The sequence below is a fragment of the Nocardia sp. NPDC049737 genome, assembly GCF_040674755.1.
GTDB lineage: Bacteria > Actinomycetota > Actinomycetes > Mycobacteriales > Mycobacteriaceae > Nocardia.
On record NZ_JBFANH010000006.1, the window covers coordinates 172531 to 230201 of the forward strand.

The window sequence follows — 57671 nt, forward strand, 5'->3', positions numbered from 1 at the left end:
GAAGATCCGCATCGAGAACCGGCTCATGCCGGTGCGGGTGCTCACCGATGCTGGTCGCGCGGTCGGTGCGGCCGCATTGAATACGCGCACCGGCGAATTCGTGACGGTGGGCGCGAAGGCAGTTATTCTGGCGACCGGCCCGTCCGGCCGCTTGGGATTGCCCGCATCGGGTTATCTGTATGGCACCTATGAGAATCCGACCAATGCGGGCGACGGGTATTCGATGGCCTATCACGCCGGCGCGGAACTCAGCGGTATCGAATGCTTCCAGATCAATCCGCTCATCAAGGATTACAACGGTCCGGCCTGCGCCTATGTCGCCAATCCGTTCGGCGGGTACCAGGTGAACGCCAAGGGCGAACGCTTCGTCGACTCCGATTATTGGTCCGGACAGATGATGTCGGAGGTCAAGCGCGAGATCGAATCCGCGCGCGGCCCCATCTATCTCAAGGTGTCGCATCTGCCCGACGAGACGCTCACAACCCTCGAAGGCATTCTGCACACCACCGAACGCCCGACCCGCGGCACCTTCCACGCCAACCGCGGCCATGACTACCGCACCCACGATATCGAGATGCACATCTCCGAAATCGGTTTGTGCGGTGGACATTCCGCGTCCGGCGTGTGGGTCGACGAACATGCCCGCACCACCGTGCCCGGCCTCTATGCGGCCGGTGATCTGGCGTGCGTGCCGCACAACTACATGATCGGCGCTTTCGTATTCGGCGATCTAGCGGGCGGCCACGCCGCGACCACACTACCCGAAATCGCTGCGCCCGTTGAACTTCCGGAAGACCAGCTGGCGGAGGCCCACGAACTGATCTATCGACCGCTACATCAGCCCGACGGCCCGCCGCAGCCCCAGGTCGAGTACAAGCTGCGACGATTCGTGAACGACTATGTCGCGCCGCCGAAGACGGCCGCGAAACTGTCGATCGCGGTCGAGACCTTCGAGCGGATGCGCGGTGAGATCGCCGAAATCGGTGCCCGCACACCGCATGAGCTCATGCGCGCGGTCGAGGTTTCCTTCATCCGCGATTGCGCCGAAATGGCGGCGCGCAGTTCACTGACCCGCACCGAGTCACGGTGGGGTCTCTATCACGAACGTGCCGATCTGCCGCAGCGCGACGATACCGAGTGGCGTTATCACCTGAACCTGCGCAAGAACTCCGATGGCGCGATGGAATTCCTGAAGCGGCCGGTGGCGCCATATCTGGTATCGGTGCCCGGTCTCGATGACCTGCCCTCGACCGACACCACCGCGGTCCCGGTCGCGCAGCCGGAACTCATCGGTGGGCGCGCACCCGCCGACGCACCGCGCACCGTCCGCACATCGACCACACCACCGTCACCGCGACTGGTCAGCCTGCTCGCCCTGGATTCTCCTACAGTGCCGGACCTTTCGACCTATCTGTCCGATGCCGACGCCGGTGTTCGGGTGGCGGCACTGTCGGTCCTGACCGAGAACACCCCCGAGGGATTCACGTCGGTATTGATCGGCGCGCTCGACGATGACGCGGCATCCGTTCGCACGGCTGCCGCGGCCAGCCTGCGCGAACTCGTTGAGGTGCTTCCCGATTCGACCGGTCTCGCCGATCGACTCCACTCCCCCGATCCCGTCGTCCGGGCGACCGTCGTGGATCTGCTGCGCGCGCTGCGAGCCGGATACGCAGCGCAATTCGTTGCGGCGCTGACTGATTCGGATCATCGGGTGCGCATCGAGGCCGTGCGGGCGCTGGTGTCGCTCGATGACTGGCGGGCCGTTTCCGCCGCGGCGACCGATGAAAACCGCGAAGTACGCATTGCCGTCGCGCACGGGTTGTCGGCGATCGGCGGTCAGGGCACCGAAACCGCGCACGCCTTGGCCGAGGATCCGGATCCGCTCGTGCGTGCCGCCGCATTGGCCGCCTTCGCGAGTCTCGGTGTGACACAAGATGACACCCCGCTACTTGTCGGCGCGCTCGCACACTCGGCCTGGCAGGTCCGGGTGGGTGCGGCGCGGGGTCTCGCGGGCGCGGCCCCCGATCTCGGCGTCATCCCGCTTTCCGAAGCGTTGCATGATCCGCACCTCGACGTGCGCAAGGCGGCAGTGTTGTCGCTTGCCACTTGGCCGCACAGCGGGGCGGCGCATGATGCGCTGAAGCTCGCGATCGATGACACCGATGCGGATGTGCGCGCCTATGCACGCCGTGCGTTGGACAGTGCACACCCTCTGTCGTAGCCGCATATCGCTTGTGCGCTATGCGTCATCGCAACCGGGGTGCGACACTGCGCCGCTGCCCGACGGAACTGCGCGGCAGCGTCCTACTCAGGCCGCATCACCGCGGATTCCGGTCTGCCGCAGCGGTCGACCACACCCGCCTTGCTGAGTCGAAATCGATTTATGCGCAGCGGAATTGGAAGCTTGCGAGCGGCGTCGCGCCGGGTGCCACGTCGACCTGGACGTAGGCGATGCTCGCCAGCTCACAACCGGAGGGCACGGAGGTAACCTGCGCCTGGTAGCAGCCGTTCGGGAAGGCCTGCGTCGCGGTTCCATCGCCACCGGTTGTCAAGGTGGCAAGCACCGGGCCGGCGGCGCATGTGGTTATGCCGACCCCGACACCCGTCACCGGCAGTTGATCGGTGCCGGTGCTCGCCTGCACCTTCAGCGGACCGTCGCTCGGCGCCTGAGCACCGGCAGCGCCAGCGGGCAGCAGCATCGCCACCAGTGCGGCACCGAGTACGGACGTGACAAGCAGCGTGTTGCGCAAGCGGGTCTCCTTCGGCGGATGTGAGCGGATCCGGGCGATCACCCCCGCCACCGTATTCCAAACCGACCGGCACGGCCACGACCCGAAGCAGCCAGTCGCGCCGAGGATCAGGCGGGATCCGCGATAACCACCACGCCACTCGGCGCACCGACCAGCGAAACCGTCCGCGCGGCAGCATCATCCACGTGCACGCGCGGATGATCGGGCAGCTCGGATTCGTAGTACGTACCCGGACCATAGAATTGGCCGTACTTGACGACCACACCGCCGATATCGAGTACCGCGGCCTCATGTTCCTGGATGACGGCACCGCGACCGGCTGGCGGCTCCCACGCAATGCTCTGGGCGACAAAGCGTTTCGAGCCCGCAGCCTGCGCGGCGGCGATCAGATTGCGAGTGCCCTCGGAACGGATGCGCGCATTCGCACCGGCGAGTTCCGGGAGCAGCGCGGCATCGTCGGGGAGATCGGTGAGCTGATGCATCAACAGATCGGGCCCGAAGGCTACGACCGCGGCGATGAGCGCGTCGAGGTCGTACACATCGCAGACCACCGGTTCCGCACCGGCGGCACGCACCTGATCGGCCTTGGCCGCAGACCGGGTCATTCCCGCAACCTCGTGTCCGGCCTCGAGCAGCAAGGGCAATAACCGCGTTCCGATGACGCCGGTCGCGCCGGCCAGATAGATCCGCACCCGACCCACCCTAATTCCCCGGACCGAAGTGGGGAACGCCGCGTCGTTGCTGGTCGTATGCTCTTGCCCAGCGGCATCGAGGGAGATGGAGGATCCATGGCGGATCGGGAAGTGCTGACCTGGGAACTATTCGGGACGGCGAGCCGCGAGCTCGCCACCGAAATCGCCAAAGACGGGTTCGAACCGGATCTGATCCTCTCGATCGCGCGTGGTGGCCTATTCGTCGCCGGGGCGCTCGGTTACGCACTGGACGTGAAGAACCTGCACGTGATGAATGTCGAGTTCTACACCGGTATCGATCAGCGCCTCGATCTCCCGGTCATGCTGCCGCCGGTCCCGCAGGCGGTCGATCTGGCCGGCGCGACGGTCCTGATCGCCGACGATGTGGCCGATACCGGCGCCACCCTCAAACTCGTGCGCGACTTCTGCATCGATCATGTCGCCGAGGTGCGCTGCGCGGTCGTGTACCAGAAACCGCATTCCGAGGTCGATTGCGAATACGTCTGGCGGCGCACCGACCGCTGGATCAACTTCCCCTGGTCCACCGAACCGCCGGTGGTCGATCGGCAGGCCCAGGTACTCGACGCCTGAACCGCACGACTCGGCGCGCGGCTCAGGCGGACGGTGATTACCGGCCGGCCGGATCGCAGAAGTCGATGTCGAGATCGAGTGACCGTTGAGGACGGCCACCCGGAGGCGGAGCCATTGAGGCACGGCGGTTCAGGTCGGTGTCGGCTGCGGTTCGGTGGTTCGTTTCGCGCGAGCGAAGCGGCGCATGATGGGCAGATCCACCCAGTGGTACAGCACCGCAGCGATGGTGGTCGAGACGATCAGGCTCAATATTGCGAATCCGGCCCAGCCGAGGATGCCGAACTGTTTGCCGCCGATGAGATTCCGGGTGATCAGCACCATTACTGGGAATTGGATCAGGTAGAAGGCGTAGGAGACGTTGCCCAGCCATATCATGCGCGGATGGGCGTTGAGACCGCGAATTCCGTGCAGATCGCGTGCGGCGAGGGTGGCCACCACCGCTGTCATCGGTGCGAGCATCAGCACCGACATCTTGTAGTTGACCGGTACCAGCCAGGTCGCCGCGTACGCACCGACCAGCGCCAGCAGGGGCGGCGTGAGACATGTGTCGCGCCAACGTTCTTCGAGCACCATGCGGGCCGCCAGGACGCCGAGGAAGAACTCCGGCAGCCGGGAGAGCGGAAAATTGTAGCTCAACCAGTACGACAGCGAAACCGGGATATCGGGTTGGGTGAACCAGCGCGGATCGGCGTGCAGTTCGAAGAACGGGGAGGCCTCACCCGGAAGCAGCCGTGGCGCAAAGGTATTGGTGATCCCCTTCGGACCGGGCACCCACAGGTAGTAGGCGGTGTGCAGGGCGATGATGGCGAGCATCAACAGCCCCGCGGCCAGCAGCAGCCGCCGGGTGGGGATCCGCATGATCAGCGGAAGCAGCAGTGGAAAGCTCAGGTAGAACAGCATTTCCGAGGCCAGTGACCAGGCGGGCACATTCAATCCGCCCACGGTGGTCCATTTCGGTACCCAGGTGTGCACGAGCAGCAGATTCGGCATCCACACGACCAGCCGTGACAGCGGCACACTCGCCACCACCACAAAGGCCAGCGCGGCCAGCAGATGCATGGGATAGATCTTGAGCACTCGCCGCCGATAGAAGCCGCGCACCGACATTCCGGGCCGGAACGACCAGTAGATGATGAATCCGGATAGCACGAAGAAGAAGGTGACCCCCGCCGCCCCAGCTGCATGGGTACCCACCAGTGGATCTGCGCGAATAGCTCGGACTTCTGGAACGGGTAGACCGGCAGGAAAACCAAGGCGTGCAACACGAATACCGCGAACGCCGCCCACCACCGGACGCCGGTCAGCGACGGCAGCGCGGGCCGACTCGGCTCCGCGGAAAACACTGTCTATTCGATCGGTGCCGACAGCGGCAATCTGCATGTCGTACTCACCAACGGCCAAGTGGCCGTGTGGTTCGGAGCGTGCGCCGCGGCGCGAGATGTTCAGATACTGCGGTCACTATCTCACGTCCGATCGAACGTGCTGAGGGATCGGCTGAATGATGCGTGGCGGGCCGGGGCTGGATGGCGATCGGGTTGCGACCCAACGTTTTCCCGGATCGACCAGTTGATGTCAGCGTCACCTCGGGCGAAGTGATGTCGTGGGACAGTTGGCCAGGGGAACCGGGGCAGCTGTCATTTGCTGGTGCAGAAGGGATTAAGGCATGTCAGTGCAACGGCAAGTCGCGATTGCGCGCGACGGTGGGCGCATCCGTCCGCTCGGGCCGTTCGGGGCCGCGGCGATCACCCTGATCGCAGGGGCGGTCGTCATGTTGTTCGTCAGCGCGATCATCGACTGGGTAACCCTCGCGGACTTCGAGAGAAGCTGGGACCAACCGCAACACATGCGCAAGGAATGGCAGTCCAGCACCTGGGCCGGCAGCATTGCGTCGTGGTTGCTGCTGTGCGCGGGAATCGTTGTCATCGTGTGGCTATGGCGCGCGCGTCGCAATGTCGAGATGCTGTGCGCCGCACGGCATCGACTGTCGATCGGCTGGGTGATCGGCGGCTGGTTCTGTCCCGTGGTCAACCTCTGGTTCCCACACATGGTCATCGCCGATGTATTGCGCGCGAGCGACCCACGAACCCCCGCCGACGCACCGGTACTGCGTGGCCGTCCGGCAGGGCCGTTGGTCACCGCGTGGTGGCTGTCCTTCCTGGTCGGCTGGGCACTCACGGTCGTGACGATCCGATTGAGCGCACCGGAGCCGAGAGGAAAAACAACCGGCGAGTACTTCGTGTACGGGGTCGGCCCCGCGGGCGGATGGGGCCTGATCGCGGTGGAGCTGATCCAAACCGGTGTGCTGGCGGTCGCGGCAATCTGCCTGGGGACCATAATCATCCAAATCCAGCGCTGGCAGGAGATCCGCGCGAGTTACCTGGACGGTCGGCCCGGCACCGGGTCGGCGCCGACACCACGCACCCCGTCATCACCGACGCCGTGGACCCGCCCGGCGGGCACCGCTGCCGCATCTGCCTCGACGGCGGCCACCGAGGAACCCCGACCAACTCCTGACCCAGTGCCGCCAGCCGAATCGAGCACATCCTTCACCGAGCCGTCCGTGCAACCCGGCCCGCACACCCTGCCTATGCGCGACACCGATCCCTCGACGATCGGCCCGTACACACTCTTCGGCCGACTCGGCTCCGACTCCGTCGGCGATATCTACCTGGGTCGCGCAGCCGACGCGACCGAGGTCGTCATCCGGGCCATGCACCCCCACCACGCCGCCGACCGCATGGAGCTTGCTCGCGCGTTCGCCGCGGCCCGGACCGTGCACAGCGACTTCACACCGGTCGTGTCGGCCGCCGACGCCGATGCGCCGCGGCCATGGATTGCGACCGAATACGTTGCCGGACCCTCGCTGCGCGACCTGATCGCCGAACGCGGGCCGCTACCGCCACTGGGTGTCGAGGGCATCGCCGCAGGTGTCGCGCACGCCTTGTCCGCCCTCCACGACGCAGGTCTCGTGCACGGTGCTCTCACCCCATCGTCGGTCATCATCACCGAAGCCGGGCTCCGTGTCGTCGATTTCGGTGTCCCCACGCAGCCCGAGCCGTCGGTATTCACAGCACCGGAACAACTCGCCGCTGTACCGACGGGGCCAGCATCGGACATGTTCTCCCTGGGCGGCGTGCTGGCATTCGCGCTGACCGGCCGCGCGCCGTTCGGAGACGCGGATGCCGCGACGCTGCTGCACCGCATCGCCACGCAGCGACCAGACCTCACCGGCATACCCGAAACCCGACTGCGCTTCGTCATCACCGGCTGCCTCGCCGAACAACCCGATGCCCGCCTCACCACGGCGCAGGTACTCGCGCACCTCGAACCCGTAGCGCCACCGCATCCGGCACCGTCCGCACGGACACCCGTTCCCGCACCGCCGCCGGGTGCGTTGACGTCGTCCGCGGCTGCGCCCACAATGTCGCCGCGTGATGAGGATCCCTCGGCGAGCGGCGCCACCGTGTCACCGCCGCTCGCACAGCAGATACCGACACGGTCGGCGAACGTCGTCGAGCGGCCGGGGCATGACAAGCTCGACGCGGGCGCAATAGTCGTGATCGTCCTCGCGTTGGTCATCGTGGTCGCCGTGATCGTGGCAGCGATCCTTACCTCCCTAGGGTCCAGCCGCAGCGATGCTCCTGCGGGCAGGGCACGGCCCGGAACGCCGACGACGATCGCGCTTCCGGCGCAGCTGCAATCTGTCGACAATATGGCGGTCGACGGTGCCGGTGATATGTGGTTCTTCGACTCACGCAGCTTTTCCCAAGGTGTTGGATCGGGAGTCTGGAAAAGGTCCGCGGCCACCGGCGCCGCGGCCACGGTCCCCGGCATCGGGCCGTCCGGCCTCCTCTCGCTCACGGCCACGGACGCCGGTGATCTTTATGTCGGCGCGAGCAGTAACGAGTTGTTCTTGGGCCCGCAGCCGTCGACGTTCGACGGAATCCTGAAGGTATCGGCCGCCTCCGCCACACCGATCCCGGTTCCTACCGGCCACGACGTGTATCCCCGTTCGATAGCGGTGAGCAACACGGGTGACATCTACATCGCAGGCGGTGGACGATCGCTGAAGAAGCTGCCTGCAGGGTCGAATTCTGTTATCGTGCAGCCGTTTCCGGGCCCCGAGGAGATCAGCGAGGTTGCGGTCAACAATGTCGGAGACATCGTCGTCGTCGACAAAAAGAACTGGAACGCGAACACCACATGGAAACTTGCCGCCGGCACGTCTGTGCCGGTGCGGATCGACGCGGTCCCCGGAAAGGTCGCCGACATCGCCATCAGCGACAGCGGCGATCTCTACGTTGTTCCCGAGTCCAGCGTGAAACCGCAGATTCTTCGTTTTCCGTCGGGGTCCGGCGCCCCCGAGGCGCTTTCCACGCCGCTTTCGCCCGAGGCTGTGGAGGTGACGAGGTCCGGCGATGTGTACGTGCTCGGCGCGAGCGGCGCAACGACTTCCGTGCTGAGGATGCCCGGGCAGTCGGCCCCGGTCTCGTCCAAGAAGAACGCGCGGTCGACGACATCCACGACGAGTACGCCATCGGCACCTCGCATCGAGACGCCCCCCGCGAACATCAACCAGACGGTGTCGGCACCCGAACGCGGTGTGGCGTACGAAGTTCCGGCTGACTGGACGGTTGAGTCCACATCCGTCATCGGCGGCGTGGAGAGCTCTCGGGGACGGCTCACCGGCAAGGGATATGCCCACTTCAAGCGGGCCACCTGCGAGACCTCGGGAGGGCCCGCATCGTGGATTTCGCGCTCCAAAGACATCTCGGATCCGGCCGCTGCCGCCGTCGATTTCGGTCGTTCGGGTGCCCAAGGTGGGTGGGACGATACCAAAGACGCCAGGCCCGGCCCCGCCGTGCCGTTGACCACTGCGGGTGGCGGTATCGCCGGGTGGATGGTCGAGACCACCGGCACGACCCGCCCACTCGAGCCCTGCGGCGGCTCGCGATATTCGGTGTACACGTTCGGGTTCACCAGTGGCAACGAGACATTGGTCGCGGTGATCGTCTCCGATCGCGGCGTGCCGGGTGCCATCGATATCGAGTCGGCCAAGAAGATTTTCACGACCCTCCGCCGACTGTAGACTCGCGCCGACTTTCTGTGTCCGCGCGGTCGGCAGGCCCGAGTTACTCGACGCCTGAACTCGGCGCGCGACTCAGGGCGGACGGTGCTTACCGGCCGGATCGCTCGGCAACGGCGGCGTCGAGGCGGGCGCCGAGCGCGTTGACCTGGTCGCGCAGCCGGATGAGATGCTCGATCGGATAGCCGACCTCCGCCATGACCGCCTCGATCATCTGCCGGGCCTGCGGTTGCAGTGCGCGTCCGGCTTCGGTGGCGCGTAGTTCGACGGCACGGCGGTCGTTGGCACTCCGGACGCTCTCGACCAAACCATGTGCCTGAAGTCGCTGGATGAGCGGTGAGACCGTGCCGTAGTCCAGCTGCAGCTGTTCGCCGAGTTCCTTCATGGTCATCGCGGGCCGCCCCCACAACGCCAGCAGGGCCAGGTACTGCGGATAGGTAACACCCATCCCCTCGAGAAACGGCCGGTATGCCGCGGTCATCGATCGGGATGTGGAATACAGAGCAAAGCACAGCTGTGATGCGAGCGAGAGCAGGTCGGCATCGGATCCCCCCACGGCTGCGGTAGCACCATCGGACCCCGCTTCCGCTCCGACACGCACCACTGGTGTGGGATGCGCTTCTTCGGGCATTAGGACACTCTAACGCAGCGGATTCGCTCCATAAGTTGTGCTGTTGCGGAGTGACGGCACGGGAAGCGAACGGTAGCGATGACCCCCGATTTTCTGACATCTGTTCTACCGGGCAATGCTGAGACGAGCGCGCCGCATGGTGACGGCCAGGACCGTCCGGTTACCGAACTGTTCCGCGCGGCCCCGGTGCCGAAGCTGCAGTGGCGGTGCGGCATCCGCCGGGTCGACGTCAACGGCCGGGTCTCGGTGCAGGATGTGATGTCGCGTCCAGGGTGGACGCCGCACACCGCGCTCGCCTGGAGGATCTGTTCGGACATGCTGGTGATGCCCGCCTCACGCAACATAGATGCCAAATGTCATGACAATTGGGCGGCGCTCATCGCCGCATGGCGCGCCGGCTATCGCCGGGACAGTTGCGGCGGCGAAGCGGCAAGAGGATCCGCGGTTCGACCGCCCGATCTTGGCCCTATCCGCGCTGCTCTCGCTCGTAATAGGCTTCGGTCTGTGGTTCAGGCCCGCACGGAAATGGACTTTGTATCGAGGTAGGCGCCGATACCCTCCGGTCCGAATTCGCGGCCGATGCCGCTGTTCTTCACACCGCCGAAGGGCGCGGCAGGGTCCATGGTGTAGGGCTGGTTGATGCCGAGGGTGCCGGAACGGATGCGCAGGGCGACGGCTGAACCGCGATCGATATCGGCGGTCCACACGGAGCCGGACAGCCCGTACTCGGTGGCATCGGCGATCTCCACGGCGTGGTCGTCGTCGGTGTAGGTCAGCACACTCAGAACCGGTCCGAAGACTTCCTCCCTGGCGATCCGCATCGAACTATCGACATCGGCGAAGACGGTCGGCCGGATATACCAGCCGCGATCGACCGTATCCGGCAGCGCGGTGCCGCCGGTGAGCAGGCGCGCGCCCTGGTGCTGTGCGTTTTCGATATAGCCGCGGACACGGTGTTGCTGCCGTTGCGAGACCATCGGGCCCACCCGGGTCGCGGGATCGAAAGGGTCACCGACGGTGAGGTTTTCGACCTTGTCGACCAGGGCGTCGAGAAATGCGGAGCTGCGGTGCCGTGGCAGCAGTATCCGGGTCTGGGCCACGCAGGCCTGGCCGCTGTTCATCAGTCCGGCGACGAGCATGCCTTCGGCGACATCGTCGGGATCGGCGTCGTCGAGTACCACGGCGGCAGATTTGCCGCCGAGTTCGAGGCTGACCCTGCGCAGCGCGGCCCCGCATGTTTCGGCCACCTGTCGTCCGGCGGCGGTGGAGCCGGTGAAGGACACCTTGTCCACACCCGGGTGCGCGACGAGGTGACGGCCGGTGTCCTGGTCGCCGGGCAGAATGCTGACGACACCCGGTGGCAGGCCGAGTTCGTCGAGTAATTCGGCCATGAGGTAGGCGTCCAGCGGTGTCTCCGGCGAGGGTTTGAGCACGATCGTGCAGCCTGCCAGGAGGGCGGGAATCAACTTGGCGACGATGAGGAACATCGGCATATTCCAGGGGATGATCGCGGCCACCACACCGACGGGTTCGTGGACGACGAGGACATCGCCACCGATGAATCCGGATCGCGTCTGCTGCCACGGATAGTTCTCGGCGATATCCGCGAAGGCGCGCATCATGACGCCGGGAAGCCGGGCGTGCGCCGATCGGGCGAAGGTGATCGGCGCACCCATCTCGATGGTGATCAGCTGGGCGAGTTCATCTTCACGCGTGGTGTAGCGCTCGGCCAGCCGCCGAACCAGCGCGATCCGCTCGCTCGGATCAGTGCGCGGCCAGGGGCCCTCGTCGAAGGCCGTGCGGGCCGCGGACACAGCCCGATCGACATCCGTCGGCGTCGCGGCGGGGACACGGGCGACCACCCGCTCCGAATGCGGCGAGATCACCTCTATCGTGTCGGCGGTGGCCGGCCTCACCCACCGCCCGCCGATGAACAAATGCTCGTGTGTGGCCATGCGTATGCCTCGTGCTGGATCGTCTCGGCTACTCACAGTGTTGGTGCGGTGATGTCGCGGTAGAAGCGGACAATCGGCGGCGGGTCGACACATAGACCAACGGGCGGCGAGAACCCTCCTGCTTTAGTGGTCTCGGCAAGTCGTTCCTGCACGGCCGCGATGTCGTCGGCTTCGATCTCGTAGACCGCTACGAACGGGCCCTCGGTGATGGGGGCGAACCGTCGAGCGGAGACGATCCCATCGAGTCCCAGCATTTCCTTCATGTGGGTCTCGTCATACCAACGGTTGAATGCCGCAGCGTCTTCGGGGGAGTTGGGCCGGGATTCGACGTAGAGGATTCCCTTGACCATGTGTTGCCTCCTGGTAGGTGTAGCGCTCAGCTGTTCTTGTGGATGTGGCCGTCCTTCATGACGAACCGCACGTCTTCGATGACGGAGATGTCGGCGGTCGGGTCGCCGGGTACCGCGATGATGTCGGCCAGCAGCCCCGGTGCCAGACGCCCACGGTCCTCGACGCCGATGAGTTCGGCGCTGGTGACCGTCGCCGCGCGCAATGCCTGCGCCGGTGTCATGCCGCGGTCGACCAGCGCCCAGAGTTCTTTGGCGTTGTGGCCGTGCGGGATAGCGGGTGCGTCCGTGCCGCAGGCGATCTTGACCCCGGCGTGGATAGCCCTGCGTAGGGTTTCGCGAGCGCGGGGGAAGACCTCGGCGGCTTTCTTCTGCAGTGCCGGTGCAGCTTTGGAGACATCGAGGCCTTCGGACAGGTAGCTCGTCGGTACGAGGTACGTACCGTGTTCGACCATCATGGCGATGGTGTCGTCGGTGGCAAGTGAGCCGTGTTCGATGCAGTCGACTCCGGCGCGGATGCAGGCACGAATTCCGGCATCACCGTGCGCGTGCGCGGCGACCCGAACCCCGGCACGGTGGGCTTCGTCGACGATCGCGACCAGTTCCTCATCCGAGTACTGCTGAGCCCCCGCCACTGTGCCGTGCGACATCACCCCGCCGGATGCGGAGATCTTGATGACCTCCGCGCCGTATTTGATCTGGTACCGGACCGATTCGCGGACCTGCGGAACCCCGTTGGCACGACCCTCCTCGACACTGAGCGGCATGATGTGCGGGGCGAGGCGTTGGAACATGGTCGGGTCGAGATGACCTCCGGTGGGGGTGATCGCGTGTCCTGCGGCGACGATGCGCGGCCCCGCGATCCAGCCCTGTTCGATGGCGCGGCCGAGGTCCACATCGAGCAGGTAGCCACCGGTCTTTACCATCAGACCGAGGTTGCGGACCGTGGTGAATCCGGCGTGCAAGGTGGTGCCTGCGTTCACCGTGGCCCGCAAGGTGCGATACACCGGATCGTCCTGCACGCCGTGCATCGGGTTCGGCAGCCCCGAGGGGTTGTCCGGGCCGCCGATGAGCAGGTTGACCTCCATATCCATCAACCCGGGCAGCAGCGTGAGCTCACCCAGGTCGATGACTTGCGCGCCGGCGGGCAGCTCGGGCGGGTCGATCGCGGCGATGCGGTTGCCCTCGACGACGATCACCGCCGAGGTATGCCGCTGCCCGGTCTCGACGTCGACCCAGGCCGCGGCCCGCAGCACGATCACCTGATCGTTCACAGGCCGGGCTCGATCACGCAGGTCAGCGATGCCGACCCGGTGTCGGGTATGCGTGGTTGCCTCCACACTTCGACCGGGAAGGACACCTGGATCATCGAATACAGCAGGTACATCAGGTTTTTGGCGTCTTCGGGTATATCGTCGATCGTGAATTTGTCGCAGTAGGCGAGCGCGTCCTCGGCGCGCGGGGTGATGGCGTCGTAGAACCGCTGCATATCGTCCATCGAACTGTCCAGGCGGCGGCGGTAGCGTTTGGTTTCGGTGGGCAGGCACCACAGTGCCGCATACGGTTCCAGGTCGGCGAATTCGCCGGGCAACAGGGTTTCGCTCATCGCAGGGCCTCCGCACGCTCGCGTTCGTAATCGCCGACCCAGTCGGCGGCGACCTTGTGCAGGTGCCGCAACAGGATCTCCTGATCGTTGAGTTGGAATGTCGTGACCGCACGGGATTCGAGCATGAGCTGCGTCGCCTCCAGCGTCGAAGAGTCCTGCAGCCCATACTCTTTGAAGGTGACTGCGGCCATTTCGTGCGCGACCCGATCGCGTGGGGTGCGGGCGGGCGGGAAGTACAGGTTGCCTTCGAAAATGTGGGAGTTGTAGGACGTCGGCCAGTAGTGATAGGTCAGATACCAGCCGCCGGACCAGATGAGAATGACGAAGTTCGGCCACAGCTGGAAGGAGTCCAGGCCCCACGGGTCGCAGCCCGCCGGATTGAGCCCTTCGGGCATCGGGCCCAGATCCGGGACGTCCCACGGCCCGAACAGACCGCTGCGGGTGATGTCCTCCATGGGTTTACGCATGGTCGGATCGAGTTCCCAGGTGACCACACCGGAGGTGCTGACGAGCCGGTGCGGTCCGTCGAGTTGGTAGTGCGGCGCCTCGAAACCGGCCCGCTGCGCGGCGACGGAGAAGTTGTCCGGAGTCTGCTTTCCGTGCAGAACGGGTGCGTGATAGAACTCCTGGAAAGCGTCCATGTACAGCTTCCAGTTCGCTCCGACCTCGGACCGGTACGAATAGCGCTCCGTGAGCCGATCGAACGGGTAGCCCTCCAGACCGGCCACCATCGGGCCCAGGAATTCTCGCAAACTCTGACGCGGCTCGGCGGCGAGGTTGACGAAGATTAATCCGGACCAGACCTCGCAGTGCACTTTCGCTAGGCCCAGATTTGCCTTGTCGAGGTCGAAAAACTCCTCTTCCTGCTGCACGAAGGCCAGTGCACCGTCGAGTCCGTAGCGCCAGCCGTGGTATTTGCAGGTGAACTGGCGACAGGTACCGGAGGTTTCCTCGCGCGGGATTTCGTTCCACACGAGTTTGTTGCCGCGGTGGCGGCAGATGTTGTGGAAGGCGTTGATACCGCCGTCACGGTCGCGCACGATGATCACCGAGGTGTGCGCGGCATGGATCTCCTTGGTGAAGTAGCTTCCAGTGCGCGGAAGTTGTTCTACGCGGCCGACATTGAGCCAGGCGCGTTTGAAGATCGCCTCGCGTTCGAGTTCGAAGAACTCCGGCGAGATCGAGTCCTCGTACGACATCGGTTCGATGCCGAGCTCGGGATAGTGCTGCGTCCAGCTGCCCTCGGCGGGCTTGGGCCAACGAGGCATTGGGTTGACTCCTGAAATGGTCTGCGGAAGGGGGTTATTCGATCGGTTCTTCACCGAGTACGGTGGTGCGCAGCATCTCTCGCGGTGAGTCCTGCGGATACGGGGCCGCACGGTGGATGACGCCCCGGTTGTCCCAGATCACGGTGTCACCGACCGACCACTCGTGCCGGTAGACGCGCTCGGGTGCGGTGCAGCGACGCAGCAGACCGTCCAGCAACGCGCGGCTCTCGTTCGGGGGCAAGCCTATGACGTGGTCGGTCGACGCCCCGAGTACCAGTGAGCGACGTCCGGATTTGTGGGTCCAGATCAACGGGTGTTGCTTGGTCGGTCGGCGTCGCCACACGGCGAGTTGTTCCGGTGTCGGATCCGCGGTCACACCCCGCTGCGACGCCTCGAGCGAATGCACAACCCGCAACGGCGCGAGAAACTTCTGTTCCGCGGCACTCAGATTGTCGAAAGCCTTGTAGGTGCTGGCGAATTCGGTTTCTCCGCCGCTGGCCGCGACGGCCTTGGCGGTGAGCATGGTCGCCATCTGGGGGTAGGCATCGTCCTCTGGAGTGCAACCGTCGATATGCCAGTCGAAGGTCGCACGCAGATAGCTCGCCGAGGAATTCTTTGTCGTGTCGAGGCTGACCCGGTATATACCCTCGACCGGATGATGCCCGGGTGAGGTATCGACCTCACCCAGTTTGCGGCAGAACGCCACCTGCGTCTCGGGATCCAGATGCAGGTCGCGGAATACCAGGACACCGTGCTGCTCCAGGATATTGAGGATTGTGTCAGGCAGGGACGGGTCGGTGAGTAACGTCCGCGGATCGACGCCGTGGACTTCCGCGCCGACATCGTGGCTGAGTTCGTCGATAGTGATCGTCATGAGGGTGTGGTCCTTCCGGCCATTGCCCGCTCACGGCGCTGTGGCCGAGTTGGAGAAACAAGTCAGGGCCAGGGTTCGGCAACGCGTTCGAGTTCGGCGTCAGCGCTGTCGACGGGTTTGGGCTGCTTGAAGATCTCGATCGCCATCGCGACGGTCACCAGCGAATACACCATCCGCAGTAGTTGGATCGCATCGTCGGGCAGGTCGTCGAGCGGAAATTTGTCGCAGTAGGTGATCGCGTCGTCCACCCGGGGAAAACACGCGTCGTAGAAGGCCTGCATCTCGGCCATCGACTTGTTCAGACGCTGCTTGTATCGTTCGGATTCGACTGGCAGACACCAGATTCGCGCGAAGGGCTCGAGATCGGCGAAGGCCGGTGGCAGCAGTGTGGTTGTCATCGCGCACTCACCTGCGCCAAGTCGGTGCGGTACTCGTCGACCCAGTCCGCGACGGCCTTGTGGAAATGGCGCACGAGAATCTCCTGGTCGTTGACGGGGAAATGCGTCATCCCCACGGTCCGGTAGGCCGATTCCAAAGCTGTCTGCGTGCCGGTGAGCATGCCCGCGTCCTGGAGCGCGAATTCCTTGAACACCACCGAGGCGACTTCGTGCTCGACCCGCTCGCGAACCGTGCGCGCAGGCTGGAAGCAGAGCACGCCCTCGAAGCGGTGGCTGTTGTAGGAGGTGGGCCAATACCGGTACAGCAGATACCAGCCGCGGTAGATGAGAATCTCGATATTGGGGAAGATCTGGAAGTTATCGATACCCCACGGATCGATCCGGCCGGGATTCAATCCCTTCGGCATCGGACCCAGATCGGGGGATTCCCACGGCCCCACCAGGCCGCTTCGAGTGACCCGCTCGATCGGATACATGAACTCCGCGGGCATCGTCCAGCGTCGCGCGCCGCCGGTCGACACCATCCGGTGCGGGCCGTCGACCTGGAAATGCGCGCACTCGAAACCCTTTCCCGGGGTTCGCACCGCACTGGGCACCTGCTGGGAGTGCAGGCCGGGAACGTGGTAGTACTCCTGGAACGCGTCGGCGAACAGTTTCCAGTTACTCTGATTGTCCGCCTTGAATTCGTACCATTCGGTCATCTTGTCGAACGGGTAACCATCCAGATCGGTGATCATCGGGCCGAGGAATTCCCGCAGCGTCTGTCGCGGCTCGGCATCGAGGTTGACGAAGATGAACCCCGCCCACACCTCGCAATGCACCGGCGCGAGCCCGAGATCCTTCTTGTCCAGGTCGAAGAACTCACCCTCCTGCTGCACGAAGGCGAGCGACCCGTCGAGTCCGTAGCGCCAGCCGTGATATTTACAGGTGAACTGCCGACACGTGCCCGACGTTTCTTCCCAGGGGAATTCGTTCCACACGAGTTTGTTGCCGCGATGTCGGCACACATTGTGCAGCGCACGGATACTCCCGTCGCGGTCACGCACAACGATGATCGACGTGCGGGCAACATCGAGTTCCTTGGTGAAATAGCTACCGGTGCGGGGCAACTGCTCGATCCGGCCGACATTGAGCCAGGCACGTTTGAAGATCGCCTCGCGCTCGAGTTCGAAGAATTCGGGCGAGACCGAGTCCTCGAACGACATCATGCCGGTCCCCAGCTCCGGATAGTGCTGGGTCCAGCTGCCTTCGGCAGGCTTGGGCCAAAGGCGCTGGGGCGCCGGTTCGCTGACGAGTTCACTCACGACTGCACCTCGCTGGCGCTCGGCTCCGTCGTGCGCGAAAGCGCGCTGTGTTGATGGTTCGCTCGCTGACGCTCGCTCACGGTTGTTCCTCCATTTCCGGGAGTTCGGACGGTCGTGGCCGGTCGATTTCCGGGTCCGGTTGCAGGGCAACGCTGTTGAACACCATCGCCAGGCACAGGTACGAGCCGGCGACGAACAGCAATTCGATCAGCTGACGTTCATCGAAATGGCGCGCCAGCTCGGTCCAGGTGCGGTCGGTGACGCAGTGGCGTTCCAACAGCTCGTCGGTCGTGGTCAGCAGCAGCCGTTGCACAGGTGACCACCCCGGTGCGGCCGGGCCGTGACGCACTGCCCTGATCTGGTGCTCGTCGAGCCCCAGACCGGCGGCCATCCGAGCGTGCTGGCTCCACTCGTAGCCCGAGCCGCTGCGCCACGCCACACGCAGGATCACCAGTTCCCGGTCCAACGGATCCAGCGCGGGACGCTCGAGCAGCAGACCGTTGAAGGCCAGCCACGCCGAAGCCAATTCGGTGTGATGTGCGAAAACCCCCAGAATATTGGGCATCCGTGGCGCGTCCGGTTCGCCCGACAGATACCGGTCCGCCGCTCCGACATGCCCGCACAGCATCGCGATCGTGCGTTCGTCCCATTCGTGCACCGGTAGCGGCACCAGACGCGGGGCCGTGGCTTCGGTCATATCACCGACCCGCCGTTCACGCCGAGTATCTGGCCGGTGATGTAGCCGGCCTGGTCGGAGCACAAGAACAAGCAGGCGGCGGCGATATCGTCTCCGGTGCCCAGATGTCCGACTGGGATTGCTTTTGCCATCACGGAGTTATCCGGCAGGTTTCCGGCTGCCTGCGACTGCCGTTGCATGGGCGTGTCGATTCCCGACGGCGGGATGGTGTTGACGGTGATCCCACTCGCGGCGTACTCGCGCGCAAGGCCCTTGGTCATCGCCACCACACCACCCTTGGCTGCGGTGTAGTGCACCATCCCTGGCGATCCGCGTTGCGCACTCGACGAGGAAATGGTCACGATCCTGCCCCACCCCGCGGCGACCATATCCGGGATGACGGCTTGCGCGCAGTGGAAGACGCCGTTGAGATTCACGTCGACGACCCGGTTCCATGCCTCGGGCGAAATCTCGGTGAACGGCGAGAAACCGACCAACCCCGCACTGGTGACCAGGATTTCGATCGCACCGAATTCGGCGTGCACCTTGCGCATCGCCGCACCGACCGCCTCGCGATCGGTGACATCGACCGCACAGGCGATCGCCGCGCCATCGGCGGCACGCAACTGTTCGGCGGCCCGCTGAGCGGCGCCATCATCGATGTCGAGAACCGCGACCCGATACCCGCTGGCAGCGAACGCCGCACAGATCGATAACCCCATCCCCGAGGCTCCGCCGGTCACCACCGCGACCCGGGGGCGCTTCGCCGGACGCCGGTCGACACCCTCGCGGTCGCTAACCGCGACAGTGCCCGTCATCGGGCATCACCGTGGATACGACGATCAGCAAGAACGCCAGCATCGCGGCGGTCGATTATTGCAACACAACGACTTTCACTTTCCTGCGCACTACACCTCAGCTCGGCGCAGGCAACGACCGCGCTCGAAAGGCGGATCTCTCCAGTGCCTCGTTCACACCTCTCGCCGATCACGTTGTGGTACTCGAGTCCTCCGGCTGCCACGCCACGAACATCTCCCGCGCCAGCGCGGGCGGTGCAGATCCACAGCGGCGGCCGTCGTACCGCCGAGATGAGAGTAGGGAGATATGCCACGCGCGACACCACATTCTTCGTTCGGCCCGACAGCGATCGAGGTTGCGCCGGGGACATCGAATGACCGCGAAGACCCACATCAGGGGCCTTAAGCGACTGATTAATTCAATCAGGTGATTAAGATATACGTGACCTGGTTCACCGCTGTCAAGCGACTTGCGAAAGCCCGGTCACCGACCCATCGGCCGACTCGATCGCGGCCGGAGACCGAACAGGCAAGAGCGCGGGTTACCTTCTATTCGCGCAACCACGAACCACACGATCGCAACGACACCGAAGGCTTCGTGCCTCACACACCTGGGAGGCCAACACCATGAAGCCCGCTCGCGCATCCGACGCCGAGGACTCACCGACACGAAGCGCCCTGCTCGACGCCGCCGAGCAAATCATGCGGGAAGAGGGCTACGCCGCGGTCAGCACCCGGCGCGTGGCCGCACGCGCCGAAGCGAATTCCGCCCTGTATCACTACTACTTCGGCAATATGGACAATCTGTTCATCGAACTGTTCCGCCGCGGAGCCGACCGCAGCTACCAACGCCAACTCGAGGCACTGGCCTCACCTCAGCCACTGTGGGCCTTGTGGGAAGCCATCCACGACCAATCCCACACCGCGTTGACCATGGAATTCGTCGCGCTGGCCAACCACCGCAAGGCCATCCGCACCGAGATCGCCAACTCCTCCCGACGCTTCCGCGCCATGCAACTCGACGCCGTCACCAAGGTTCTCGGCGACTACGGCCCCGCCGCCGAAACCTACACCCCGGGAGCACTGGTCTTACTCATGTCCAGCGTGTCGCGCTTCCTGCGTATGGAAGAAGCTTTCGACGTCGATACCGCACACGACGAGGCAATCGAGCTGATCGAATCCTTCCTGCGTGATGTCGAAGGCGAACGACGCCAACCGTGACTCGAACTCCTCTCATCGCTACCGCGGTTTCGGTGCGGCGAGTTCCCGAAGGGAAGACAAAAAGAACTCATCCATCCGCGGGCTCAGCTCGCTCAGGGTCGCGGCGCTGGCATAGCTGACGGAACCGAAGACGCGTTCGAGGGCATCGGTACCGGTGGTGGCGCCGATCGAAAGGCACAGGCAGGCGACACCGTCGGCGCGGAGTTCTTCGAGTGCCTTGTGGGCATCGGCTTCGGCGTAGCGGCCCTCGTAGCCATCGTCATAGGGAAAGCCGTCCGAAAGGACCACCAGCAGCCGGTTTTCGGTGCCTGCTTCGGTTTTGAGGATTTCGCCCGCACCGCGGATGCCTGCACCCAGGCGCGTGTAGTTCGATGGTTGGAGCTGGTTGAGCCGGGCTCGCCCGACCGCGCCGAAACGCTGTCCGAACGTCTTGATCGCCGGTAGATGAACAGCGTGGCGCCCCTGTGAGCGAAAGGCGTAGACCGCGACGCGGTCGCCGAGCTCTTCGAGCGTAACGGCCAACGTCGCGGCTGCCCGCCGCTGGTGGTCGTGTACAGCGAGGCCTTCGGTATCGGTATCGGTGGCAGACCCGGAGGCATCGAGCAGGATGAGGACGCCGAGATTACGCTCGAGTTTGCGGCGTTCCAGGTAGATGTTTTCCGGCGACGAGTAGCCCGAACGCAAGTCGACGAACATATCGATGAGCGCCTCGATGTCGAGCTCGTCGCCATCGGGACGGCCGCGCAGAACCTTGGGGCCCAGGCCGATTCGCGACAAGCGTCGCCGGAGCACGTCGTCGAGCGGAACACCGGCCGCGGAGATATCGGCGGCGACTGTCAGCGGGAAGTCGATGACCCGGCACCACTCGGGCCGATACCGATGGTTGTGGACATCCCACTCCGGATAAAGCGCTCCACCTACGCCCAGCGTGGCGCCGGGCTTGCCGTCATCGGTGAACTGGATCCGTGTTGGCAGCGGCCGGGCATCGACTCCCACCTGGTACACCCGTCGAACGGCACGAACCTGCATCTCCGCACCAGCGGAGCCATCCCCGGGTGCCCGGGAGTTGCCGAACAGCTTGCGGAGTTTGTCCGACAGCGCCCGCGAGTTGAACAGCGGATTTTCGAACAGTGCGAGAATCTTGCTCCTCCCGGACTGCTCACTGCCATCGTCATCGTCGTCGTCGGCCTCGGGTAAGTCGATCGGATCGAATTCCAAGCGCAGCTCTTTGTTCGTGGCCCGCGCGCCCGGTGCGGCACTGCGTGCCAGCAATCGGGAGGGCTTGATGGCACCGAACCACTCCGGTGGGTCGGCCACCGGTACTCGGCCTCCGGCCACCTCGAGTGACTCCTCGGCGCTCGAGGTGGCCGGAGGCTCGTGCGGACCGAGCCCAGCTGCGAGTGGAATCCGCTCGGCGAGGTCGACGATCACTCGCCGACCTTCCAGCGCCAGGTAGCGCCGCGCCACCACCGGACGAGCCCGAAGCGCCTTCACCAATCGCTGATCCAGACTCCCCGCACCGAGCAGCGCGGTCTGGAGCAGCATCTCGCGGCGCTGCTCGGCGACCGAGCGGCCCGCTGAGACGAAGATGATCTGGCCGTTGGTGTGAGCAGGCTGCCCAGCCGGTGCCTCCGCAACTTCGACAGCGCGGCCGGCGATGAAGGTGGCGAGGAGGCGAAACCGGTCGTGGCTGTTCGGATTGGAAACGTTCATGGTCGCGGCAGGACGGCGTCGATGAGTTCGCCGAGGGCACGGACGACATCCTGATCGTCCGAGAGCACTTGGACAACGGCCGACCGCACCGCACTGCGCAGGCTCAGCCCTTCAGCGACCAGACCGCCCGCGAGGATCAACAACCGGGTGGAGGCCACTTCACGCAGCGGTGAGCCATCCAAGTTTCGAATGGCGTGACCGAGTTCGACCAGCGCTGTCGCGGTCTCCGATCCGATCCCGGCTTCGACGGCGACCACTTCGGTCTCGACCTCGGCGGGCGGGAAGTCGAGTTCGATGGCAACGAAACGCTGGCGGGTCGACTCTTTGAGGCTTTTCAGGACGCTCTGGTAGCCGGGATTGTAGGAGATGACCAGCTGGAAGTCGGGGGCCGCCCGCAGTGTCGTGCCGAGTCGATCGATCGGCAGTTCACGGCGGTGATCGGCGAGCGGGTGAATGACCACGGTGGTGTCCTGGCGCGCCTCGACCACCTCGTCCAGATAGAAGATGGCGCCCTCGCGCACGGCCCGGGTCAAGGGCCCGTCCACCCAGACCGTTTCCCCACCCTTTAGCAGGAAACGGCCAACCAGGTCCGCCGAGGTCATGTCCTCGTGGCCCGCGGCGGTAATCAGCTCGCGCCCGAGTTCGTGGGCCATGGCCTCCACGAAGCGTGTCTTCCCGCATCCAGTGGGGCCCTTCAACAGTACTGGCGAACCGCGTCGGGCCGCGGCCCGAAAGACTGCTACCTCGTCGCCGACCGGCCGGTAGAACGGTGCTTCCAAAACCGGGAGTACAGCGGTGGATTGACTGGTCGACATACTAATTTCCTCGCTCGAATGGAACGACTTCCGGAAGCTCTGCGCCATCAGGGAGAACGAGCCGGCCTTCCGGATTGATGTAGCCGGTGTTCTTGCCGGGGATCGGCAGAACAGGATCAGGACAGAGCCGCCCTGTCCCTTCACCGCAGATGCCCATGTCGAAGTACGAACGCTTCTGGACGTCCTCGGGCCAGGGATCGGCGTGCATGGCGAACCACTGCGCGGGCAGGTTGTAGAACACGAAGAAGAACAGACTGCATGCAGCGAAAATGGCCAGGAAACGCGTAGCCTGCTGCTTCACGGCCCCGCCCTGGATCCGTTCCAGTCCTCGTTCGACGAAGCTCCGGCCACGATCGTCGGTGTAATAACGCAGCGCGCACAGACCTGCCTGGACACCTCCCCACATGAGTCCTTCATAGATCGGCCATTGGTAGTAGGTGCCGGCATTGATCGACAGGGATCGAATTGCGCCGGGGTAGGTGAAAAGTCCCATCGGCATCAGGAAGAGGCCCTCGATGACGAGATCGAAGAAGAACGTCCACACGATCAGAACGCCGATCAATCCGAGGTTGCTGATATTCGGCCACTTCGACTTCGCACGGCGCATGATCCAACATCCGAGGATCGTGCACAGCAGAACTCCGTAGGAATAACCCGCCGCATTCATCAACAACGGTTCGGCCATCATCTGGCCCGGTTCGGCATACGAGCGCCAACCCGGAATGTGGGCCACCCATGATCCCCGATTGAACATCCAGGTGTTGTAGGTACTCCACGTGTTGAAGTAGTTCAGGAGCGGATCCTGGAAGAACAGCAGGCCGCAGGCGACCAGGAGCATGCCGTCGAGCGTGATCCGCCGCTCACGCCGCCAGGGCCTGATGATGAAGTAGTAGACGCCGATCGGCCAGCCAACCAAGATCACAGCCGTCCACGTGATGAGGATCGTCTTCATCCACGTCGGCGGGTCACTGGGCCCCGTGGGCACCCGGACGAAAAATGGTCCCGACACCCAGCGGATCCACACGTACACCTGGAACGCCAGGATCAAGCCCCCGACGATCGCCCAGATCCGGACGGGCTTGCTCGTGGACTGAGCTTTGGCACCCAATGAGGCGACTCCGCCGATCTCCTCGGTGACGGTGGCCGCCTTCTTCCTGTCCAACGGCCCGCTCATCGCACAGCCTCCTTCGGGATCGTCGTGGTCCAACCCACGCGGATCCGCTCGAAGAGCGGACACCTTTCAGCTGTCACCTCGGTGTCGGCGTATCGGTCTGTCGTCGATGGGGCAGTCATCGTCACCCTCTTTCAGTAGCCTGTCGTCCGAAAATATACCAGTAAGAATCTAACCTTCGGCATAGTTTCTCAGATTCATGGCATACTCGCTGACATGGCCGAGCGATGGACGAGGGAGCGACGTCTCGAGCGCACCCGGTCGCTCCTGCTGGATGCCGCGCAAGAGGTGTTTGCCGAAAAGGGGTTCACAGCGGCAACCCTCGATGACATCGCTCATGCGGCGGGATATACCAAGGGCGCCATATACAAGCACTTCCCCACGAAGGAAGAACTCTTCCTGGCTGTGAGCGACCGGTACTGGCAGCGCTACTTCGATACGTTCTCCGAGCTGCTATCGGCAGCGAGCCAGGTGGGAGCGTACGAACTCGACCAAGTTGCCCAGCGGTGGCGCCAACTCGCTGAAGACCGCGGCGCCGAGTCCGCCGCGCTGGGCTACGAATTCACCCTGTACCTGTTGCGCAACCCCGAGGCCAGGGAACGAGTCGCAACCAAACGAGTCGAGGTCGCCGAAGCCCTGGCACGATTCATCGTCGAGGGCCTCGATCGAATCGGCGCGACCCTGCTGATTCCCCCACTGACGTTCGCCCGCGTGCTCATCGCCACCACCGACTCGATCGCGCTGGGAACCCAACTCGATGACGTCGACCTCTACAGACCAACCCTCGAAATGTACATGTCGGCAATCAAACTGCCCTGACGCCGGTTCATCTCCGACGTACACCATGACGGCGACCGACGGGCCAGATCGAGAACCCGCGTGATGGTCTCGCGAGATACCGGTTCCGGCCGAAAACCGCGGCAGCTCCACCGGTCTGCCAGCAGCCGGGTCGTGAAGGTCATCATCGGCCAGGCCATCGGAGTGTGAACCGCCGCTGCGGTCGGTTTCCGCTACCGGATCGATGAGCCGATACCCAAGCCTCCGTCGACGTCGAGTACGACTCCGCTGACGTATCCGGCGGCCGGGGAGCACAGGTAGGCGGCGGCCTCGGCGATGTCTTGGGGCTGTCCGGTCTTGCGTTGGGGCACTTTGGCGATCAGCTTTTCGCGGGCCGCGGTGTTCATCGAAGCGAGCATGGGTGTTTCGATGAGGCCGGGGGCGATGGCATTGGCGGTAATGCCCTGGCGGGCGGTTTCGAGTGCGAGGGTGCGGGTGAGTCCGACGATGCCCGCTTTGGCGGCGACGTAGTTGGCTTGGCCGAAGTTGCCGCGCCAGCTCATCGAGGAGAACGAGACGATCCGGCCGTAGTTGCGTGATCGCATGTGCGGCAACACCGCTCGGGCGCAGAAGAAGGCCCCCGAGAGGGAGACATCCAATACCGAGTGCCAGTCGGTGTCGTCGATGTCCTCGATCCGGTTGTCGCGGATGATTCCGGCGTTGTTGACCAGGGCATCGATACGGCCGTGCGCACCGACGACGGCTTCGATCCAGGCGTTGACATCGTCCGAGGAGGTGACATCGACCGGATGGGCCAGGCAGGTGCGCCCGAATTCCTTTTCCAGGCGGTCAGCGAGGTCTCGGGCGGCGACGTCGTTGACGTCGCCGATGGCTACGATTGCTCCTTCGGCCGCGAATCGCTCGGCCATACCCGCGCCGAGCCCTTGGGCTCCGCCGGTCACGAGGACGACTTGATCGGTGTAGCGGTTCATTGCACTCCAGGAATGTGATAGTGGCTCGGCATGCCTTCAGGCCGATCGGCGTTGCAGGAATGCGGTCAGCGAGGCCGGTACGTCATTGGTGTTCCAGTGCTGTTCGAAGTCGGCGAGTTCTCGGGCCAGTCCTTGGTTTTCGTCCATAGTGGTCAGGGTGTGCAGGAGGGCTTTGAACGCGGTTTGGGCCGGACCGCCGGCTTCGGCCAGTTCGATCGCGGCGGCTCGTGCGCAGGCGTGCACTTCCTCGGCCGGCACCACCGCGTGCAGCCAGCCGGTGGTGGCGAGCCGCTGGGCGGGGACCAGTTGTCCGGTCAGGGCCAGCCACCGTGCCGCGGAGTCGCCGATTTTGCGTGGCAGTCGCACGCTCGAGCCCGCGGCCGGGAGCAGGTTGTTGCGGATGTGCCCGTCGCCGATCAGTGTCGTGTCGGCGGCGACCACCACGTCACAGGCCAGTGCAAGCTCCAGACCACCGGCCACAGCGTGGCCGTGCAAGGCGGCCACCACCGGCAGGCGGCTGGTCTCGAGCCGAGTGACCACGGCCGAAACCCGGCGCAGAAACTGCGTCGGCCCACCCGGGGTGTCGGCCAGGCTCAGAAAGTACCGCAGGTCGGCGCCGGCGCAGAAGCTCTTGCCCGCTCCGGCGAGGACAAGGCACCGGGTGTGCGGATCTTGTTCCGCCTCGGTCACCGCGGCAGCCAGAGCATCGATCAACTCGGGGTCCAATGCGTTGCGGCGGTGGGGGCGGTTGAGTGTCAGGGTGCGGATCGGACCGGTACGGGTAACCAGGACCGGTGCGGGCAGGTTCATCGGGCACCCGCGCCCAGGCCGGCGTCCTCGCGGCGCCGCTGCCGCAGCTGTGCGCGCTGGATCTTGCCGCTCGGCGTCTTGGGCAGGCTCTGCACAAAATGGATACGCCGCGGGTAGGCATGCGCGGCGTAGTTCTTCTTGACCCATTGCTGTAGCTGCTGGACGAGATCGTCGGAGACGGCGGCGCCGGGCGCGAGGACCACGAACGCCTCCACGACCTCGCCGCGCACCTCATCGGGACCAGCGACCACTGCGGCTTCGCTGATAGCGGGGTGCTGCAGGAGCGTGGATTCGATGTCGAACGGGCCGATGCGGTAGCCGGCCATAATGATGACGTCGTCGTCGCGCGCGGAGAACCGCACGATCCCGTCGGCGTCGATCGATGCGATGTCACCGGTCAGGAAATAGGCGCCCCCGGCGCGGAATCGGTCGCCGCCGCGCCCTCCGACATAGCCGCGGAAGGTCATCAACGGACTGCCCGCGACCACGATCGCCAGCCGCCCGGTCTGACCGGACTCGACCGGTGCGTCGTCGTCCTCGCCCAGGACGGTGATCTCCCAGCCCGGCAGCGAAGTTCCCATCGCACCGGCCAGCACCGGCCGTCGCAGGCTGGAGTGGTGTGGGAAACCGATCGGCATGCCGAGTTCGGTCTGGCCGTAGTGATCGTGCACCTCGAGCCCGAGCGCGTCGCGGGCCCAGTCGTTGACCTCCGGGGTCAGCGGCTCCCCCGCGCTCGACAGCCGGCGCAGCGCGAGCCCCTGGGGAACTGGCAGGCCGGAGGCGCGCAGGCCGCGGTAGACCGTGGGCGCAGCGGTGTAATCGGTGACCGCGCGATCCTTCAACACCGTCCAGGTGTCGGCGGCCGAGAATCCGCCGCGCAGCAGCAGCGTCGGCACACCGGCCGCCAGGGGAGCCACGATCGCGGTGTAGAGCCCGTAAGCCCATCCCGGGTCGGCGCCGCACCAGAAAACGCTGTCGGGCCCGACGCCCAGACCGAACTCGAGGTAGCTCTGCCACCCGGCTGCATAGCGCACCGGATGCACCACACCCTTGGGTTTGCCGGTGGTACCGGAGGTGAACATGTGCACCAGCGCCCCGTCTCCACCGACCGGCGTCGAGCCGATGCCTTGCCACGAGGCCGCGACAAGGCGGGCGCTCAACCCGTCGGGGGAATCGGTACCAGCGACGATCAGCGTCCAGTCACCTGCGGGCACTTTCGCCCGCTGATCCTCATCGGCCACGACGAGCCTGACCTCGGCGTCGGCGAGGCGGGACCGGATCGCATCCTCGGCGAACGCGGTGAACAACGGCACGTAGACCGCGCCCAAGCGCCAAATACCGAGCACGACCGCGACCAATTGGGCGCTCTTGCCCATCACGGTCGCGACCCGATCCCCGCGCCCCACACCGGCCGCGGACAGAACCGCAGCCGCTCGTCGCGACGCTTCGGCCAGCTCGCCGTAGGTGTATTCGATCGCGGCCAAATGCTCGTCGACGATCATCAGGGCTCGAGCCGATGCCGGATGACGGTCGCACAGCAACCAGGCCACATCCGCATCCGGCGTCCCGAATTGTTCGAGGAGCTCACCGACACGTATTGCATAGTCAGGACTCACTACCGCTCCAGTTGGGTACGTTAAACAGTTCATTGGTACCCAAAAGGGTACCGTAGGAACGGTGACGAATAAACCCCGCTGCTCGCAGCTGCCCGAGGAGGGGTGTGAAACACTCGATCTCATGCCTCGTACGGCCTCGGCGCGTCAAACGACGGTCAACACCCCCCGTAAGCGACGCGTTGATGTGGCGCGGCGTGACGACCTGCTGCATCAGGTCCAGGAGATCTTTCTCAGCGAGGGTTTCACCACCATCACCATCGGCGAGCTCACCGAGCGCCTGCATTGCTCCAAGGCCACCCTCTACAGCGTCGCCGCGACCAAGGAACAGCTGGTGGTACTGGCGACCAAACAGTTCTTCGGCGAATCGGCCGAACTCATCGAAGCCGATGTGGCCACCCAGACCGACCCGCAGGCCAAGATCCTCGCGTACCTCGGCGGTATCGCGAATGCCATGCGGCGCAACTCGAATGCCTTCTACCAGGACATGGTCGCTTTCGCTCCCACCGCCGAGATCTACGCGCGCAACACCGCCCGCGCGGCCGAACGTGTCCATGAACTGATCGATGATGGGATACGGACAGGTCGTTTCCGTGCCACCGACGGCAGGTTCGCCTCCCAACTCGTCGCACTCGCCATCGAGGGAGTCCAGTCCGGCGTCCTGCTCGAGCGCACCGGCCTGTCGGCGGCAGACGCCTTCAACGAACTGGCGGCCCTACTGTTGAACGGGTTACTCCACAGCCCTGACTGACCCGTTGCCGTGCACAATCTGCCGGCGTGGGCGCTCTCGCCGAGCAACCTCGGCGCTGGCGGGGTCGTGAGCGGCGCGATAGCGGGCGCGAGGGCGGCCGAGTCGCAACACGAGCCCCCTAAGCCACGCCGACTCGGTCCCGTATGCCGCGAAGGTCTGGGGCTGACCGCTGACCTTCGCGGCGGCATTCTAGGTGGCGGGGATCACCGGCAGGATCAGCCGGGAGGGCCGCGTGGAGTCGTGGAAGATCTTCTGGTGGGCGACACGGTGCTCGATGGCCACGGTCGGATCCTCTCCGGTGTTGAGGTTGCGGTCCCAGCGCGGGAAGTTGCTGGAGGTGACCTGGACCCGGAGCCGATGCCCTGCCTTGATCACGATGCTGGTCGACCACAGGTCGATCTCGTGTTCATCGATGCGTCCGGGCTCTGTGATGACGCGGGTGATGCCGTCGACGATGTTGAGCGAGGTTCCTCGTTCGTCGACAGCGCACAGCCTCACGACCCAGTCCGTAGCGGGCCCGTCGGTGGCGGCGAACAGGGTCGCGGTGACCCGGCCGGTGATCTCGAGGTCCTCAGGGAGCGGGTCGCTGGTGAACACCAGCACATCCACACGGGACTCCACTGCCTGCTGGTCGAGGGCTCCGGGGCGGAAATCACTCGCCATGATGAGCGCGCCGCCCGTGGTCGGCACAGGGTCGGCGGGATCGTAGACGTAGGACGAAGGCGCCTCGTTCTCTGCCGGGGCACAAGTCGACAGATGACCGTCGGGATGGAGGAAGAACTCGGTGTCGCGGGCGCGGGCGAGGGGCCATTGCGGCTCGTGTCGCCACTGATTCAGACCCATGACGAAGATGTCCACGCCCGGGTCTGGTTCCGCGTCGACCGGTTCGCTGGGCAGGAACTGGTCGAACCAGTCCAGCTGAATACCGGTCATGGTCCCGTCACAACTCGGTGGCGCCACCGAGGCCAGCCCGTAGTTCACCGCACCGACATGCTCTGGCCTGGGGCTGAGGAGACTCAGATGTTCCCATGGCCCGACGATCAGTCGAGTCGTGTGGCCCTGTTCGCGTGCGGCGATGTAGTTGTCGATCGAGCCCTGCGAGAACACGTCGTACCAGCCCGCGACGTTCAAGGACGGGACAGTGACCTCACCGTGCCTGCCCGCGACCCGGGCCTGGGCCATCGAGGCGGGATCACGCAAGCCGCGCTGCACGCCGATATCCGGCAGGTTCGTGCGCACCAATGCCGGCGACGCGCCTGAGGGCAACTCCCTATATGTCACCTCGGCGAGCCGGTCGAAGTCGCGAATCGTGGTACCCAGCTTGGCGAACAGCTCCTCGGTATCCGCCGCCACCTTCGCATACTGGCCCGCCGAGACCATCAGCGACCACCACAGATTCAATCCGTGTTCGATCGCTCCGCCACGGAAGAAGATTCCGTCGGCGGGCTCGCACCAGGTGACCTGCGGCGCGATGGCGCGCAGGTGCGGCGCCCCCGCGATGGCCGCAGCCCATTGGGTGTTGCCGGTGTAGCTTGCACCGAACATTCCCACATTGCCGTTGCTACCGGGCAGCGCAGCGGCCCACTCGATGGTGTCGTAACCGTCTTGCTGCTCATACGCCCACGGCAGCCACTCGCCGTCGGATGTGAACCTTCCTCGCGTGTCCTGCTGCACCACGATGTAACCGCGCCGAACAGCTTTGAGCGTGTCGAGCTGGGCGGTCCCCTGCGGCGAAGCCTTGTCGTAGGGGGTGCGCTGCACGAGAACCGGCCACGGCCCCGCACCGACGGGCCGGTAGACATCGGCCCGCAGAATCACCCCGTCACGCATGGGTACGGACACGTCGAACTCGATAGCCACTTGACTCATTGGATCCTCACTGATCACTCGGACACTCCATCACGACGGCCCGAAAGAAACTTAACTGGGTACCAGCGTATTCGATATAGTACCCATCGTGACCAGACACACAACCCTTACGCAACTCATCATGAGTAGCGGGGTCGTCATTGCACCGTGAGCCTACGAGTGCGAGGGTTCGGCTACCGGTCCGTATGAGGGTCATCGCGCGTTTCGGGTGAATGGCCTCTATCGTCGGGTTCTCCGGCTGACGGCTCGTTGCGAACTTCAGAAGGTGCGCTCGGCTACCTTTACCCGTTCGCTCGCCTGCAACGCGGCGCGCAGTTCGTCGGCCGACAGCGGCGCGGCCGGAGCTTCGAGCATGCGCTCGACCGGCACGCTGGGGTCGGCAAGGTAGATCCGGGTGTATGCACCGGCCTCGGGCTCGAAACGCCAAGTCTCACCTGGCGTTCCGGCGTCGACGGTATCGAATCCGAGCCGGTCGATCAGCTCTGCCACCCGAGTCTTCGCCCCTTGGTCCGCGCCCGCGATGGGTAGAGCGCTGCGGTCCGGCGCCCCGGCTGGGCGGGCGAGCTGCGGGATATGGTGGGCCAGGATGTTGTTGAATGCCTTGACCAGCAGGGCGCCCGGCAAGAGCTGCTGGGCCAATTCAGCCGTGGTCATCTTTTCGGCGTCGAGTTCGCCGATCCGACCGTCGCGGTGAGGATAGTAGTTGCCGGTATCCAGCACGGTCCGGCCCCGCAGTAGTTCAGCAGGCAGAGAGCTGTACGCGGTCAGCGGGATGCTGAGCAGGATTGTCTCCCCGGCGCTGGCAGCCTGCTCCACGGTGCCTGCCGTGGCTCGCGAACCCAGTTCCTCGACGAGATCGGCCAGGCTCTGCGGCCCCCGCGAGTTGGCGATCACGACATCGATGTCCGCCGCGACCGCCAGCCGCGCGACCGCGGACCCAATATTTCCGCTTCCGATGATTCCCAGTGTCGGCATCGTATTTCCTCTTCCTTGTTCCTTGTTGCGGGTCGCCCAGAGCCATACGCCCGTGGGCGGATAGGCCACCGGGCAGATGGCTAAGACGTGACGTCAGGTGTCAGGGGCAAGTCGTCGACGCGTGAGGTGCGCCAAGGCAGACGAACTCGTCGACCGCCTGAGAGTTTCATGATCCTTTTGTCCTTGCTGCCGGTCGACTTGCAAGCCTGGCGGGCAATGCTCGAGGTGGACGGCCCCCAGTGCCGGAAGCGCCGGACGGGGGCCGGTCAGGCCGGGCTGGCCTCGGCCGCGGCGGATACCTCGGCCCACTCCTGCCAGCCCTCGAGCCGGTCGGCGTAGATCTGCGGGACGACCTGGAGGGGAAAGGTGCCGAAGAAGATCCGGGACGGTGGGGTGTCGGCGTCGACGACCTTCAGCAGCGCGGGGCCGACGCCCGCCGGGTCGGGATTCGGGAGGGTGGCGAAGCTGGCGTTGACTGCCTCCCGGAAGCTGTCGTAGGCGGACAGCGGTGCGGAATAGGCGGAGGACGTGTTGAACTCGGTGCCGAAGGGGCCGGGCTCGACGACAGTGACCTTGATGCCGAAGGCCGCTACTTCCTGGGCCAAGGAGTCCGAGAGTCCCTCGACGGCTGCCTTGGTGGCGGTGTAGCCGCCCGTTGTGGGGAAAGCGGCGAGGCCGAGCAGGCTGGACACGTTGATGATGTGGCCGCTGCCCTGAGCGCGGAGGTAGGGCAGTGCCGCCTGGATGACCCACAGGGTGCCGAACATATTCGTCTCGAACTGGGCGCGGACATCGTCTTCGGTCAGCTCTTCGACCATGCCGAACAGGCCGTAGCCGGCGTTGTTGACGACGACGTCCAGGCGTCCGAAGTGCTCGTGGGCATGCTGGACGGACTCCGTCACGGCGGTTTTGTCCGTGACGTCGAGGGGCAGCGGCAGTATCGCGTCGCCATGGGCGGCGACCAGGTCGGCCAGTGCGTCGGTGTTGCGGGCGGTCGCTGCGACCTTGTCGCCACGCGATAGCGCGGCCTCGGTGAACCGGCGGCCCAGGCCGCGCGAGGAACCAGTGATGAACCAAATCTTGCTCATGGGAAGCACTCCTCAAAAGGGATACGAAGACAACTTATGAGACCATATACCAATATGGGATGGAGTACCACATAGGGTCTGTGTACTACACTCATGGCATGGCTGAGACATCCAGGACCATGGCCTCCACGCTGCGGGAGCGGACACGAGCCGCGATGCGCGATGAGGTCAGCGAGGTCGCGTTCCGGCTGTTCTCCGAGCAGGGCTTCGACAACACGACGGTCGAACAGATCGCCGCCGAGGCGGGCTTGTCGCGCACCACCTTCTTCCGGTACTTCGGCACCAAGGAGGAGCTCGTCCTCGGCAGGATGGGTGAGTTCGGCCATAAGATGGCCGCCGCGCTCGCCGCCCGGCCCGCCGACGAGCGGTCCTGGGAAGCATTGCGCCGCTCGTTCGACGTGATCACCGAGTCGAATACCGACGAGCCTCAGCCATTTCTGAACCTGATGCGGTTGCTCGACGACGCCTGCGCCCTGATGACCCGTCAGTGGGAGAAGACGCAGGGCTGGCAGAGCCTCCTGGTGCCGGAGATCTCCCGCCGGCTCGGCGGTGACCCGGAGTCCACGACCAACCTCCGCGCCCAGGCCCTTGTGGCGTCGGCGATTTCCTGCCTCGACGCCGCAACCGACGCCTGGAGGGCAGCCGACGGGACCACTCCGTTGTCCGAACTCCTCGACCAAGCCATGGGCGTACTGGTCGAGCCGACAGCATAGCCAAACGGCGAGGCCCCCTTGACCGACCGCGTGCGGCGCGTTGTCGATTCATCCAGGGGTGGCTGTGGGCTGTTCCGTGGAATCGCCGAGACGGGCAGCCACAATTCAGTAAAGGTAGATGGCGAGCATGGTTGTCCAGATAACAGCTAGCCAAGTGTCGGTGGTGATTTTCAGCCAGGTCGGGGCGTGTCGGATTTCCATGAAGTAGCGGATGATCAGGCGGCATTTGATCAGTCCGAGGACAACCACGGCGATGATGAGTCCGGTATCGAGCCTGGTGCTGTCGGCGTGGCCGGGGGCGAGTTGCCAGGCGAGCAGGGTGATCGCCGTGAGTGCGATCCATGCGTAGATGATGCGTTTGTTGTCTCGGATTCGTGTTTTGTCGGTGGCGGTTCGGGTCGTCATTGGGTTACCTCATGAGGTAGATGATGGCGAAGATGACGACCCAGAGCAGATCGATCATGTGCCAGAACAGGGCGCCTTGTTCGACGATGCTCACCCGTTGCCTGCGGGGGTTGCGTAGCTCTTGGACGACGATTCCGAGGATGAGCATGCCGAGTAGTAGGTGTGCGAGGTGGATGCCGGTGAGGGCGTAGTAGAAGCTGAAGAATTCGTTGGCGACGGTGTAGCCGTTGGTTAGCTCGTGGTGCCATTCATAGATTTTCAGGGCGATGAATACCAGTCCGCATGCGCCTGCGGCGAATACAAGTCGTCGCGCTGTCCGGATTGCTCCCTGTCGGGTCGAGATGACGGCCAGGGCGACGAACATGGAGCTGGTGAGCAGCACGACGGTGTTGGTGACACCGATGCCGATGTCGAGGTGTTGCTGGGCGGTGGAGAACTCTTGGGCCGATCTCGCGCGGAAGACCATGTAGACGACGAAGTAGCAGCCGAAGAAGAACAGGTCGCCCAGGATCATCACCCACATGTCGATATCGCCCGGCATGTGTCGTGCCCGTTCAGCTTCGGCCGAGAGTGGTTCGGTCTCCGGGGAGATGCCTTGATCGGAGATGGTCATCGCGTGGCCTCGGCGGGGTAGAGGGGTGGGGTATGTGTGCTCTCGGCTTTTGTGGCGTTGCGCAGGATTGGTAGCAGGCACACGACCCACAGTCCGAAGACGACTACCGCGATGTAGAAGGTGATCATTCCGTTCCAGGAGAACGCCCCGGAGCGGAAGACCCACATCTGGGTGGCAAGGACTTCGGTGACGATCTGCCAGATGGAGATGTAGGCGAACCATTTGGGGAAGATGTGGTTACGGTCGTAGAGGATCGCGATCGCCAGCACAGTGTAGGCAGCGGTGAAGCAGCCCAGGGATCCGTTGTAGGACAACATGCCCAGGTCGTAGAGCAGGTGTTGGATCCCGGGATCGCGGTCGGGGCGGAAAGTCGCGGTGAGCCAGCAGATGAGCAGCACGTGGAACCCGGGGATTGCGCCGACTCCCATTCCAGCGATGTAGGCGTAGGCCAGCAGCGATCCCGAGGACATGCGTTTCATGAAGTAGCCGATGATGCCGTTGGAGACTGCCGCTCCGCCCGCGAGGACCAGTAGCACCGCGAAACCGGCCTGGATTCCCCACTGATGCTTGTCGAACCACTGCGCCACTTGCAGATCAGTCACGTCCGGGCGCGGTGGTGGTGTTGCCCTGCCGAAGAATACGACCCCTACCGACAGGGCGGTGTAGAAGGCGGCGAACAGCCAGTAGATGATCCAGACATCGAGCCCCGCTCCACTTTTCGGGGTGGCGCTTCTTGCTGTACCAGAGGTGTTGGTCACGGCGGTCACGACGCGATCCCCTCCTGCTGGATCTGGCGTCGGAGCGCGGATCGCACGAGGAAGAACATCACCGCGACGAACAGCGCGAAGGCGCCGTTGCGGAGCCAGAACGAGACGAAGCCGTCCCACGCCAGCGGCCCGTCCCGGAACACCGCGGCACCGGCCGAGGGGGCCATGGCCAGCGCCGTCAGAAGTGCGTAGGGCGAGACCCATTTCGGAAAGATGGGTTGCGGTTGTTCATCGAAATACACTGCCAGAGCGAGCAATACGAACTGGGCGACCAGCATGCCGATCGGCGCGATAAAGACGATCCAGGCGAGGTCGTTGAGTACCTGAACCAGTTCCACACCCCGGTCGGCGCGGAAAGCGGCGACGGCGAAGAAGATGTTCGACAAAGCGAACAAGGTCACTCCGGCGACGATCGCGGTGAGGTAGGAGAAGGCGAAGATGTGGCTCTGGCCCCTCATGCGCAGCATCTGACCCATTATCAGCACGAAGAACGGCACGATCATGACCCCGCACAGGTTGAAACCGACCATGCTGAATCGGATCAGCGGTGTGTTGTCGGCGTAGAACTGCGCTACCTCCGTCGCTGTCATGTTCGGCGACATCGGTGGGAAAAAGCCGGGAAACGCAACGAACAGCGCGAGCAGCACCAGGGCGACCACCGGGGTCGACCACAGGATCACCTGGTGGGCTCTCAGATTCGTGGCAGTCGATTGCTCCTCGTCCTCGGTGAGTGTCTGCATGTCGTTGACTCCCGTCGGATGAATGGGTTGTCGAGGTCGGACCGGCCACCGTGCGGCGGCGCTGGCCGATGATTGCGCCGCTGGGGCTCATGGGGAGCAGCATCGCAAGTTTTCTGACTATGGTCAATAATTGTGGTGCGCTAAAATCCCTGCTATGGCGATAGATTCACACAGGCCAAGAGGTGACGATCGTCAGAAAAGGGCGACGCCGCTACGGGCTCGATCCCATGCCAGCCGGGAAGCGATCATGCAGGCGGCCATGGCGTTGTGGCGCACCAAGGGTTTCGCCGAGACCACGGTCACCGACATCTGCAAAGCCGCTGGTGTGTCGAAAGCGCTGTTTTACGTGTACTTTTCACGGCGAGAGGACGTACTCCTCGCAGTGGAGGTGTTCACCATGCGCGACGCGCATCTGGCCGCCGAAGCCGTCTTCTCGGGCCCTTACGAACTGGTCGACGTGATCACCGCGGTCATCGGCACCCTCGAACAGCGTGCCCGCCACTACCCTCCAGAGCTGGTCTTCGAAGCGGTCTTGGAAACCTACCGGCTCGAACGACAGGCCCTCGCCGAGGGCGCCACCCAGGCCGACATCGCCTACCTTTTTCTCGAACCCTTCCGGCAAGCCCACCGCGACGGCCGCATCCCCGCCGAGGTCGATGTCGTGCGCACGGCCCGCATCGCGCAGACGCTGGTGGCCGACGGTATCCGCTGCTGGGCGGCCGCAGGCTTCGATGACCCCGCGCTCACCGAAACCCTCGCCGCCGAGATCAGCACCCTGCTCACGGCGGCCCCCACCACTCGCGTGTTGAGCTCGGACGCATAGCCGGGCTGCGGCTCCGCAGCCGCGGCGCGGCTCCACCGCCTTGGGAGTAACCCCGGATGGCCAGCGGGCGACGGGCTGCTGTCGGCCCTTGCCCCAAGAACAGCCGCACGCAGCGGCTACCTCATCATCACCTGCGGCGTGGGCCTTTCCTGGTCATACGTAGACCCCATACCTCGAGGGTTGTCGCCATCGCCATGTATTGCAGGTAGGCGGCTATGACGAGCTCGCCGCCGTAGTCGTGCAGCCATCCCCGTAATGGCAGCAGTGCCGCCACACCGAGGCAGATCAGCAACGCACCCAGCACCAGTGCCGGAATCCTCAGTGGCGCGAGCTGTTCATCGAGCAGAGCACGGGCGGGCCGCCCCGTATCTGCGGCGGAGCGCGAGTTCGGCTGGGCGGCGGCGGGAATTCCGGTACCGCCGGTCTCGAAGGGGTTGGGTACGGACGCTGAGTTAGCCATAGCGTTCTCCAGGCCGAACTGCGATCGACCAAGGTAGCGATTCGATATGGAATATGGCGCGAGACGGGTGATCGCCGTGATCGGCGACCGATCCGTCCTGTCATGCGGCACGATGGCCGCTCCCCGACGTTTATGAAGGCTAACTATTCTCTGGCGTTAGCGGGGCGGTAATTGAACTTCGAAAAAGCACCGCTGCTCACACGCCCCGGCGCGTTGGCGCGAGACCGAATCGTGACCTTGCACGCAGGTATGGTCCTGAACTTGGAAAATAGCTGTCCGGAGGGTGGAATTCGGGGCCCGGCCCGGAGGACGCGCGGCCCACTGAAGTTACCGAACCGATATCCAACATCGACGGCGCTACAGCGCCAAGTCCGCCGGCGAGGCATCCCAGACGCGGTGCGGCAGCGCCGTCAGCCCGGTGAACACCACCATCAGCGTCCAGGTAACCACCCACACAGCCCGCAGACACGGCCGCAGCTAACCATCGCGACACCCATCCGTGTGCGGATGCCTTGCCCACGACGATTACGGAGCGATGATCCGCAGCCGTATCGCATGGCTGCACGCACAATCAGACCGGAGTTTGCCGCAACGGAAGTCGGAAAGTCGACTCGAACGAGTGCACTAACCGCGGACACCGGTCACAACCGGCACCAGGTACCTGTGCGCGAATGCGGCGAGCTCGTCGTCGGAGTTCAGCGGGGCTGTCCCGTGCGGGGCGAGGATGAGCGAATGGACTATGCGGCAGACGATTTCGGCGCGGATCATCAGGTCGTCGGAGTCGGCGAGTAGTCCGCGCTGTACCGCGCGTTCAAGTGTGGCGGCGGTTGCGGCAACGCACATGGTGAAGGTGGTGGCGCCGTCGACCGTGAGTTTCATGATCACTCGCTCGGGTTCGATCGCCAGCATTCGTTCGACCATGGGATGAGTGCGCCAGCGTGTCACGACCGTGACGAATACGTCGGCGACGAGGTCGTCGATGCCGTTGTGACGTTCGGGCATCGCGGCGAGTTCCGCCAGCAGGGTCGCGACCTCGCGGCTGATCACAGCCTGCACGAGATCATCGCGTGAGCCCACCCGCCGGTAGACGGTGACACGATCGACCCCGGCCTGCCGGGCGACGTCCTCGATCGTCGACTTCTTGACGCCGACCTTCGAGAACTGCACGAGGGCGGCATCGAGTATCCGCGTCTCGAGATCGTCCGCATCATCGCGGCTCAGGGCTGCTTTCGACGCCGTCTTCACCGGTTCGACGCTAGCAGAAAGTGCTCGTTGTGCAACAATTTCAGAAAAAATGTTGCGCGCAACATTGCAATGCAATTTGTTGCACTGTACGGTCGCCGTATGGCTGACACGGCTGGCGCGACGAAGCGCACCTACGGCGACGACGCGCATGCGATCAATGCGCGCGATGTCCATTTCGAGTTCGATTCCGTGCCGATGCACTACATCCCCGGCGAAGTGCTGGCCACCCACATCGTCAATGTCATGCACCTGGTGCTGCCCGAGGGTGAGCGGGCCATGGCACAGGCGCTATCCGAGGCATTGCCGCATATCCACGACGAACGCCTGCGGGAGGAGGTGATCGGGTTCGTCGGGCAGGAGACCATGCACGCCAACAGCCATGAGGCGGCGCGCAGGCATCTGCAGTCCATCGGCCTGGACGTGGACTCCTATGTCCGCAAGGTGGCGTGGCTGGTCGACCGCGTTCTCATCGATCACGGCCTGACCGGACGGGCCGAGGATCAGTGGCTCAAGGAACGCCTCGGACTGTTCGCCGGCATGGAGCACTACACCGCTGTGCTCGGCGAATGGCTGCTCAATGCGGACATTCTCGAGGAGAAGGGCATGCATCCGGCCATGCTGGATCTGGTGCGCTGGCACGGTGCGGAGGAAGTCGAACATCGCAGCGTGGTCTACGACGCGTACATGTATGTCGACGGCAGCTACGCACGCAAGGCACGGACCGCGATCGTGGCGAGCCTGACGCTGCTGCCGCTGTTCATCGTGTCGACGGCGTACATGTACCGGAAGGACCCGGATGCCGACAAAGGCCGATTCTGGTTGCGGCAGTTCGCAAGTGCCACCCGCCGCGGCGTAATCCCCAGTTGGACGGTCTTCCTCACCGAGATCCCACGCTATCTGCGGCCGGGCTTCCATCCCTCGCAGCTGGGTCCGATGGACAAAGCGCTGCGGTATCTCGGGTACTCGCCCGCCGCACGGACGGCGGGTCACTGATGGGCGGCGAGCATACCGATGCCACACCGGCGAGTCTGCGGGTGCTCGGCGGGATCATGGACGTATACAAGAGCGTCTTCGTGAAAGGTGGCGCCGCACCACTGCTGTCGCGGCCGAAGCCGGTGCGGCGCACGGGATTCGAGCTCGATGTACGCATCGAGAGTGTCGAACACCAGACCGATGATGTGGTGAGTCTGACACTGCGCGCGGCGGGTGGCGGCCCGTTGCCGACGTGGCGGCCGGGTTCTCATGTGGATGTATTTCTGCCCTCTGGCCGACAGCGGCAGTATTCACTGTGCGGGGATCCGTCGGACCGCTTCCGCTACCGGATCGCAGTGCGTCTCATTCCGGACGGCGGCGGGGGCTCGCGGGAGGTGCACGAGACGCTACGGGTCGATGATCGGCTGCGAATCCGCGGGCCCCGCAATGCATTCACATATATAGACGCCCCCTCGTATCTGTTCCTGGCCGGCGGCATCGGCATCACACCGATCCTGCCGATGGTGCGAGCGGCGGGCTCACGTGGTCGCCTCGTGTACGTCGGCCGCTCGCGCGACACCATGCCTTTCCTGCATGAGCTGCCCGGCGCGGATATCCGTCCCGACGACGAATTCGGTGTCACCGATATCGCCGAACTCATTGGTCGTGCCGAACCCGGCGCGGCAGTGTACGTCTGCGGACCGCCGCCCATGCTGGCGGCCGCGCAACGCTGCATGTTCGAGCTGAATCCGACCGGTTCGCTGCACACAGAGCGGTTCTCGGCGCTACCCGTCACCGACGGCCACGCATTCGATATCTCCCTCGCACGTACCGGCGGCACCGTTCGAGTCGCCGCGGACGAGACCACGCTGACCGCGCTGCGTCGTCGGCTCCCGGATATCGCCTACTCCTGCCAACAGGGCTTCTGCGGTACGTGCAAGGTCGGCGTCATCGCCGGAATCGTCGATCACCGCGACCGCCTGCTGACCGAATCCGAACAAGCCGACCATATGTTGGCGTGCGTGTCACGTGCGGCTGGCGACGAACTCGTGCTCGACCTCTGAACGACACCGCGTCTGCGTGCGGGAACACCATTGCCGCCCAGCCTGATTCATGCCAGCAGGGACGAACCCTTCGCCGACGACGATCGCACTCGCCGACCGCCTCAGCGCCGCAGGGGCACACTGCGACCTGCGCTTGTGGCCCCGCCGAATGCACGCCTTCCACACCCTCGCGGCGCTGGTGCCCGAATCCCGGACGGCATACCGCGAATCCGGCCGGTTTGTCATTGCCGCCGTCGAATCCCCTGCCGCACAGGCAATCTGAAAGAAGTACCGTCATGAGCTTTGATACCCTCTGCGCCGCCTTCCAACACACCGCTGCCATCGATCCGGACGCGGTCGCGGTGCGCACCGTGGGCGGCACCCAGGAGCTCACTTGGGGCGAATACGCAGCCCAGGTGCGCCGCATCGCCGCCGGCTTCGCCGCGCTCGGCATCGGGCGTGGCGACACCGTGGCCCTGATGATGGGCAACCGGGTGGAGTTCTACCCGATCGATGTCGGCGCACTGCACGCGGGAGCCACGTCCTTCTCCGTCTACAACACCCTGCCGCCCGAGGGGATCGCCCATGTGCTGAACAATGCGGGCGCTTCGGTGGTGGTGTGCGAGGCGCAATACCTCGACCGCATCCGAAGCTCCGGCGCGGCCCCAGCACACATCGTCGTACTGGACAGCGACACAATTGAGGGCACGCTGACCCTGCAGCAGCTGCAGACGCTCGGCACCAGCGACTTCGATTTCGAGAAGTCCTGGAAAAATACGAAGCCCGACGATGTCGCCACCCTCATCTACACTTCCGGCACCACCGGCAATCCCAAGGGCGTCGAAACCACGCACGCCAACCTGCTGTTCGAGGCCTATGCGCTGGCCCAGGTGCTGCCGATCGAATTCGGCGACCGAATCACCTCGTTCATGCCCTCGGCCCATATCGCCGACCGGTTGACCGCGCTCTACCTGCAGATAGTGTTCGGCACCCAGGTGACGGTGGTGGCCGAACCCGCGCTCATCGCGGCGGCGCTGCCGGACTGCCGCCCGACCATCTGGGGTGCGGTCCCGCGGGTGTGGGAAAAGCTGAAGGCCGCAATAGAACTCGGCGTCGCCAACGAGCCCGATGCGGTGCGCGCCGCTGCCCTGCGCTGGGCTCTCGACACCGCACGCAAGCGCATGGACCTACTGCGTGCTGGAGCGCCGGTTCCAGCCGACTTGGCCGCCGAATTCGAGAATGCCGATGCCGCCGTACTGTCGGCACTGCGCGCGAAACTCGGCTTCGGCGAACTGAAATGGACCATCTCCGGCGCCGCACCGATCCCAGCCGACACCCTCGCCTTCTTCGCCGCACTCGGACTACCCATCTCCGAAATCTGGGGCATGTCCGAACTCACCTGCATCGCAACCGTATCCCCTTACGCACCAACCGAGCTCGGCACAGTCGGTCGGCTGGTGCCCGGAATGCAGATGCGGCTCGAGCAAGATGGTGAGCTGTTCGTGCGCGGCCCGCTGGTCATGAAGGGCTACCGCGGCGAACCGGGGAAGACAGCCGAAGCCATCGACGCCGACGGCTGGCTCGCGACCGGCGATGTGATGACCCGCGACGACAACGGCTGTTTGCGCGTCGTCGACCGCAAGAAAGAACTCATCATCAATGCGTCGGGAAAGAATATGTCGCCCGCCAATATCGAGAACGCGGTACGCGCGGCCTCCGGTCTGATCGGCACCATCGTCGCCGTCGGCGACGCCCGCCCCTATGTCACCGCTCTGGTGACGCTGGATCCGGACACCGCTGCGAGTTTTGCCGCCGAGCACGGATTACCGGTCACCACACTCGTCGAGCATCCCGACATCATCGAACGAGTCCGCACCGCCATCGATTCCGCAAATCAGGTCCTATCTCGCGTAGAGCAGATCAAACGCTTCCGACTGCTACCGACCTTCTGGGAACCCGGCGGCGGCGAACTCACCCTCACCATGAAACTGCGGCGCAAGCCGATCAGCGAGATGTATGCCACCGACATCGATCTGCTCTACGCCGACCCACAGCCCGCTGGTGTGTACTCCCCAGCCACGAAGGAGACCGTCTCCCGATGACCCGCTGGTTCCCCTCGCCGAGCGACGACTAAGGCGGTCGGACGTCGATCATTTTGCGCGGGAACCAGTTTCGTAGGCGGTGAGGTCGACGCGGGCGGTGGCTCGGGCGCGAACGCCCCAGGCGCGGGCGGCGATTTCTGTCCTCGCTGTGGTCAGATGGCTTGCGGCTTGGGCACTCCGCCGGGGCGCCCGCCGATCTCGGCACCGACGTGCCATATCTGAAGCGGTCCCGGCAACCGACGCTACCGGGACCGCTTTCACCTGCCACTTGACAGAAGACGCCTACATATCAGTTGTGTCGTCCGGGGACGACGTTGGGGTTCCATACATACAGCTTGCTCATGCTCAGGGTGCTGAGCGACTGTACGGAATACAGTTGATGCTCCTGCCCATCCGGCGCGACCTGCCAGGCGTCGAACACCAGTGGCTCGACATGGCAGTAGATGTGTTGCCGACCGTAGGGGCCTATCACCACCGGGCTGGCGGTTGTCCACGCATCGAGCTCGGTCGGAGTTCGGAAAACGTCGTCGCAGGAGCAGTAGTACCGACCGCACGGCTGTGGTACGGGGGCGGCACCCGCCGTCGGCGCGCAAACCAGCACGTCGCCGCCGATCAACCCGGACAAGGCGATAAATAGCAATCTCCTCATGCCGATATCACCTCCAGGTGAGTGAAGGACTGGTGACCGGCCCTTCGTCGCCGTGGTAGTAGACCGCGAAAAATTCGCCGGCCTCCGATACCGGTACCGCAAAAATCTCGGCCCCCCGCTCCGTGCCCTGTACTGGGCCTGCGGCTATATCCACGCAATTCGGATCCTCGACGCGGCAGATCTCGATCCGCGTAATCGCCTTGTCAGCTCGTTCCGGCCAGATAACTGTCCAAGCGTGGATCCGATTATCTCCGTTGTCCGCGATACACACGGTTATCCCGTTCTTCGTTTCACCACATCCGCCGCCCGACGACGCATTGGCTACGGCGTTCGGGGCGCCGAGCACAGTACCCACGGTTGCCGCGCCGACGAGTATTCGGGCAGCGCCCGATATGAAAGCCGAACTCGTTGACATGTGGTTTCCTTCCCAGAAATTCTGTTACTTCGATCAACCTGCCACGATCAACCGGCGCTCTCAGTTCCGCGGGAATTCGACCGATGATCCGTACGGGATTCGATGAAATACCCACCCACAAACGTCTCGCAACCAAGAATTGACACGTCCCACCTGTCAGCCGGGCCGGGCCAGCATGCCATAGGAACGGGCGATGATCTATCGGTAGCTGATAGGTAATGCATAGGTATGAAAGGCTCGACGGCACGCCGCAATTCCGCTTCGGTCGCTTCTGCCAGCACCCGACTTCCCGGTCCCGGCTCTGCGGCTTCGACGCTGCCCAGACCTGATCACGGAACCGATCGAAGCGCGTCGGCCACCGCTACGCCTGCGGTGCTGGGTCGTCGGGATGATCTTCGGCCGACCTCGTGGAGGTCTCCGCCCGAGCAGACCACGGCGTCGCGGACCGAGTACCGGGTTCTGTGCTGGGCGCGGATCCGCGCGACGACCATGGGGTTGGCCGGGCCGCCGGATCCGTAATATGGAACTGCTCGGCCGCGCGTCGCGTCATTTCTGCCGAGATGTAGCCGGCCTCACCCATCCGGTGCAATTGCGCGAGACCTGCCTGCTTTTCCGCGGCGGATGCGCCGCGGAAATCGGGTCGCCCCTCGCGGAAAACCGCTGCGGTCGTCCGGTGATAGAGACGGGTAGCCTCCTGCCAGTCGAGTATCGATTGGAAGTCGCCGGGGTCCGGAGCCGATTCTCCCAACGGATCCATGCGATAGCGATATCCCCAGGCCGCAGCGAAATCATTCCAGTGACCGGCCTGCCACAAGAATCGGTCATACACCCGCAACGCAGCATCCACACCGCCGGCCGGCGGGCGACCTTGATACAAGCCGAACATACGTCGCACGCCGATATCAGTGAGCCCGTTCACTCGCTGAAATTGATCCTTGTAATCGACTAGATTTCGAGTATTGCGCGGGTCCGGAAAGAGGAGCACTTCAGACGAGTAGTCAGGAACATTTCGTCTTCCGAAGTTTTGGTCGTGGGCGGGATCGAGAGAGGGAAATACTTCGATTATATTGCGTCGGATGGAAAGATCGAAATCATCGTCGCCGAGATAAGCCTCCACCATCTCCGTCGACAGCGGAACCGCTCCCGCCTCGCGTTGTCTGACCATGGCTACCGTCATGCCGGTCGCGGTCGCCACCTGCGACAAACTAATACCCGCTTGCTCGCGGCGATATCGAAGATAGCGACCCGCGTGGGGATACCCTTCCGGGAAAATCGGCGTGCCGGGAATCATCGAGCAAAGACAGGCCTCAACGATATCTTTCGACGGCTGAGAACGGCCCGCCTCGATATCGGCAATAATATCCTCCGCCATATCCATCTTCGCGGCGAGAGACCGGCGCGGGAGACCAGTTCGCAACCGTAATACCCTCAGGCAAACGCCGATATCGGCATCGCCATCGATGCCATCTGACAGCCGGGCGGCCAGGGCGCGCACATGCGCCTCCCATCCCTTGGGCACCAGATGATCCGCGGCCTCACGATTATCGATCGTCATGGGAATTACACCGAGCTCGTGCGCCAGTTGTTCTCGCGTCAAGCCGCTGTATTCACGGAGTCGCCGGAGGCTGCTGCCGACATCGGCCGGCGGACCTGCCGCCAAATCGGAACAGAAGACTTGGGCGAGCGGAGCGTAGAGGTGGCGGGCGTCGGGAACCCGGCGCAACAGCGCCCGCACCTGGTCGGCAGGGGGTCGCCGGGCGCCGTCCTCGATGCCCTGCCAGGACCCGGGGGCCGCGTCGGTCAGCACATCCATATCGTCGGGTGTCAAGGCGAGGTACCTGCGAACATGACTAGCCCAGTCGCGCGGGAGATCGAAGGTGTGCGGATGCGGAACGGGTGCATCAGGGGCATTGTCGGGTTCGGCGCCGATTTCGGCGAGCCAGCGCCTGATCTGGCGGCCATCGACGTTGTGCATCCGCGCATACTGTCCAAGACTCTGCGTGCCGAAACCAGCCTCCTGGTTGCGCACCCGGGTCTCGTGCCAGCGCCGGAATCCATCCGCAATGGCTGTCTCGCGCGATGGCGCTCCACCGTCGGCGGGTCGCGCGTCATCGCGCTGCTCCGCATCGGACCGCCCCTGCTCGGGCCACGAATCGGCAGGCTCCGATGTCGGCTCGGACGGGCCAGCCGGGCGTGCTACCGTCTCAGATGCTGAGCCCGATGTCGGATTCGTCGGGACGCCTTCCTCAGATGATGCACCCATTAGTGAGAGATCCAGATCATGGGCGTGCGGCATCGACTCGTGACCGCCCGAATGCGCGACCGCATGTGCGGCAGCCGACAAACCGATCTGCACCGCGCGACTGACGGGCAGCCCTGCCACCACGCCCATCGCCAGTGCGGCGGTGAAAGCATCGCTCGCGCCAGTCGTGTCGACGACCGACGCGCTATGTGCCTCGAACAGCTCCGTGCGGCCCTGATGATGCACGGCACATCCCGCCGCACCGAGCGTCACCACAATCGTCGGAACCCCCAGCAACTCGAACAGGCGCTCGGGCAGCAGGTCCGCTCGGAGCGACTCGGCGTCGGCCGACGCGGCATCGCTCGACGCGGCATCGCTCGACGCGGCGGCAAGGAGCGCCCGCGCCTCGGTTTCGTTCGGCACGAGGACGTCTGCCATACGCACCGTGTCGAAAGAAACTTGGTCACGCGGCGGAGCCGGTTGCAGAACGACCATCGCACCATTTTCCCGGGCGACGGCGGCGATCTGCGCGACGGTCGCGTCGGGCGCTGTGAATGTCAGCAGCACTATATCGGCGTTCTCGATCGCCCCGATGCTACGTCGAATGTCGTCGCTGGTCAGGTCCAGTTCGCGGGAAATATGGTAGATGAACGACGTTTCTCCGTCGGGTCCGACGAAACACGCAACTTTCCCGGTCGCAATATCATCCTCGATCCGCATTCCGTCAAAGCGGATCCCCTCGCGCCGTAATGTCTCTCGAATTTCGGTGCCACTCCCATCGGCCCCGGTAACGGACACAACATCCACTATCGCGCCGAGTCGCGCCGCGGCAATCCCCTGGTTCAGGGCCTTGCCCCCCGGCGTATCACGAATGGATCGTGCGTCTCGGTACTCCTCCACTCCTGGAAGTTCATCGAAGTCGACAATGACATCGATAACAACGTTGCCGGCCGTTACCACCCGTGGACTACCCAGAGGTCCCGGAGCCGGGGCCCCGTCGTCGAAAAGATGTCCCAAATCACGCGCAGCCGCAGCACTGAGCACCTCGTCCGAAAGACCGACAACGCTGTCGGCATCCGCTGCACGCGCGACAGCCAGATCGTCCGGCTCGGCGTGCGCCGACAGCATCGGTGTCGGGGCCGCGGTGTTCGACGTGGCTTCCGAATCACTGGTCTCCGGTTCGACAGTCGTGGCGGCCGGATCGTAGGCAGTCCGACCGGACGCGTCCTCGAATTCGGGGAGCACCCCATCCGCGGCGTGGTCCCGACCGACATCCGAATGCTGCGGCGGTTCGCTGAACGCCTCACCGGTCGGCGGTTGATCAGCAGCATCAGCGTCACGGTCGACCTCCTCGGTAATGGCACCTGAGGGTCGATTCACGCGTGGACCCGTCTCCGGTCCGGCATCGGGCTCGGTGATCGAGCCAGCATCCGGTGCTTCGGTGAATTCAGCGCGGAGGTTGTCGACGGCTCGGGCCAGAATTTCCGTCGCGGCAATGTGGTCGATGTCGAGCCGACCTGCCGCCTCATCGAGCGGAACGCCGTGCACGAAGTGCAGTTCGACGAGGCGAATGGCGGCTTCCGGGTCGGGCAGATCTGCCAGCGCGGCACGAACTTTTCCAACAAACGGACTATCGTCGTCGAAACCATCGAGATCGGAGTCCGAATCGGTCCCGCCGGTATATGCGCCTCGTGGGTTGGGGTCCGCTACTTGTCGTGCGCGTATTTCTCCGTGGCGCGTATCGTCGAGCGACCCGGTCGTGGTCTCGATGATTTGTCGTGCTGCGGTGACCTGGTCCGATGTGAGGTCGAGCGCGTCGGCGATTTCACGGATGTCCGGCATTTCCCCAGTTTCGGCATACCGTTTGTTGCGGTAGGTGTAAACCTTGACCGCTCGAGTTCGTTCGCTCGCCTCCAGACCGGGGAACCGCCACTCGAAGTACGTACTTCGCATGGCACCGCGACTCGCAGCCCAAGCGTGCGCCACAAATGGCGGCCCTGCCGGGATGTGATTCACAATGGCACGCAGGATCGCTATCGCATAACGTTGCGTGAGGTCTTCCCTGGATTCGAATATCATGGGCCAGCGTTGCGCGGCCGCTTTTGCTACCCAATCGTATTCTTGGTATATCCGGTTTCGGATAGATGTTTCTTCCGTCGAGCCTGGTTTGGTTGCGATCAGTCGCCAGAAATCCTCGTCTTCGGGCCGGTCGACGGGCGAGTCGGGCGCGAGGAACTGCTGCACGGCCGCGCGAATGGCCTGGTCGGGGACATCCAGAGCATCTCGCCACGTCCGTAGAAAATCGAGAGTGGCGGAATCGCTGTTCTCCACCGCCGAGATGGTCTTGATGTGCCGCCGCATCAGAGTGGCGACTTCCTGTTGAGACAGTCCGCGTTGTTGCCGAACCGCCGTGAGCCAGTCGCCGATATTCTGGTGAAGCGAGGTTGCGGGTTGGGGAATGTTACTGCTGAAATAATGCGCGAGACCCGGTTCCAAAAGACTCGTGGCGCGATACAAGACATCATTCGGGATATCGAATGCATTACCGAACGCTTGCAGATAGTCAGCAGTGACCGCGCCATTCTCCGCATTCCACACGGTCTTATGAGCACGATTCACACGTTCAGCGACCTGCAGTTGGGTCAGTCCGTAATATTCACGAACAGCTTCGAGCCAACCCCCGATCGTCCGATAGACATTACTCGCGGGATCGGGTAGAGCACCACTGAAATAGTGCGCGACGTGCGGCTCCAACTGCCTCGCAGCAGCATGCAAAACCTCGTCGGAGATACTTAGAGCACGACCGAACACCTGCAGATAATTTCCGGTGACCCGAAAATCTTTCTCCGCTCTGGACACCGTTTCCATGTGGAGGTTCATGCGGTTGGCGACTTCCATTTGAGTCAGTCCGTAATGCTCACGAATGGCTTTTAGCCAACCCCCCATCGTCCGATAGATATTACTGGCAGGATCGGGTAAAGCGCCACTGAAATAATGTGCGAGACGCGGCTCCAACCGGCTCACAGCAATATGCAAAACCTCGTCGGAGATGCCGAAAGCCCGACCGAACGCCCGCAGATAATCAGCGGAGATAGTGCCCCGCCTTTCCGCACGCCACACAGTCCTGCTGCCGCGATGTATTCGGTCGGCGAGTTGCTGTTGCGTCACTCCGTAGTGTCGACGAACCGCCGCGAGCCAGTCACCGAGTTTCTGGTAGTCGCGATCATGGGGATCCGGTATGGGTGTCGTCCGGGTTCCTTGCCCGATCTGGAGATCTATCGGCGGTTCGCCGATATCGGCTCCAGGCAACAGCAACGAAAGACCATTCCGATCGAACGCCATCGTCCGAACATCGGTTTCCGCAAACTGTGCGGGGTTGATTTCGGAGGGAGGCCGCCACACCCGCGCGGCCTGCTCGTAGGCATACGCATAGGCCAGTAGCGACGCCTCGGTAAACGGGGTGCCGACCAGCATCATCCCCACCGGTTCCTGGCTTGCCGCGTCGTATCCGATCGGCAGCGCAACCGCCGGATACTGCGCCCGGGCGCTCAGTTTGAATCCGGTGTCCCCGACGAACAGCAACGCATCCAATCGGTGCGGAGCGAACGCGGCATCGAGTCGCTCTCGTGCCGTCCCCACAACGAGGTCGCGATGCCTCCGGTATTCCTCCACTACGCCCGGATCGTTCGGGTCGATCGCGGCGGCGCGGATCAACCTGTTCTGGCCGAATCGGATTGCGCCCGCCGAGGCGTTGGTCCGGTTGAATCGGATCAACTCGTCCAGCGTCTTGATCGGAGCGCCCGCAGGCAGTCGGGCCAGATAGCGATCGAAATCCCGCTTGAGCTCGTAGACGTAGAGGGGGTCCGGTAGGCCGTCCAAGGGAACCTCGACCGAGATCAGAGTCGCACCCTGCGCGCTGAGTACCGCTGCCGCGCGAGCGAATGCGGGGTGCGGAGGTATTGCCCCGGGCTGGAAGGCCACCCCGATCCGACTACCGCGCAGTGCATCGACGGACAGTGCGGCGGTGTAATCCGTGCCGACCAAGTGGGCTGCGACCACCGTCGCCGGATCCTCCGGGTCGGTCCCGGCCAACACGGTCAGCAGAGCCGCCGCGTCGTACACCGTCCGCGCCATCGGCCCCGCAGTATCCAGAGTGGCCGAGCCGGGCACGATGCCGGTGCGGCTCACCAACCCGACCGTGGGTTTGATCCCGATCACTGAGTTGGCCACAGTTGGACTGATGATCGAGCCCGATGTCTCGGTGCCGACAGCCCCTGCGGCCAGCGCGGCTGCCACGGCAACCGCCGACCCGGTACTGGACCCATCCGGACTCAGGGACGTGTTGTAAGGATTACGTACGGTCCCGCCGAGGCTGCTGTAGCCGTCCGGCATCTCCTCGGAGATGAAATTCGCAAGCTCGGTCATATTGGTCTTGCCGAGGATGACCACCCCCGCAGCCCGCAGCCGCTGCACCACGAAGGCATCGCCTGACGGATACGAATCCCGCAGCGCCACCGCCCCGGCGGTCGTAGGCAAACCCGCTACGTCGATATTGTCCTTGATCAGAATCGGAATCCCGTGCAGCGGTCCCCGGACATGTCCCCGTCGGCGTTCCGCGTCGAGCCGTTCCGCCTCCGCGACCGCATTCGGATTCACCGCCCGAATCGCATTCAGATGCGGGCCCGCCTTGTCCAAGATCCTGATCCGGTGTAGATACGCTTCGACCAGTTCGGCCGAGGTCACCACACTGTCCGTCATCGCACGCTGCAGCGTGACCGTATCCGCCCGGTCCAGATCGACCGCGGGCGTAGGGTCCCCTTCGCCGATCCGCAGATCCGGAGGGATCGCGCCGGACCCGGCTCCCGGCAACCGCAAGGCGTTGCCCATCCGGTCGAAACCCATCGCCCAGATGCCGGCCAGGTCGGCCGATTTCGTCGTGTCGCCCCAGGCCCGCCGCAGCCCCCTGCCCGGATCCTGTACCTCGAGCCAACCGTGGTTCCCGTGCTCGTCACAGCGATATTCCACACGGTACGTATGTGCGCCGACACCGTGCTCATTCACGGCATGCGCGACGTCGACCACGATAGTCGACACTCCGGCACGCTGGTCGACAGGAAGACTCGCCACCGTGTCGAGCAGCGCCTTCACGACCGATCGATGCGGATGGTCCGGGTCGACGGGAAACCACTGCGGAAGTCCGTGCAGGAACTGCACATAGCTGTCGAACGACACACCAGCGAGGCCGACATCATCTGGCACGTTGACGTTTTCGTTGCCGGTCCGGGCCCGATGCAACGCCGCCGTCAACGGCACGCACTGACTGACCGAATGGGAGTCGGGTGGAACATATTCTGCGGTGCCGTCGTCGGGAGCGACCTCCAGTCCACCCACCTCGCCCGCGGTGATCATCGTGGCGTCCAGCCATTGATCCAGATCCGGGGCGAATCGGTCGATAGATGTTGTCAGGTCATCGATTTCGTCGACGACATCGACCATCGTGGTGCGGGAAATCCAACGTTCGACGCGCTCGCGCACCACGGCGCTTCGCGGATGCAGGTCCGCGCGCCGCATGAACATCTCCTCGAGCGTGGTGGGCGCGGAAGCCAGGTGCCGTGTGTGCGTCCGGCTCCGATCCGGACTGCGCAGTGTCGGCGCAGTATCCGATCCCAATACCAGCGAAAGCCAGCGCAGATCCCGTTTCACCATGCGGCGCAGCGCTTCTCGTGCCTCGGGCAGCGAATCCCACCGATTCAGGTCCACCCCGGCCTTCTCGGCGAGTTGCCCCAGCCGATTCTCGGCTTCCGCACGGTTCAGGTGATCCTTACGTTTGCGCCGCACCAGCGCGACGAGTCGGAGCTGGTGCAGGTAGAGGTTGTAATACCAATTACTCCATGGGGTTTGCTCGTCGAAGGCATCTGTCAGCTGTCGTAGTGCGAGGTAGCGGTCGGCGAGATACGTTGTGCCCGCGGATTCGGAACCCTGCCGCAAGACAGCGACTCGTCGCCGGACCTCTTCGAGGGGCGCCTGCGCCCACCCATCGCCGGGCAGTCCGACCGCACACGCGTCGGCCGCTGCGCGCATTTCGCTCAGATCCGGCTCGAGCTCTCCCCGGCTCATCCGGCGATCCAGCGGATACTTTCGCAGATGGTCCGACATCAGGCGCGCGAGCCGCTCGCGCCCGAGCTTCGCACGGTGGTCGGCTTCGTCCATCGCCGCGGTGATCGTGTCGATACGCGTGAGTCGCCGGCGTGCGCGACCGAGTTCGTGAATCAGGCCGATGGTCGTGTCGAGCCGCTCGGACTCCCCGGGCGGCACGCTGGTCAACCGACTCAGGTCGTATACGCCCGCGCCCCGTTCATCGAGCGCCGGTATATCGAGTCCGAATTCACTGCTCAGTCCATCGAGGAGGGCGACGAAGGCGAGCCGACGCTGGTGCGCGATATTGTCGCGCACCGCGGCCAGGCATTCGCTGAACGGCGCGTCATCGGTGAGTTCGGGCAGACGCCACGCGGGCGCGACCGATGCTGCCGGGACACCAGCCAGCGCCCGATCCATGTACTCGAGCGCGACACCCAGATCGGTATTCAGCAGCTCGATAGTGTCGTAATGTTCGACGGTCGCGGCCGCTCGCTGTTCCAACCAGCGCAGTTCGGCGGACCGCTCGCGCTCCTCGTCCTGGGCTGTCGCCAGTAGGTGTTGTAGCCGAGCATGCAGCAGCAACATTCCCTGCCGCGAATCCCAGGATGAGGAGCGGTAGCGCCGAGCCGCCCGAAAGATCTGCTGCTGAATCGGTTCGAACGACTCGCGCTCGTAGTCCTCGATGGCCGTGCCCAGCGCGAAGAGGTCGCGTGCTTGTCCTTCCAGGCGTTGCCTTGCCGCGAGCCGCCGGTCCGCCGCCGCGAGGACCGAACCGATCGCCGGCAGTAGCGCTGCGCGCGGGCCGAAGTTCGCGAACGCACGCAGCAGTGCGTATGCCTGCGCGATCAGCCGGGCGACCTCGTCGGCGCGACGCGCCAACTCCGCTTCTACGGCCTGGATCGTGCGAGCCCATCTGGTCTGGTACTGGATGTCGTCGACGAGCCTTGCGACTGGCGTCGTTTCGGCAAACGCCGCTCGGGCTGAAGCCAGTTCAGGTGCGGCGGAACTGTTTTCGTCGCGCACCGCCAGCATATGGTGGATCCATCCGTCGTCCACCGCCCGACCGCGCTCGATGCCGAGCATGTCGACCAGCGCGCCGCGCGCGTCCCGATACCTCGCGGACCAGTCCGCCCAGACGAGCGAGCCCGTCTGCAGCAGTTCGTCGGGATCGATGCCGTGCGGGGCGAGCAGTTCCGACAATTCCCGCCGCAGCTGCTTGCGACGTTCGTCGGCACGGCGTGCTACCGCCAGCCGGACATTCGGATCGGCAGCGCCGGGCGCGGATGGCCCGAGATCCTCTGCGCCCGTACCGGCGACCGCCATATGCGACTGCGCGGGTTCCGCAATCGCGTGTGGCTCGAATGAATCGTCCTCCGGCGGTGCGCGACCGGGCGGACGATCTCCCAGGCGACGGATCGGGATTTCTCTGCCCCGGCGACCGACGGGCTCTTCATCAGGTGACAGCGGAAGTTCCGGTGTCCCATCGGATTTGAATGCCACGCCGTGAAATGTGGCCCCCTCGCCCGCTGTCATAGTCAGATGAGCCGCCCACGCGTCCACCGCCTTGTCCCCGCGTACCGTCCGAACTTCGGTAACGATCATGTTGTCGTCATCCAGGTAGGCGACTTGTTCGACGACCACGATCACCGCATCGTCCATCTTCACGGTGAACGCGTGCCCACCGGCCGCCCCGAAGTCCACCGCGCCCACCACGGTTCCTTCGGACTCTCGCACGTGCGCGACGATCTGCGCCGCATCAGAAAAACCGTTCGGATGCCAATTCGCACGGGCCCACCGGGATACGTCCTTACCGTCGACCCCCGCCAGCGGGATCTGGACCCGACGATCGTGCGGAATATCGAACCGAGGCCGCATACCGGTCCCCTGCCCCGCGGCATCGGCGGCCACCAGCAAACATGTCTTCGGAACCGAAGAGCGATGGTGCCAAGGGACCACTCGTCGCGGATTGTCGTCACGCAAGAACGCCTCGAGCCGTTCGACCAGTTCGGCCGGGGTGCCCGCGGTCAGGTCGGGGAAGTGCCGCGAGAGCACGTCACAGATTACGGACCCGCTGCCCAGGGACAGACGCCATCGCCCTTCATGTTGCTCGAGTGGCAGCAACAGCGCCCTGGTGTTACCGAGATTGGTCGCCCACAGCACCGGGTCACGGTGCACCGACGGGTCCGGACGTGTTTCGGCCAACGGTGGTATCTGTCGGGTACGCAGCCGGTAGAGAACGTACGCGGGATCGGACCGTTCGATCGCAGGCTGGGCAATCACCTTGTGATAGCCCAGCCAAAGCAGATAATCGGTATCGCGCAGCGGTCCGTACACCTCGGCGGTTGACATAGGCGAAACAGGGCTCGAGGCGACTTGTGACTTTGCGCCGAATATTGACGAATCCAGTCCCACGAGCCATTCGCGCAATCCTCGAGTTGTCACGCCCGCTTCACGATAGGTCAGGTAACGGTCGAGCAATTGGGCCAGGATCTCGTCCTCGGACTGCCGACGGCGCGGCCCCTCCGCCTCGGCGTCGGGAACCGTCCGTACCTCGATTCGACCGTCTGGTCCCAGCGTCACCGCCAGGTATCGCTTCTCCAGCTCATCGCGCCACAAAGCATCGGCGAACTTCGGACGCTCCGCCGCCAGCTCCACCAGGCTCGCCATATGTCTGCCGGGCGGCGCGGCGACCACCAGCACGCCGCCCGCCACGTCCGGCAGGTGCCCGATGCGGTTGTTGAGCGATTGGCCATCGCTGCGGCCTCGCAGTTCTGCCGCGATGACCCGGCTGGTCAAGAAATCGTCACGGCGGCGCTGAGTGCTGGAGAGGGTGTCGGTCAATCCACCGCGCTGCTCGAGTAGGTCGATGTACTCGCGGATATCGGATTCGCGGCGCAGGATCTCCTGACGGCGAGCGGCAAGCCGGGTATCCGGAAGCGGAATCGACGCCAGCTCCAGCGGATCGATACGCAATTCATCGGCCAACGCGGCCCGATCGGCACTCACCTGTTCCCGCAGCGGCCCGAGCGCTTGCCCATCGTGCTCGGGCAACCCGAGTCGGCTGGCCAGGGCCGCACACGCCTCGGTCCACAGCCGGAACCGCTCGGCTGCCGCGTCGGCCTCTCGAACCAGATCCTCGTACCGCCGATTCTCTTCCGGCACCAGGGTGACCTCGAGTTTCCGCCGTGTGCGGTCAACCGATTTCACGCTCGTCTCGCGAAGCGAATCCGCCACCCGCCGCACCAATGACCGCAGGTTGAGGTCATCGAGAGGTTCCAGCAATCCGGCTTCGGTATCAGGGGCCGGCCATGCCAACCAGCCATCCGGGCCGCGGCCCAGGTCGACAATGATTTCCGCACGCCCGTTCGTCGCGGACAGTTGCCACGAATCCGAGAACCGATGCTGCTTGCCCCGCTCGCGCCGCACTGGAGTGGCGGATCGTGCGGTCGAGGGTGGTCGGCCTGCGGACACCGCCTCCGCCAGCCGCTCTAGCAACAGGTCCGGCGTGGTGGCCGACATGCCCTGGAACCATCGGTTCAGGATGTCGCCCGCGTCGCCGCGGCCGCGCGGCGGCGCAACCCGCCAAGCCAGTCCGTCGACACAGATCTCGACCACCGGGTTCAGGACGCCGAGATCGACATCGCCACGAATGACGACGCGCCAAGGCCCGTCGGAGGCCTCATCCGTTCGGACCGGCAGCGCAATCTGCCGGGTCGCTATTCTGACCAGCACCGCCGCGGGATGCGGCAGATCCATATCCACCGAGGACTGAGCCTCGGCGGCCGCATAGGCGAACACCAGCACAGTACCGTCTCGTTTGAGGTGGCCCGCGGTGGCCTCTATCCCGGCGGCAGCCGCCTGTCGGATGTCTTTCTTGCGATAGCAGACCTGCGTGCCCAATCCGCCGATCCAGTCGCCGAATGTCGTGTCGACCAGACCGAGCCGACGAAAACGCAGGTACTCGTCGAGCAGAATGCCCTCCACTTCGGCGACCGTCGCCTCACGGTATTCACCCTCCGCGGTGGCAGCGGAAATCGGTGTCACGACCCGACCGTCCGGGCCCGAGCTCACCCGCAGGTAATGCCGGTCGAATCGGGGGTGCCAGCGAGCCGCGACGAACCTCGAGTCGGTCGTTACCACGTCGAGCAGCGCCCGTCGATGCATACCATCCGGCGCGGCCACGACCAGTCTTCCGCCGCTTTCCGACGGGAGAAAGGCGACGTAGTCGGTGAGCCGTTCGCCCTTCTGCCCCTCCAGCCGCCAGGAATCGAGCTGCCGCTCGACCGCCGCGCGAGCGGCATCCCATTCCGCTTCGCGACTCGCGTCGTTGTTCCCGTCGCGAACCGGTTCAGGGTCGGGGGGTGCCGCGGCGAGAACTTCGGATTCAGTCTGAGCTGCGGCCGCATCAGGGGCTGTGACGGGAGCGGGGCGAACGTCGCGGAGGTAAGCTCGGCCGTTCTCATCGACCGTCACCTCGCAGTAGTGGAATCGGGCCCCCCGTTCCGACAGATCGGCAAGCACCTCGGGTGCCACCGCGTCCAGCGCCCGACCCAACGTCGCCACCGACCCGGCAACGAATACCTCAGGTGCGCCGTCGCCGGACTCGACCACCGCTACCTGCGGTGCCAGCGACCGCCCTCCCCTGGCGTCGACCACGTTCTGCGCAAGCACATCTCGCGCGACGGCTGTGGCCGCCTCGGCACGGGCACTGCGCTCCCGGATCAGCGCGTAATCGAACAATGCGAGGTAGTCCTGGACGATCCCACCGAAGGTCGCGGTATGAGCGGCCTCGGCCCGATCGGCTTCGATCCCTGGCGGGTGTGGCACAGCGTCGCGGAAGTCGAGGGCCCAATCGATGAGCGCTTCCACGGTGCGGGCCAACTCCTGCGGGGCGCGTTGGTCCGCATTTTGCACACCGAGTTGACGGGCTCGCCGCACAACCGCTTCGAAGACACCGCGTCGTACGTCTGCGGCCTCCGCGATCCATTCGCCCCACCCGCGCAACGACGCATCGACCGCTCCGGTCGGTTCGAACGCCCGAGGATCACCTACCTGCAACCAGCCAGCTGAAGTGTGTGAGCCTTGCCGTTGATCCAGCCCGAGTTGCGCGGCCAGATACTTGCCAACCTTGCGAAGGCGCTCGAACTCGCTGTCGAGCACCTCCTCTAACTGATCACATTCGGCGATATATCCCAGCAGCTGGCTGAGCCTTCGGTGCCGGGCTGCGCGGCTTCCAAACCGTGGAATTTCGGAAAGCTTCCCGCCGGCCCCCGTACCGATCGGCGCCTGTCGCTGCTGGATTTCACGCTCGGTTTCGGCACGCCGTACCACACCGACCGTGAGTTCGCCCTCTGGCGGCAGGACGCCGGCCGCGCGCAGATCTGCGCTGAGGCTCGCTGTCAGTTCCTCGAATTCGCGACGCAGGCGGGCGATCGAGAAATTCGGATCCGACGGATCAGCACCACATAGTTCCAGCCATTTGTCGCGCACGTCGCGTAACCGGACCAATGACTCGAGCCGTCGCGACATCACCTCTATCTCTTCGCCTACTCCTGGACTTTCGATGGTGGATGC

General features: G+C 64.5%; 44 protein-coding genes (2 of these 44 only partly in view). 12 read left to right on the top strand and 32 right to left on the bottom strand.

What is annotated here, in order from left to right:
• Positions 1-2221, top strand: the 3' portion of a protein-coding gene (locus AB0J47_RS11145) for a fumarate reductase/succinate dehydrogenase flavoprotein subunit (protein WP_364343593.1). It extends 467 nt beyond the left edge of the window; 2221 of the gene's 2688 nt are visible here — the last part of the coding sequence; the start codon falls outside the window, past its left edge; it ends in the stop codon at positions 2219-2221.
• Between the two features lie 160 nt (positions 2222-2381).
• On the opposite strand, the gene AB0J47_RS11150 is transcribed toward AB0J47_RS11145, so the two are convergent.
• Both AB0J47_RS11150 and AB0J47_RS11155 read right to left on the bottom strand, forming a co-directional pair.
• Positions 2382-2792, bottom strand: a complete 411-nt coding sequence (locus tag AB0J47_RS11150; protein WP_364343596.1) for a hypothetical protein — start codon at positions 2790-2792, stop codon at positions 2382-2384.
• A gap of 65 nt (positions 2793-2857) precedes the next feature.
• Positions 2858-3442 (bottom strand): NAD(P)H-binding protein, encoded by a 585-nt coding sequence (locus AB0J47_RS11155; RefSeq protein WP_364343599.1) that lies wholly within the window; start codon positions 3440-3442, stop codon positions 2858-2860.
• A 96-nt stretch (positions 3443-3538) separates the two neighbouring features.
• Here AB0J47_RS11155 and AB0J47_RS11160 point away from each other — a divergent pair, with 96 nt between their 5' ends.
• The gene (locus tag AB0J47_RS11160; RefSeq protein ID WP_364343602.1) at positions 3539-4033 is read left to right on the top strand and encodes a phosphoribosyltransferase; all 495 of its coding nucleotides are present in this window, start codon (positions 3539-3541) and stop codon (positions 4031-4033) included.
• A 129-nt stretch (positions 4034-4162) separates the two neighbouring features.
• On the opposite strand, the gene AB0J47_RS11165 is transcribed toward AB0J47_RS11160, so the two are convergent.
• Entirely contained in the window at positions 4163-5227 is a 1065-nt protein-coding gene (locus tag AB0J47_RS11165; protein ID WP_364343605.1) for an acyltransferase, read from the bottom strand.
• 469 nt (positions 5228-5696) lie between these two features.
• On the opposite strand from AB0J47_RS11165, the gene AB0J47_RS11170 reads away from it, so the two are divergent.
• The gene (locus AB0J47_RS11170; RefSeq protein WP_364343608.1) at positions 5697-9122 is read left to right on the top strand and encodes a DUF4328 domain-containing protein; all 3426 of its coding nucleotides are present in this window, start codon (positions 5697-5699) and stop codon (positions 9120-9122) included.
• Between the two features lie 88 nt (positions 9123-9210).
• Here AB0J47_RS11170 and AB0J47_RS11175 read toward each other — a convergent pair whose 3' ends face one another.
• From AB0J47_RS11175 to AB0J47_RS11225, 11 genes are all read right to left on the bottom strand, one after another.
• Positions 9211-9600, bottom strand: a complete 390-nt coding sequence (locus tag AB0J47_RS11175; protein ID WP_364343611.1) for a MarR family transcriptional regulator — start codon at positions 9598-9600, stop codon at positions 9211-9213.
• A gap of 659 nt (positions 9601-10259) precedes the next feature.
• The gene (locus tag AB0J47_RS11180; protein ID WP_364343614.1) at positions 10260-11705 is read right to left on the bottom strand and encodes an aldehyde dehydrogenase; all 1446 of its coding nucleotides are present in this window, start codon (positions 11703-11705) and stop codon (positions 10260-10262) included.
• A gap of 32 nt (positions 11706-11737) precedes the next feature.
• Positions 11738-12055: a hypothetical protein gene (locus AB0J47_RS11185; RefSeq protein WP_364343617.1), complete on the bottom strand. Its 318-nt coding sequence runs from the start codon at positions 12053-12055 to the stop codon at positions 11738-11740.
• Positions 12056-12081: 26 nt separating this feature from the next.
• Positions 12082-13326, bottom strand: a complete 1245-nt coding sequence (locus AB0J47_RS11190; protein WP_364343620.1) for an amidohydrolase family protein — start codon at positions 13324-13326, stop codon at positions 12082-12084.
• The gene (locus AB0J47_RS11195) at positions 13323-13658 is read right to left on the bottom strand and encodes a hypothetical protein (protein ID WP_364343623.1); all 336 of its coding nucleotides are present in this window, start codon (positions 13656-13658) and stop codon (positions 13323-13325) included. The genes AB0J47_RS11190 and AB0J47_RS11195 overlap by 4 nt, the downstream gene beginning before the upstream one ends.
• On the bottom strand, positions 13655-14926 hold the full coding sequence (locus AB0J47_RS11200) for an aromatic ring-hydroxylating dioxygenase subunit alpha (RefSeq protein WP_364343626.1): 1272 nt from the start codon (positions 14924-14926) through the stop codon (positions 13655-13657). Before AB0J47_RS11200 ends, AB0J47_RS11195 begins: the two co-directional genes overlap by 4 nt.
• Positions 14927-14960: 34 nt before the next feature.
• Positions 14961-15800 carry a TauD/TfdA family dioxygenase gene (locus tag AB0J47_RS11205; RefSeq protein ID WP_364343629.1) on the bottom strand — a complete coding sequence of 280 codons (840 nt, stop codon included), beginning with the start codon at positions 15798-15800 and terminating at the stop codon, positions 14961-14963.
• A 62-nt stretch (positions 15801-15862) separates the two neighbouring features.
• Entirely contained in the window at positions 15863-16198 is a 336-nt protein-coding gene (locus AB0J47_RS11210) for a hypothetical protein (RefSeq protein ID WP_364343632.1), read from the bottom strand.
• Positions 16195-17502, bottom strand: coding sequence for an aromatic ring-hydroxylating dioxygenase subunit alpha (locus tag AB0J47_RS11215; protein WP_364343635.1), 1308 nt, complete (start codon positions 17500-17502; stop codon positions 16195-16197). Before AB0J47_RS11215 ends, AB0J47_RS11210 begins: the two co-directional genes overlap by 4 nt.
• A gap of 76 nt (positions 17503-17578) precedes the next feature.
• A complete protein-coding gene (locus AB0J47_RS11220; protein WP_364343638.1) occupies positions 17579-18199 on the bottom strand; it encodes a carboxymuconolactone decarboxylase family protein in 621 nt (206 codons plus the stop codon).
• Positions 18196-18996, bottom strand: a complete 801-nt coding sequence (locus tag AB0J47_RS11225) for an SDR family NAD(P)-dependent oxidoreductase (RefSeq protein WP_364343641.1) — start codon at positions 18994-18996, stop codon at positions 18196-18198. The genes AB0J47_RS11220 and AB0J47_RS11225 overlap by 4 nt, the downstream gene beginning before the upstream one ends.
• A 606-nt stretch (positions 18997-19602) precedes the next feature.
• On the opposite strand from AB0J47_RS11225, the gene AB0J47_RS11230 reads away from it, so the two are divergent.
• Positions 19603-20196, top strand: coding sequence for a helix-turn-helix domain-containing protein (locus AB0J47_RS11230; protein WP_364343643.1), 594 nt, complete (start codon positions 19603-19605; stop codon positions 20194-20196).
• Between the two features lie 18 nt (positions 20197-20214).
• On the opposite strand, the gene AB0J47_RS11235 is transcribed toward AB0J47_RS11230, so the two are convergent.
• The 3 genes from AB0J47_RS11235 to AB0J47_RS11245 are packed head-to-tail and all read right to left on the bottom strand — an operon-like array spanning position 20215 to position 23898.
• Entirely contained in the window at positions 20215-21909 is a 1695-nt protein-coding gene (locus AB0J47_RS11235) for a VWA domain-containing protein (RefSeq protein WP_364343646.1), read from the bottom strand.
• The gene (locus AB0J47_RS11240) at positions 21906-22724 is read right to left on the bottom strand and encodes an AAA family ATPase (protein ID WP_327097619.1); all 819 of its coding nucleotides are present in this window, start codon (positions 22722-22724) and stop codon (positions 21906-21908) included. Before AB0J47_RS11240 ends, AB0J47_RS11235 begins: the two co-directional genes overlap by 4 nt.
• Before the next feature lies 1 nt (position 22725).
• Positions 22726-23898 (bottom strand): spirocyclase AveC family protein, encoded by a 1173-nt coding sequence (locus AB0J47_RS11245; protein WP_364343650.1) that lies wholly within the window; start codon positions 23896-23898, stop codon positions 22726-22728.
• A 213-nt stretch (positions 23899-24111) separates the two neighbouring features.
• Here AB0J47_RS11245 and AB0J47_RS11250 point away from each other — a divergent pair, with 213 nt between their 5' ends.
• Positions 24112-24714 (top strand): helix-turn-helix domain-containing protein, encoded by a 603-nt coding sequence (locus tag AB0J47_RS11250; protein ID WP_364343653.1) that lies wholly within the window; start codon positions 24112-24114, stop codon positions 24712-24714.
• Here the strand turns inward: AB0J47_RS11250 and AB0J47_RS11255 are convergent.
• From AB0J47_RS11255 to AB0J47_RS11270, 4 genes are read right to left on the bottom strand one after another with little or no spacing between them, the layout of a single operon-like run.
• Entirely contained in the window at positions 24666-24872 is a 207-nt protein-coding gene (locus AB0J47_RS11255) for a nitroreductase family protein (protein WP_364343656.1), read from the bottom strand. The genes AB0J47_RS11250 and AB0J47_RS11255 overlap by 49 nt on opposite strands.
• 33 nt (positions 24873-24905) lie before the next feature.
• Positions 24906-25664, bottom strand: coding sequence for an SDR family NAD(P)-dependent oxidoreductase (locus tag AB0J47_RS11260; protein ID WP_364343659.1), 759 nt, complete (start codon positions 25662-25664; stop codon positions 24906-24908).
• Between the two features lie 36 nt (positions 25665-25700).
• Entirely contained in the window at positions 25701-26474 is a 774-nt protein-coding gene (locus AB0J47_RS11265; protein ID WP_364343662.1) for an enoyl-CoA hydratase/isomerase family protein, read from the bottom strand.
• The gene (locus AB0J47_RS11270) at positions 26471-28123 is read right to left on the bottom strand and encodes an AMP-binding protein (RefSeq protein WP_364343665.1); all 1653 of its coding nucleotides are present in this window, start codon (positions 28121-28123) and stop codon (positions 26471-26473) included. The genes AB0J47_RS11265 and AB0J47_RS11270 overlap by 4 nt, the downstream gene beginning before the upstream one ends.
• 28 nt (positions 28124-28151) lie before the next feature.
• Here AB0J47_RS11270 and AB0J47_RS11275 point away from each other — a divergent pair, with 28 nt between their 5' ends.
• A complete protein-coding gene (locus AB0J47_RS11275) occupies positions 28152-28838 on the top strand; it encodes a TetR/AcrR family transcriptional regulator (RefSeq protein ID WP_364343668.1) in 687 nt (228 codons plus the stop codon).
• A gap of 189 nt (positions 28839-29027) precedes the next feature.
• Here the strand turns inward: AB0J47_RS11275 and AB0J47_RS11280 are convergent, their stop codons facing one another.
• The 3 genes from AB0J47_RS11280 to AB0J47_RS11290 form a co-directional block, all read right to left on the bottom strand.
• Positions 29028-30707, bottom strand: coding sequence for a CocE/NonD family hydrolase (locus tag AB0J47_RS11280; protein ID WP_364343671.1), 1680 nt, complete (start codon positions 30705-30707; stop codon positions 29028-29030).
• Positions 30708-30965: 258 nt separating this feature from the next.
• Positions 30966-31751 carry an NADPH-dependent F420 reductase gene (locus AB0J47_RS11285; protein ID WP_364343674.1) on the bottom strand — a complete coding sequence of 262 codons (786 nt, stop codon included), beginning with the start codon at positions 31749-31751 and terminating at the stop codon, positions 30966-30968.
• A 197-nt stretch (positions 31752-31948) separates the two neighbouring features.
• Complete coding sequence (locus tag AB0J47_RS11290; RefSeq protein WP_364343677.1) at positions 31949-32770, bottom strand: SDR family NAD(P)-dependent oxidoreductase; 822 nt, start codon at positions 32768-32770, stop codon at positions 31949-31951.
• Between the two features lie 98 nt (positions 32771-32868).
• Here AB0J47_RS11290 and AB0J47_RS11295 point away from each other — a divergent pair, with 98 nt between their 5' ends.
• The gene (locus AB0J47_RS11295) at positions 32869-33483 is read left to right on the top strand and encodes a TetR family transcriptional regulator (protein WP_364343680.1); all 615 of its coding nucleotides are present in this window, start codon (positions 32869-32871) and stop codon (positions 33481-33483) included.
• Between the two features lie 105 nt (positions 33484-33588).
• Here the strand turns inward: AB0J47_RS11295 and AB0J47_RS11300 are convergent, their stop codons facing one another.
• The 4 genes from AB0J47_RS11300 to AB0J47_RS11315 all read right to left on the bottom strand — a co-directional run bounded on the left by AB0J47_RS11300 (position 33589) and on the right by AB0J47_RS11315 (position 36008).
• The gene (locus tag AB0J47_RS11300) at positions 33589-33888 is read right to left on the bottom strand and encodes a cytochrome C oxidase subunit IV family protein (RefSeq protein WP_364343683.1); all 300 of its coding nucleotides are present in this window, start codon (positions 33886-33888) and stop codon (positions 33589-33591) included.
• A 4-nt stretch (positions 33889-33892) separates the two neighbouring features.
• Positions 33893-34501 carry a cytochrome c oxidase subunit 3 gene (locus AB0J47_RS11305; RefSeq protein WP_364343686.1) on the bottom strand — a complete coding sequence of 203 codons (609 nt, stop codon included), beginning with the start codon at positions 34499-34501 and terminating at the stop codon, positions 33893-33895.
• Entirely contained in the window at positions 34498-35190 is a 693-nt protein-coding gene (locus AB0J47_RS11310; RefSeq protein ID WP_364343852.1) for a hypothetical protein, read from the bottom strand. The genes AB0J47_RS11305 and AB0J47_RS11310 overlap by 4 nt, the downstream gene beginning before the upstream one ends.
• 74 nt (positions 35191-35264) lie before the next feature.
• A complete protein-coding gene (locus AB0J47_RS11315; protein WP_364343689.1) occupies positions 35265-36008 on the bottom strand; it encodes a hypothetical protein in 744 nt (247 codons plus the stop codon).
• Between the two features lie 247 nt (positions 36009-36255).
• Here AB0J47_RS11315 and AB0J47_RS11320 point away from each other — a divergent pair, with 247 nt between their 5' ends.
• Positions 36256-36831, top strand: coding sequence for a helix-turn-helix domain-containing protein (locus tag AB0J47_RS11320; protein WP_364343692.1), 576 nt, complete (start codon positions 36256-36258; stop codon positions 36829-36831).
• A 127-nt stretch (positions 36832-36958) separates the two neighbouring features.
• Here the strand turns inward: AB0J47_RS11320 and AB0J47_RS11325 are convergent, their stop codons facing one another.
• Together AB0J47_RS11325 and AB0J47_RS11330 are read right to left on the bottom strand one after the other, a co-directional pair.
• Complete coding sequence (locus AB0J47_RS11325; protein ID WP_364343695.1) at positions 36959-37291, bottom strand: hypothetical protein; 333 nt, start codon at positions 37289-37291, stop codon at positions 36959-36961.
• 624 nt (positions 37292-37915) lie between these two features.
• A complete protein-coding gene (locus AB0J47_RS11330) occupies positions 37916-38536 on the bottom strand; it encodes a helix-turn-helix domain-containing protein (protein WP_364343698.1) in 621 nt (206 codons plus the stop codon).
• Positions 38537-38635: 99 nt separating this feature from the next.
• Between AB0J47_RS11330 and AB0J47_RS11335 the strand changes: the two genes are divergently transcribed.
• From AB0J47_RS11335 to fadD11, 4 genes are read left to right on the top strand one after another with little or no spacing between them, the layout of a single operon-like run.
• Positions 38636-39529, top strand: a complete 894-nt coding sequence (locus AB0J47_RS11335; protein ID WP_364343701.1) for a metal-dependent hydrolase — start codon at positions 38636-38638, stop codon at positions 39527-39529.
• Positions 39530-39585: 56 nt separating this feature from the next.
• A complete protein-coding gene (locus tag AB0J47_RS11340) occupies positions 39586-40572 on the top strand; it encodes a PDR/VanB family oxidoreductase (RefSeq protein ID WP_364343855.1) in 987 nt (328 codons plus the stop codon).
• 49 nt (positions 40573-40621) lie between these two features.
• Positions 40622-40834, top strand: a complete 213-nt coding sequence (locus tag AB0J47_RS11345; protein ID WP_364343704.1) for a hypothetical protein — start codon at positions 40622-40624, stop codon at positions 40832-40834.
• Between the two features lie 13 nt (positions 40835-40847).
• Entirely contained in the window at positions 40848-42653 is a 1806-nt protein-coding gene (gene fadD11 / locus AB0J47_RS11350) for a fatty acid--CoA ligase FadD11 (RefSeq protein ID WP_364343707.1), read from the top strand.
• Positions 42654-42942: 289 nt separating this feature from the next.
• Here the strand turns inward: fadD11 and AB0J47_RS11355 are convergent, their stop codons facing one another.
• Both AB0J47_RS11355 and AB0J47_RS11360 read right to left on the bottom strand, forming a co-directional pair.
• Positions 42943-43302, bottom strand: coding sequence for a hypothetical protein (locus AB0J47_RS11355; protein ID WP_364343710.1), 360 nt, complete (start codon positions 43300-43302; stop codon positions 42943-42945).
• Positions 43303-44078: 776 nt separating this feature from the next.
• Positions 44079-57671, bottom strand: partial view of a PfkB family carbohydrate kinase gene (locus AB0J47_RS11360; RefSeq protein WP_364343713.1) — the 3' portion only. The gene runs 6399 nt beyond the window's last position; only the last 13593 of its 19992 coding nucleotides appear in the window; its start codon lies beyond the right edge, outside the window — the gene reads right to left on this strand; it ends in the stop codon at positions 44079-44081.

What these genes read in the sequence shown, in the direction of transcription:
- AB0J47_RS11160 (WP_364343602.1), top strand. Translation starts at nt 3,539, where the DNA reads ATGGCGGATCGGGAAGTGCTGACCTGGGAACTATTCGGGACGGCGAGC.
- AB0J47_RS11170 (WP_364343608.1), top strand. Translation starts at nt 5,697, where the DNA reads ATGTCAGTGCAACGGCAAGTCGCGATTGCGCGCGACGGTGGGCGCATC.
- AB0J47_RS11175 (WP_364343611.1), bottom strand. Translation starts at nt 9,600, where the DNA reads ATGACCGCGGCATACCGGCCGTTTCTCGAGGGGATGGGTGTTACCTAT.
- AB0J47_RS11180 (WP_364343614.1), bottom strand. Translation starts at nt 11,705, where the DNA reads ATGGCCACACACGAGCATTTGTTCATCGGCGGGCGGTGGGTGAGGCCG.
- AB0J47_RS11185 (WP_364343617.1), bottom strand. Translation starts at nt 12,055, where the DNA reads ATGGTCAAGGGAATCCTCTACGTCGAATCCCGGCCCAACTCCCCCGAA.
- AB0J47_RS11195 (WP_364343623.1), bottom strand. Translation starts at nt 13,658, where the DNA reads ATGAGCGAAACCCTGTTGCCCGGCGAATTCGCCGACCTGGAACCGTAT.
- AB0J47_RS11200 (WP_364343626.1), bottom strand. Translation starts at nt 14,926, where the DNA reads ATGCCTCGTTGGCCCAAGCCCGCCGAGGGCAGCTGGACGCAGCACTAT.
- AB0J47_RS11205 (WP_364343629.1), bottom strand. Translation starts at nt 15,800, where the DNA reads ATGACGATCACTATCGACGAACTCAGCCACGATGTCGGCGCGGAAGTC.
- AB0J47_RS11210 (WP_364343632.1), bottom strand. Translation starts at nt 16,198, where the DNA reads ATGACAACCACACTGCTGCCACCGGCCTTCGCCGATCTCGAGCCCTTC.
- AB0J47_RS11220 (WP_364343638.1), bottom strand. Translation starts at nt 18,199, where the DNA reads ATGACCGAAGCCACGGCCCCGCGTCTGGTGCCGCTACCGGTGCACGAA.
- AB0J47_RS11225 (WP_364343641.1), bottom strand. Translation starts at nt 18,996, where the DNA reads ATGACGGGCACTGTCGCGGTTAGCGACCGCGAGGGTGTCGACCGGCGT.
- AB0J47_RS11230 (WP_364343643.1), top strand. Translation starts at nt 19,603, where the DNA reads ATGAAGCCCGCTCGCGCATCCGACGCCGAGGACTCACCGACACGAAGC.
- AB0J47_RS11235 (WP_364343646.1), bottom strand. Translation starts at nt 21,909, where the DNA reads ATGAACGTTTCCAATCCGAACAGCCACGACCGGTTTCGCCTCCTCGCC.
- AB0J47_RS11240 (WP_327097619.1), bottom strand. Translation starts at nt 22,724, where the DNA reads ATGTCGACCAGTCAATCCACCGCTGTACTCCCGGTTTTGGAAGCACCG.
- AB0J47_RS11245 (WP_364343650.1), bottom strand. Translation starts at nt 23,898, where the DNA reads ATGAGCGGGCCGTTGGACAGGAAGAAGGCGGCCACCGTCACCGAGGAG.
- AB0J47_RS11250 (WP_364343653.1), top strand. Translation starts at nt 24,112, where the DNA reads ATGGCCGAGCGATGGACGAGGGAGCGACGTCTCGAGCGCACCCGGTCG.
- AB0J47_RS11255 (WP_364343656.1), bottom strand. Translation starts at nt 24,872, where the DNA reads ATGGCCTGGCCGATGATGACCTTCACGACCCGGCTGCTGGCAGACCGG.
- AB0J47_RS11260 (WP_364343659.1), bottom strand. Translation starts at nt 25,664, where the DNA reads ATGAACCGCTACACCGATCAAGTCGTCCTCGTGACCGGCGGAGCCCAA.
- AB0J47_RS11265 (WP_364343662.1), bottom strand. Translation starts at nt 26,474, where the DNA reads ATGAACCTGCCCGCACCGGTCCTGGTTACCCGTACCGGTCCGATCCGC.
- AB0J47_RS11270 (WP_364343665.1), bottom strand. Translation starts at nt 28,123, where the DNA reads ATGAACTGTTTAACGTACCCAACTGGAGCGGTAGTGAGTCCTGACTAT.
- AB0J47_RS11280 (WP_364343671.1), bottom strand. Translation starts at nt 30,707, where the DNA reads ATGAGTCAAGTGGCTATCGAGTTCGACGTGTCCGTACCCATGCGTGAC.
- AB0J47_RS11290 (WP_364343677.1), bottom strand. Translation starts at nt 32,770, where the DNA reads ATGAGCAAGATTTGGTTCATCACTGGTTCCTCGCGCGGCCTGGGCCGC.
- AB0J47_RS11295 (WP_364343680.1), top strand. Translation starts at nt 32,869, where the DNA reads ATGGCTGAGACATCCAGGACCATGGCCTCCACGCTGCGGGAGCGGACA.
- AB0J47_RS11300 (WP_364343683.1), bottom strand. Translation starts at nt 33,888, where the DNA reads ATGACGACCCGAACCGCCACCGACAAAACACGAATCCGAGACAACAAA.
- AB0J47_RS11305 (WP_364343686.1), bottom strand. Translation starts at nt 34,501, where the DNA reads ATGACCATCTCCGATCAAGGCATCTCCCCGGAGACCGAACCACTCTCG.
- AB0J47_RS11315 (WP_364343689.1), bottom strand. Translation starts at nt 36,008, where the DNA reads ATGCAGACACTCACCGAGGACGAGGAGCAATCGACTGCCACGAATCTG.
- AB0J47_RS11320 (WP_364343692.1), top strand. Translation starts at nt 36,256, where the DNA reads ATGCAGGCGGCCATGGCGTTGTGGCGCACCAAGGGTTTCGCCGAGACC.
- AB0J47_RS11325 (WP_364343695.1), bottom strand. Translation starts at nt 37,291, where the DNA reads ATGGCTAACTCAGCGTCCGTACCCAACCCCTTCGAGACCGGCGGTACC.
- AB0J47_RS11335 (WP_364343701.1), top strand. Translation starts at nt 38,636, where the DNA reads ATGGCTGACACGGCTGGCGCGACGAAGCGCACCTACGGCGACGACGCG.
- AB0J47_RS11340 (WP_364343855.1), top strand. Translation starts at nt 39,586, where the DNA reads ATGGACGTATACAAGAGCGTCTTCGTGAAAGGTGGCGCCGCACCACTG.
- AB0J47_RS11345 (WP_364343704.1), top strand. Translation starts at nt 40,622, where the DNA reads ATGCCAGCAGGGACGAACCCTTCGCCGACGACGATCGCACTCGCCGAC.
- fadD11 (WP_364343707.1), top strand. Translation starts at nt 40,848, where the DNA reads ATGAGCTTTGATACCCTCTGCGCCGCCTTCCAACACACCGCTGCCATC.
- AB0J47_RS11355 (WP_364343710.1), bottom strand. Translation starts at nt 43,302, where the DNA reads ATGAGGAGATTGCTATTTATCGCCTTGTCCGGGTTGATCGGCGGCGAC.